This is a genomic window from Priestia sp. 179-F W1.4 NHS (assembly GCF_045369295.1).
Lineage (GTDB): Bacteria > Bacillota > Bacilli > Bacillales > Bacillaceae_H > Priestia > Priestia zanthoxyli.
Genome location: NZ_JBIQFF010000001.1, coordinates 1,104,899 through 1,161,696 on the forward strand (window position 1 = coordinate 1,104,899; position 56,798 = coordinate 1,161,696).

Genomic DNA, 56,798 nt, shown 5'->3' on the forward strand with positions numbered 1-56,798 from the left:
AAAGACCTGCATATTTTCACTCCACCTTTTTTCCTTTCGCAATACAAAAACTTGGATGTTGATACGTTTTTTCGAAGAAGATTTTTTGTTCTCTTTCAGCAAGTTTATTATTCTCAACCGTATTTATATAGGAGTCAAAGGTAGCAAAACCATATAAGGAAGGGAAAAATAACAGCCATTCTTTATTTAAAACGGAGGTAGCGTGTTTTATTTCTCCTAAAAATAGAAGAGAAATTCCTTCAAGCAGGTGAGAATAATAAAAAAAAACGACTGCCCAAATGATAACAAAGAAAGCACCAATGATGCGATGAATATAGAGTTGCCCTAGACCTGGCATCACCAAGGACCAGAAAACGGATAGGATGGGATTCCGTTTATCTAAATAGTTTATTTCCATGGCTCCTAGACTAAAGGTGTTGAACCGGTGATTTTCTCGTTCAGCTAACACGTATATTTTATTTAAATCAACGGTTGTTCGGTAACTATCCCATATAGCAAAAATATAAACGGGAATATAAATAAGAAGCCACCTTGTATTAAGCACGTCTTTGGCCATATCAATGTTTCCTTGAAAAGAATAAATCATAGCTAAATTCACATGAGATTTAAGGTTTATGACGACTTCCCATACAAATAACACAAAGCCGCGAAGGTATTTAGACAGTAGTAGGTGCCCAAACCCTGGAAAAGCTGCTGACCACCAAGCGATAATATAGGGGTTTCTCAAATGGATTTGCGTCGTTCCAAATATACTGACATGTGCAATATAGCGTCTTGCAGTATTGTCATTTTTATAATTATTCATCTGCGATCTCCTATGGATTCGGAAAAAAGATACTTTTCATATCTATCATCCATATTTAATATGGTCTTGTTCATTTATTTTATGCAGTTCATTGATATGCACCTAATCTTTATCAAAATGAAGAGTTCTTCGACAAGAAAAAGCTCTTTATTTTTTCATAAAGGGGTGATTAGATGATTCATGGGGTCTTCACTCATTTGTTGAAGATATAGAAGCATCTTCAACTTAGTTTTTATTTCATAAATCAAGAACTCTTTTCTACTTTTTCATCTAATACTCTTATAGCTCCGATCATTAACCTGTTTAACGCTGATTTGACTGTAAGACTAAGTAAAGTATGATACCATTTCCAAGGTCTTAGTATCTCCCCTGTCGAAATAGAGTAGACTGCCAAAAGTACCTCGGTTAATGGAGGTACTTTTATAGGTTCTAGTACAAAGAGTACGTGATTAAAACTGCTTAAAGTGTTTTTTAATCGCGCATTGCGCCTGCTTCTCGAGAAGTCATTGCACCTTGTCCTTCATGTACGTCTTTTTGAATTTCTTGTTTTACTTTTTGTGCATTTGTTGCAGATACTGCTGGTTTTTCAGCAAAACCCGTATTTTCTTTAGCTGGTTGATTTTGCTGCATATAATCTCTCCTTCTTTTTTTATTCGTACAAAAAGGAAGAATGGAGATCCATTCTTCCTTCAGCCATCAATTATAAAGTTGTCTTAGAAGCGTCCGCCGCCAAGTTGTTGCTCAGCTAATTGTACAAGACGTTTTGTGATTTCGCCGCCTACTGATCCGTTTGCACGCGCAGTTGTATCAGCACCAAGGTTTACACCAAATTCGCTAGCGATTTCGTATTTCATTTGATCGATTGCTTGTTCAGCACCGTATACTAATAATTCGTTGTTGTTGCTGCTGTTGTTGTTTGCCATGTTGTGTCACCTCCTTGTTTTTCTTAAGTTTCCTATTGTGGAAGAAATGTATTCGTGGTAAATAATGGATGTATATTTCTTTGTTAGGATGACATACTAATTTTTAGAAACAACCGAAACTGTAAAAAGTGGGATTAGATGTTTCATTTCCTTGTGACTAAAAACTAAACGCTTGCCATGTGTAGGAGAGAGAATGACAGTTCATTTGTCATTCTTTTTTCATGTTCAAGAGTATACTAATTGAATAACAAAGGACTAACTCTTTAAAGAATTAGTCTTTGGATTAATAAAAATGATTGCTTTTTATAGCTATTTTAAGAAGTGTGTTTAGTTATTCTTCCTCTGTAAATTCAGTTTTGACGTTTTAGTTTCCCCATTTCGTAAAACAATTAAGCATGTTGTACATGTCTCTTAGCAACAAGTATCTAATTAATTCTGGGGAAATAAAAATATAACTTAACCTTCCACTTATTTTATCTTCAAATTTTCAAACAATAGGGCTAGGAGGTGTTTTTATGCCAAAGAAAGACTTTAAAGACGTTGATAATTCAGGAATTGCAGAAAGAGTTGATTATAACAACTATAAAAATAAAGATAGCAATAATGACCCTACGCTTAACCGTATTGTCGAAGAAGATGGGCGTGCTCTTGATCCGAGGGAAACCTTAGAAAATTTCTTCACTGACCTTGAAGGCGAAGAGCCACAAGAAATTACAACTTAATAAAAAAAGTCAAAAACGGCGGATCTTTTTTAACGAAAAGACCTATGAAACGCAGATATTTTTATTAGAGAACCTGCTGTAAACGAGTTAGCATGATTTAAAAAAATGAAGGCTATTAATAGAGGTGAAGTTAATGTCACATACAGAAACTGAACGAACAACGTATATGTATGATCCTTTCACTATACAAGGTCTTGAAATGAATATACCTAAAGAAGACGAAGGCAGCCAACCGCTAATAAATCGTTCAGGACTGAGTACCTCTACGTCCAAAACAAACATGAATAGAAAGCATTTTGAACGTTATATTTATTAGCAGAAATATCCTGCAGCGTTTTATTTTATAAAAAGATCCTTCTATTTTATATGCTAGAAGGATCTTTCCACTAAATATTCTCATTTCAGTATAGTAAATCAACTGCTTATTCCTAACATATTGGAGATTTTATTTTGGTTTTAGGGGTGGGTAGGTAATAAAAGTGGTTAGTGTTTTTTCATATATATTGTCTGTACATCCATTGTAGAAAGGATTTAACAAAATGCAGAAGCAAACTTTACTTTTTAATTTAGACGATACGCTTGTTCACTGTAATAAATATTTTAGAGACACCATAAATGCTTTTGTGGCTCAATTGCAGGAATGGTTTGAGAATCTGACTAAGGAAGAAATAAAACAAAAGCAGTTAGAGATAGATTTAAAAAGCATCGAAAAGTACGGCCTTCATTCTTCCCGCTTTCCAAAATCATTAGTAGCTACTTATTTATTTTTTAGTGAACAAAACCATCAAGATATCCATGAAGACAGAGTCGAAAGAGTCAAAAAAATTGGTCAAAGTGTATTTGAAGTACCGATAGAGCCTCTGCCAAACATGTATGAAGTATTAGATGAACTTAAAAAACAAGGACATAACCTCTACTTACACACAGGTGGAGACGAGGAAAATCAAGGTAGAAAAATTTTGCAGCTAGAGCTAGCTAAATACTTTGAAAAAAGAGTGTTTATTTCTGAACATAAAGATACAGCTGCGTTAAAAGAAATACTAAACCAAATTAAGTACGACCCCAAAAAGACTTGGATGATTGGAAATTCATTAAAAACCGATATAAGACCGGCAGTAGAAGCTGGAATACATGCGATTCACGTGCCTTCTGAACTTGAGTGGAGCTACAATCAAGTTAAAATTGACATTGCGCCAAAAGGTAAATTGATAACCATTCATTCACTGCTGGAAGTTCCAGAAATCATCCAAAAGCACGCTCAAGAAACGGTTGTATCCACCTAATATTAGGTCATATGATATGTAAACGCAATATACAGAAAGAGCTAACCGTTGATTAAACCTTACCCCACAGTAGCTAGATAAAGTTCTTATGTTTTTTCTAATCAACTCACATAATATACAGAGGAGGTGACTGATGTGGAAGATAAATCCAAAAAATCAGAAAAGATGATATGTGAAGATCATAATTCTCCAGTTGATGAAAGAAGCTACGATTTATACGAAGCGACGCGTAATTCACTTTTACGTAATGAATTAGACGATAAAAACAAAACCATTTTAAATAATATTGATAACGCAGCGATGGATGTTAATCTTCAGGAATAACGGACATGAAAAAACTTCTATTCCTGTCAGAATGAACGAAATAAACATCATTCGTAATACGATAAGGCATCTTTAAAAGGCATATACTTTTCTTATTTAACAGATACATGCAAGCGTTCCCGCATCCAGAATTCGTTATATGTCAGGAAGCCCATCAAATTTTTATGCTCCAAGCTGTCCTCCTAGACCTCGTCCTTGGTGCTGATAGCCAAAAAAGCTCCTTCATTTTAACAATGAAGGGTTTTTACTATGTGACATTTTGTTATTTAGCTATCGTTAAACAAAATAGCCCATTTTAGACCAAAATCCAATCGATATGAGCTGTGTCTACATATAATACCTTAACCCATGTAAGTTTAAAGTTTTTTCCTTTAGTTAAATATCACGAAAGGAAGTGTTTGTATGTCTAGTTATGGTGGAGCTGGTTCTGGTTTTGCTTTATTAGTTGTTCTGTTTATTCTTCTTGTCATTATTGGATGCAGCTGTTACGGTCGCGGATTTGGCTGTTAATAACAATAAAAAAGTCTTTCTCTAATTTGAGAAAGACTTTTTTATTCGAGGTTGTGAGGGAGTGCTTTTATACGCAATAGAACTGATTGGGCGGAATTCAAACAATCTATTGCAGAGGGAGTAAAACTTATATATGGGATCTGAGGATGCTTCATTGTATGTAAAAGAAACTAAAAGGTTATCGTTTTTTTTATAGTGATATAAAACGTAGTCTATCCACTTCGTGGAGCACATTTCGTTTTTTATCATATGCTAAATGTATGAAGAAGAAGGAGGTGAAGTTTATGTTCTTTGGCGGTTATGGCGGAGGTTGTGGCTATGGTTACGGCGGCGGCTGCGGTTACGGAGGTGGCAGTGGTTTTGCTTTAATTATCGTGCTGTTTATCTTATTAATCATTATCGGCTGTGCTTGTTGGGGAGGATTTGGCGGTTGCTAATTATTAGACTGCCTTTATCTCTAACTTAAAAAAGTTAGCTTTATGCTAGCTTTTTTTCTTTGTTGAATTTGTACATGTCCAGTAAGTACGCCTTATATCTGCCGTGTTAACCAATGGTTTACAGCTTGTTACTAAGCGTTTATGGAATTTTTTACATATTTATTGTAAGCTAAGCCTTAGAGGTGATAAGAGTGAATTTAGGGGAACAGCTGCAGAAGTTAAGGGAAGAAAAAAAGATGTCTAGGGAAGACTTAGCTGGGGAAATGAATGTATCTAGACAAGCCGTCTATAAGTGGGAAAATAATAAAGGGTATCCGGATATTGAGAACCTTATTAAGTTAAGTGAGCTTTATAATGTGCCGCTGGATGAATTGATTAAGGGAGATCAGAAGTTTCAAAAGAAAATTGCAATAGATGAAGAGGAAGAGGAGCCAGCTACTCCAGGGTTCGTCATAGGGATTATCATTGTATTTATAGGAATATTTTTTGACTTGGGTAAATTTTCATTCTGTGTTTCGATACTAGGGTTTGCAATTATGCTTTTTTATAACGAATTAAAACAAACGTTTTGGAATATAAAAAAAGATTTTAAGGAAGAAAGGTAAGTGGACAGGCTTTAAGGAACCTTAAAGCCTGTTTTTGTACTTGTAGTCATACAAACATTAACATTGGCTATTATTTTCTTTTAGAGGGTTTATTAAAAATGTTAGTAGTAAGGAAATGAGCGGTTTTCCACAAAATTTCGTAGTCTAATTCACAGTTTCGTCTGTAAACGAATGGTTTACGGGCGAGTACCATACGTTTTCGACTCTATGATTTTTTTGTATGATTTAGGTTTTTATGTTAAGTTATGGGTATCCTTTAATTGTTTTAGAAAGGAGTGAATTTATATCTTAAAAACAGCAGTTGCTTCAATCATTGCGGGGGTTTTATTTAGCCTATGTGCAAAAGTAATGATGCATACAAGATGGTCAAAGTATTTTCTAAAAGCAAATGAAGCTACTCATAGGCCAATAAACTTTGTTCTTCAGGGAGCTTTGTTTGCGATTATCATGTTTATTATGCTTTTAATTGTAAAACCTTTTACATAATAAAATAGTGTGATAGCTAAAGGGATCAACTCTTAAACATTCCTATTGGTTACCAAAATATTTGCCCGGGAAATGGGGCGATGTTGTTTTCTCTACTGAACCAGATATATACGGATATTAACAGTTTTTAGAAAGGAGTATTGGATGTTAGTTAAAGCACTAATTACAGCAATCATTGGAGGCATTCTGTTTCCATTGTTCTTCAAGCTATTTACCCGAAAATCCTTAGATAAAAAGACTACTAGCCCTGTCAGTCAAGGATTTTTCTTCGCTGTTATCTTCTTTATAATCCTTATGGTTACAAAAACCTTCAGTTAAAGTTATATTACAGATAATCTCTGTTCTATTATGGATTGCTCCAGAAGGAAATTAAGTGAATTAAAGGAACTCAAACCCAAGGAATACGTATATTCTTTGGGTTTTTTATAAGATTTCAAGAGTAAAGCCTCCTTTTGACTTAGAAATATTAAAGCGATGATAATGAGTATGTACGCATAGTGTCACGAGATTCGAAGGTCTTTAAATATTTAAAAAATAATTTGTGCAAACGATTGCATTAAAATATTAGTTTAGTATATAATGTTCAAATAAAAGTATTCTAATGTTTTTAATAATTAGATTTTATGAAACTTTTAAGAAGGTATAAGCGATAGTCAGCAGCTTACGGATGAGCCGATAGTGAAAATTCTTACATACTCAAACAGCATTTTTAGACAGGACTATTAGTTATGCCGTATTCCTGAGGTAATCTAGCAAAATAGAAAACAGCCAGCCAAAGACACTAACATTTACAGTATTCATCGTTGTTTTGAAAACGTTCACAACGAATGTCGTAGCACTTTACATCAGAACATCTATCTTTTGCGGCTGTTAATTGAATCATAGGAGGCAGTTATGTTAGAAGAAAGAATCGTTGAAACCAGTGAAAAAAGCGTTCAGCCAAACTTACCTTATCTACCGATCAGTACCATATGGTTAATTAGTTTTGGATTTTTAGGTGTACAAATGGCATTCTCATTACAGAGTTCAAATATGGGACGCATATTTCAAACAATCGGTGCTGATCCAACTACATTAGGCTTTTTCTTTATTTTACCGCCGTTGGCCGGTTTAGTGGTTCAGCCCTTAGTTGGTTATTTTTCAGATCGCACCTGGATGCCAAGGCTTGGCCGTCGTATACCTTATCTGCTAATTGGAGCAATTGTAGCCGTAATTGTTATGTGCTTGCTGCCAAATGCCGGCAGTTTTGGTTTTAGTGCAGTGGCTGCGATGACTTTTGGCGCCATCACTATTTTGTTTATGGACGTATCATCAAATGTAGCCATGCAGCCATTTAAGATGATGGTTGGAGACATGGTCAATGAAGAGCAAAAAGGTTTTGCCTATTCCATTCAAAGTTTTCTATCAAACAGCGGTGCTGTGCTAGCCTGTATTTTCCCTTTTGTTTTAACGGTATTAGGCGTATCAAATAGTGCACCAAAAGGAGTAGTACCACAATCAGTTGTTATTTCATTTTATGTTGGAGCCGTTGTGTTAATTATTTGTAGTTTATTTACAATACTTAAAGTAAAAGAATATTCACCTGCAGAATTTGCAGCATACCACGGTATTGCAGACGAAGCTACAAAAGAAAATGTAAACGTTTTTAAACTGCTTCGCAACGCTCCAAAGGTTTTTTGGACGGTCACACTTGTTCAATTTTTCTGCTGGATGGGCTTTCAATATTTATGGACATACGGTACAGGTGCAGTCGCTGAAAACGTTTGGTATACGAATCAGCCGTCTAGCTCCGGCTATCAAGCAGCTGGCAACTGGTTCGGCATTTTATCAGCTGTACAGTCGATTGCCGCAGTCATTTGGTCACTAGTTTTGTCACGCGTAGCCAACAACAAACGTAAGCCAGCGTATGCTTTTAGTTTACTGCTAGGCGGTATTGGTTTTGGGTCTGTCTTTTTTATTCACAATCAATGGATGCTGATTGCTTCATTTATTTTAATTGGCATCGCTTGGGCTGCTATGATGACGTTTCCGTTCACGATGCTTACCAACGCCCTGTCAGGAAAGAATATGGGAACATATCTAGGATTATTTAATGGGAGTATTTGTTTACCGCAAATTATCGCTTCTTGCTTGAGTTTTGCTTTGTTCCCAATAATCGGATCTTCTATGCCAGGCATGATTTTAATCTCAGGTATTTTACTTGTTACGGGAGCTGTGTCTGTTTCAATTATTAAGGAAACATACTCAAAGTAATCAGCAGCTGTGCGCGTGGTAAAAGAGTAACATGACTTCTTACGTTTCTTGTCTTCAAACTGTTGACTCAAACCTATAAAAATCTTATTTTTAAGTCTATTATCATGATAAAATGTAAACGAATTCAATCTAGTGAAAATGTAAGAACAAGAATGGAGAGCAGATAAATGAAAACTGAAAAAGAAAAAATGGTGGATGGCGAGCTGTATTTTCCAGCAGACCCAGAATTAATAAAGGACCGGGAAGATGCAAGAAGGCTTGTTCGTTCGTTTAACGATACAGATGAGACGAATTATGAAAAGCGTACGGAGTTACTAAAAAAACTATTCGGTTCAACTGGAGAACGTATCTACCTTGAATCCAACTTTCGATGCGACTACGGATACAATATCCACGTAGGAGAAAATTTTTATGCGAACTTTGACTGCACACTTTTAGATGGGGGACGAATTACTATAGGGAAGAACTGTATGATGGCACCGGGCGTACATATTTATACGAATACTCATCCTGTGAATGCAGAACAGCGAATTACAGAAGTTGAATATACCAAGCCCGTCACAATTGGAGATAATGTATGGATTGGAGGACGAGCTGTCATCAATCCAGGCGTTACAATTGGACATAATGTTGTAATCGCTTCCGGAGCTGTTGTGATAAAAGATGTTCCGGATCATGTAGTAGTGGGAGGGAACCCCGCAAAGATTATAAAAAAGTTGGATTAGTTTTTACGAGCTAAACATCGTTTATAAAGCAATTAGAAGATAAAGTATTCTCAATAGAAATGACTCCTTCTGTAAAAAGCAATATCCATTAAAAAAATAAAATGTTTGAGCAGCACTAAACCTATGGATACTCAGCAGGTTTAGTGCTGTTCTTTTATGTTGAGATGATCTCTTTATCTGACGGCAAGTCATATCATCTCTAACTCAGCTTATTAACATAATCTTATAATAAGAAAGTTTCTGCCACTTTTACACTTTGGGGGGATTTTCATTTATTTGTACGTATAAAACGGATTAAATTATTCCAAATTCCGATCTAACAATATGCCGGTTTGCTCGGCTATTACATCGGTTGGAACGTGCATCCCGTTTTTAAACCACCATTCTACTGTCCCTACAACGGCCGAGGCAAAGAACTGAATAACAACCTCTTTACGCAACCCTTTGTTTTCTCCTTCAGTTGTATCAACTTCAGGACCATACTCTTGGATGACTAACTCGAGAAAACGGCTGCGGAAATAATGAGCGCCTTTACTTTCTAACATGGTTGAAAAGAAGAGATGGTGACGCTCAAAATATTCAAACCAAACATAATTTCCTTCTTGGAACGTCATATCAGCAGCCGAATGACATAGTTCTTCAAGGTTGTTCATATGTTCTTCAATCATCTTATCTAATAAATCATATTTATCCATATAGTGAAGATAAATCGTGCCTCGGTTAACGTTTGCTTTGTCAGCAATATCCTGAATGGTAATGTCATCAAATCGTTTTTGGGTCATTAATTCAGTCACTGCGTTTTTTATAGCCTCTTGGCTCTTTAGTATTCTTCTATCCACTTTCGCCATTTTAAAAACCTCACTTTTTTTAAAAGATATTCAACAATACCTCTTCATTTGTTGAGTAATCAACGAATCGCCTTCAATTAACGATTGAAAGGATTTTATTTGCTTTTATAATTATAGACAGATGTTGATTAATCAATCAATATTGATTTACTTTTAACAGGCAGATAGATACTTTTAAAGTATACAAAAATAAACAATTCAAAGGAGATAAAAAACATGTTTAACGAAACGTATAAATTATCAAACGGTGTAGAAATTCCACTATTAGGTCTTGGTACGTGGCTGCTTGATGACGAACAGGCAGCTCAGGCAGTGCGTGATGCGGTATCTAGAGGGTATCGCCATATTGATACGGCACAAGCTTATATGAATGAAGCTGGCATAGGCGAAGGAATCCGTTCATGCGGTGTTGCAAGAGAAGAACTTTTTATTACAACAAAGGTTGCAGCAGAAGCAAAAACTTATGAGGAAGTTACGAATTCCATTGATGAGTCTTTAACAAAGATGGGGCTGGATTACATTGATCTTCTAATTATCCACAGTCCACAGCCTTGGACGGAGTTTAGAGAAGAGAAACGCTACTTCGAAGAAAACAAAGAGGCATGGAAAGCCATGGAGGATACTTATAAGGCAGGGAAGGTAAAGGCAATCGGTCTTTCTAACTTCCTTCAGGATGATATAGAGAATATTCTTTCTAGCTGTGAAATCAAGCCTATGGTCAATCAAATATTGGCACATGTGAGCAATACGCCTTTGGAGTTAATTGAGTTCTGCCAGAAGAATGGCATCTTGGTAGAAGCATATTCACCAATTGCGCACGGTGCGGTTCTTGATAATAAAGAAGTGAAGGTAATAGCTGATAAATACGGAGTGTCTGTTGCTCAACTTTGCCTGCGCTATGACATTCAGCTTGGTCTTGCAGTCATTCCTAAGACCGCAAACTCAGATCATATGAGAATCAATGCAGAGCTTGATTTTGAAATCAGCAATGCAGATATGGAGACTTTGAAAAATGTAGAACCTATTCAAGATTATGGTGAGCATAGCTACTTCCCGGTATTTGGCGGAAAATTAAAATAAACAGGTGAGCAAGGACTTTTTATAGCAATGAATGAGCCAAGAGATACAATTATGAATGATATTATTGGAGGAATCAAAATGGCAAAACATGAAGAAGTAAAAAATGGCGTTATTTTTCCAGCAGGTGAAAAGAATGAAGCATATGCACAATTTTTTGTTGGACAAAGCTATCTTCAAACCTTAATCGCAGATCCTAAAGTGAACGTTGGAGTTGGAAATGTAACCTTTGAACCTGGATGCCGCAATAACTGGCATATTCATCGTGATGGATTTCAGCTTCTATTAGTAACGGGTGGCGAAGGTTGGTACCAAGAAGAAGGAAAACCTGCACAATTCTTAAAAGCTGGAGATGTTATTGTGACGCATGATGGTGTCAAACATTGGCATGGTGCTGCAAAAGACAGCTGGTTTGAACACATTGCCATCACTGCCGGTACGCCGGAATGGTTAGAACCAGTAACGGATGAGGAATATAATAGCATAAAATAATAGATCGTATGTATCTTAGAAGCAAAAACCCTACGGATTATTCCTAATCATCCGTAGGGTTTTTATTATAAATTCAAGATGTCATAGGAAATAGCCTTAACGCTATAAAAGTTCACCAATCGATTTGTTTTCCGTCTTTAAAAAAGCCTCCGGAAGGTCCTTCGGGTCCAATCGTTGCTAACCAAAGAATAGAACGAGCAGCTTGCTGCGGCGTTCTTGGAGCTGATGGTCCACCCATATCTGAGCTTACCCATCCTGGATCGACCGCGTTAATTTTGATATCTTTGGTGCTTTCTGCAGCTATTAATTGCGTTAAGCCATTTAGAATAAGCTTGGATAACTTATAAGCGCCCACTCCTGAAGAAGACATTTCACTCATTGCGCCATATTCGGAGGAAACATTAATAATTCTTCCGTAGGCTTGCTGTTCCATAAGGGGCATAAAGGAACGGATTACATGGTAGGCACCGAAGAAATTCGTTTCTAGCGTTTTTTCTAGAACAGAAGGGTCCAAGTCCACTAATTTTTGATTTTTATCTAAATATATGCCCGCGTTATTAATTAGTACATCTAATCGTTCATATTGTTCACTGACTATAGCCGCAGCTTGGCGGATACTGGCTTCACTGCTTATATCCATCACTACAAACGAAACATCAAGATGAGAGTCTTTCAGTTTTTGCATGGCTTTATGTCCGCTTTCTGAATTTCGGCTTGTCAAAATGACTTTAAAACCATCCACCGCCAATTGTCTCACTAGTTCATAGCCAATACCCCGATTTCCGCCGGTGACAAGTGCCACTTTAGTGTATTTTTCCATTTCAAGTCCTCCATTTTTTATATATTAATGCTGTAAGCATTGATTAGAACAGATTTCTGCTTTTCATAGATGTAATAAAAGAAAACAAAGGGATCCTACTAGGGATCCCGAAAGAAAGTTGCGTTGATGTCTTATTTTGAAAGTTGCCTTACAGGACGTTGCATGTAGCTTCTTGGTAAAATGAATAATACACTCAATACTAATGACAAGATGCCCACTAGTACAACGTATTGTATACCCATTCCTGATATAAATATTCCACCTACGGCTGTGCCAATGGTTGTTCCTAAGTTAACGGATGCTAAAAATAGTCCGTTTGCGAAATCAGGAGCTTCTGGAGCTGCGGAGGAAATCCAGTATTGATTAATATTCGTTCCTATACCAGCAAATATTCCCCAAACTAAAGTCATGATAGCCATAGGCCAAGTAAACTGTCCGGTAAAGAATAAAATGATGTAAACGATTCCCAATGCGAAAGGGAAAACGACTACCGTTTTAATGGCATTTTTCGTAAGTAATTTCCCTGCGATAATGTTTCCGATAATATTTGCCACACCGTACAGAACCAGCATGAAACTAATTAATTGTCCAGAGAGGTTCGTAACGCTTTTAAGATACTCAGCAAGATAGCTATATACCCCAAATACTGCTGAATTCAGTAAAAGGACGGCAACAATAGAAAGCCAAGTAACGGGTTTTTTTAATACGCTTAGCTGTGCTCCGTATGAAAGTCTTTCTGTAACAGGCATAGAAGGGAAGAATGCCCACGTAGCAATAAATACTATCGCGTTAATAACAGCAAAAAACGTCATTGATAGTTGAAACGAGACTGTACTTGCAAGAAAACTTGCGATCGGCACACCAAGTACCATACCTGCAGATACGCCAATAAAGACTTTTGAAACAGCTTTTGGAGCCTCTTCCTTGCTGACTGAGTTCGCCGCCATTGTAAAAGCTGCTGAAAAATAAATTGGATGAAAAATAGCTGGAATCACACGCGCAATGATGGCAATAGCAAAATTAGAAGTAAAGATAGAGATAATGTTACCGAAAATGAAAATACCAAGCACAAGCAGCATTGCCATCTTGCGATTGACTCCCGAAAATAATAACGGCATCGTTGGACCGGATATTGACACAGTAAGCGCAAAGAGACTCACCAGCCATCCTGCCTTTGATACACTGATATGAAAGTGATCCGCAATGTAGGGTAATATCCCTATAACGCCCATTTCGGTATTGATAATACCGAAAGCTCCTAAAGTTAAGACAAATATAAGTAGCTTAGTTTGTTTAGACATAAAATAAAGATCCTTCTTCCTAAAAAATGTTGTGTTCTAGTTGCTGTAAAGCGGGTTGTTTAAAGGTGTATTGTCATGTTTTTACTTAGTCACTTTTTCAATTCTACCTGTAAAATTACCATCAACATTTTCAACATTTTCTTTTCCTGATTCAATTTGACCTAGTATGATAAGGTCGTTTGTAGCATCTTCAAGACCTTTGTAAAAAATAGCTACATTTCCCCAAGGACCGTAATAAGCAAAGTCTCCTTTTTTGGATAGGTCTCCGGCCTGTACATCATCTATAGATAATCTTTTTTGTAAAATACTAATTTTCTCTTTACGGATATAATCTTCAAACGTTACGGTTAAAGGCAGTTGAGCTAGAAAAGCCATACTTGCTGGGTTATCGTACATATTAATCAAGACTTCTTTATCGTTAAACGTTAATTTAATTCTTGTAGCTGAAATACGATCTTCTTTTGGCTGTTCTGGTGCTTGGTTTAAAGGATTAGTTGTATTATCTCTGTCCGTCGAAGATGAATTATTGTTGCTACAAGCAGCGAGGGCAAGGCTTGTTACTAAGATAGAAGACAGGCACAAGGGTTTTTTCATGTTAAGCTCCTTTCCACTTTGAATCATTAAATGTATTGCTTTTGTGATATAACCTTCCGTGTTATTCATTCTAAAGGCTTCTTTTAAATATAAAAAATACTTATATCTCATATCTTGTTATGCTTGATAAGCATTTCTGAAACGTATACACTAAAAATTGTGAAAGGAGAAGGGGTATATGGAATTTCGAGTTTTACGCTATTTTCTTACGGTTGCAAGAGAAGGAAACATCACGAAGGCCGCTGATGTTTTGCATGTGACACAGCCAACACTGTCTAGACAATTAAAAGATCTTGAACAAGAGTTAGGTAAAAAACTATTTATTCGCAGCAGTCACAGTGTCATTCTGACAGATGAAGGAATGCTGTTGCGAAACAGGGCAGAGGAAATTGTTAATATGGTCGATAAAGTAGAGGCGGAATTTAGTTCGATGGAAGAAACAATAGGTGGTGATGTCTATATAGGAGGAGGAGAAACAGAAGCAATGAAACATATTGCACGAGTAGTAAAAGATGTACAGATACGTTATCCGAATATACGATATCACCTCTACAGCGGAAATGAAGAAGATATAACGGAACGGCTTGACAAGGGTCTGCTTGATTTCGGTATTTTGATTCAGCCAGCCGATATTTCAAAATACAATTATCTGAATATGCCTGCCAAAGATGTTTGGGGCGTTGTTATGAGAAAAGACAGCTCTCTTGCCGTCAAAGAAAGCATTCAAGCTGCGGATTTATTAGAAGTTCCACTGATCTGTTCACGACAGGCTATGAAACAGACGTTTTCAAAAAATGAATTTGCGGATTGGTTTGGCGAAGATTTTCATAAATTAAACATTGTCACTACATACAATCTTGCCTATAATGCGGCCATTATGGTTGAAGAAGGAGTTGGATACGCTATAACGCTTGATAAAATAGTCAATACCTCTACTACTAGCAATCTTTGTTTCAGACCGTTACAGCCAAGGCTTGAGTCAAGTTTAAATATTGTGTGGAAAAAGCATCATGTTCTTTCAGCTGCGGCGGCTGCGTTTTTAAAAGAACTGCAGGAGGAATTTTCACACATTCGAAACTAGCAGGGCATCGGTCTAGCTCAAATAAATGGAGTAAAACAGCTTCCAGCTGATTTGGAATCGCCCAGGACAGTAAAAAGACTTATCTAGTATATCGTATAGATAAGTCTTTTTACTGCGGATATAGAGGTGATGTTAAGAGCCTTTGGGTGTTTTATTAGCATGCACCCATTCCCATTCGCCAGGGTTAGTGTCATCTGGCGATAAACCGTTAATAATATCAAGATAATGATTAGCTTTTTCGTCCATATATTTTACAGTTCTTTTAGCTTCCTTTAATTGAGCTTTAGCGATCTCTTTTTGCTTTAAAATGATTTGATAGCGCTCATGAATGGTACTTCCACCTTCTAAACACAAATCTACGTAGGTTTTAATATCTTCCACTGTCATCCCACATTGTTTTAAATATTTAACACCTGTCAGCCAATTAATGGACTCTTCATCAAAAAGGCGAATGTTGTTTTTATCACGCTGTACGCTCGGGACTAATCCTTTGTCCGTGTAGAAACGAACCGTATGTTCCGTTATATTAAGCAGCTTGGCCACATCTTTCACCGTATACATTCTAGCCACTCCCATAAATATTTTTTATTCAGTACTGTTTAAAATCCTATCACATTCGTGTAACACGAAGGCAATAGGATTTGTATCATTTACGTTTTTAAATTTGAAGATATAGTTTAACCACTTTCTTCACCTTATACGCTTTCATTCCTCATCGAAGAGTTTAAATTAATTTATTTAAAAGGCTTGACCTCGTGTTACACGAAGGTATTAGGATAATACTTGTGCAAGGTTAACGAAACTTTCAAAGAGGAGGAATTTTATATGCAAAAAGTTACTTTAAACAATGGTGTTGAAATGCCTACTTTGGGCTTCGGTGTATTTCAGGTTCCTGATGCAGATCAATGTGAACAAGCAGTATCTGACGCGCTTGAGGCAGGTTATCGTCTCATTGATACAGCGGCAGCTTACATGAATGAGGAGGCAGTTGGTGCGGCCATTAAGAAAAGTAGAATTCCAAGAGAAGAGCTTTTTATTACAACTAAGCTTTGGGTTCAAGATCAAGGTTATGAAAGTGCTAAAAAAGCCTTTCATGTTTCTTTGGAAAAGCTAGGGCTTGACTATCTCGATTTATATCTCATTCACCAACCATTCAATGACTATTATGGTTCTTGGCGCGCAATGGAGGAACTTTATAAAGAAGGGAAGATTCGTGCGATCGGTGTTTCCAACTTTTATCCGGATCGTTTAGTTGATTTAATCCTAAATAATGAAGTTGTGCCGGCTGTAAACCAAGTGGAAACCCATCCGTTCTTTCAACAGAAAGATGCAAAGAAAGTAATGGAAGAATACGGGGTACAAATACAAGCATGGGGACCATTTGCAGAAGGTCAGAATAATATCTTCCAAAATGAATTACTTTCTGATATCGGAGGGAAATATGGAAAAACAGTAGCACAAGTAATTTTGCGCTGGCATATTCAGCGCGGTGTTGTGACCATTCCAAAATCTGTTCGTAAAGAACGTATCGCTGAAAACGTTAACATATGGGATTTCACGTTAAGTGAGGAAGACATGGCAGCCATTACTGCTATGGATAGCGGAAAAAGTGACATCATTGATCATTTTACGGCCGATACGGCCAAAGCCTTAAATGGATGGAAAATTCACGAATAATGAAATACTTGCATCACCTAGAAAGTGGAATTTTTGATAGCGCTCTACTTAAAACAGCCATAAAATTGGCTGTTTTTTTGTTATTAAAAAATGTAAAATAACGGTTTCTTTTTTCTTTAATTTATTACAAAAAAATCAATTACACGTAAGACATTTCTATCAAATGCGATAACAGCTGTTAAATTTTATCTTAAAAGTGATATTCTTATAAACATTCAATCAGTATGCTTTTAAAGCTATTTATGGATTTAATGTTAGAGTATGAAACAAGTACGGAGAGCCACGATTGCTTTATTATTTTAAACGAAGGATGAGTGATGTATGAACAAACTTATAATACCAGCCATACTCGTTATATTCGCTTTGTGGATCTTATTACAATTAGCTTTAGACGGGAATATCTTTAAAAACCCGCTAAATTATTTTATCTTAATTACGGTTTTCTTTTTATTTATCAAGCAAGCAAAAGAAAAATAGCCTAGAATGTTCGCTGCTGAGTAGTCTATAGTTATAGGCTGCTTTTTATTTTGCTGCATTAAAAATAATTCCATATATAAGCTAATTAGAAAAAGAAGGTTGAACCTTGCTTTATAAAAAATGCCTTACGACTGTAAAATGATTAAAATTTAAAAAATATTAAACAGTACCTTGCAATAAACAATAGCTGGTGATATATTGTAATTATTAGGAAGTTATTATAAATCAGTACTATACAATAAACAGTAGTGGACTTTAAAAAGAAAAGGGTGAAGAACAGTGAACGTGCAATTTAAAAAAGGAGTTTTAGAGCTTTGTGTCCTTGTGTTACTGGATAAGAAAGACCGCTATGGATATGAATTAGTTCAAAAGATCTCCGATCAAATTGAAATATCAGAAGGGTCGGTATATCCTCTTTTGCGCCGATTAACAAAAGAAGAATACTTCACAACGTACTTAAAAGAATCTACAGAAGGTCCTTCAAGGAAGTATTATCAGCTTACAGCTAAAGGTAGGGAGTATTTATACGAACTTATTGATGAATGGAATGAGTTTTCAAGAGGGGTTAATCAATTAATTAAAGAAGGTGTGAACAATGTCGAAGAGTAAATTTCTACAGCAATTAAACGAATCCTTAAAACCATTATCCTCAAAAGAACGAGCAGATATTTTGCAAGATTATGAAGAACATTTTTCCATTGGCTTAGAAGAAGGAAAAACAGAAGAAGAAATTGTAACGTCGCTAGGAGCCCCGAATCAAATAGCCAAAGAATTGCTGGCAGATTATCACGTTGAGCAAGCAACAGCTAAGGCAACAACTCAAAATATTTTGAGAGCTACTTGGGCCGTAATTGGTTTAGCTTTTTTTAATTTAGTAATTGTTCTTGGTCCGGCCGTTGCATTAGCTGGCTTTATTTTATCAGCTTGGGCCATAGGTCTATGTTTCTTGTTATCTCCTATTCTAGTTCTCGGTGAAGCTATTGTACATTGGAGCGGCTTTTTTCTCTTTAATTTATTTATGTCGTTAGCATTTTGTGGAATTGGATATTTTATTATGCTAGGTATGTTCGTTGTAACGAAGCTAGTTATAAAAGGCTTTGTACGTTATCTGAAATACAATGTATCACTGGTGAAAGGCGGTTTAAAACGTGTTGAATAAAAAGAAACTCTCCGTTCTTGCAGGAATTTTCATTCTTATTGGGGTTATAGGAAGTCTCCTTACTTATCGTGCTATTGATCCTGAACCTATTTCAAAAGAAAAAACGATCAACAGTAATCAAGTATCCAAGGTAAACATCGATACGGATAATACCCGGGTTCACGTATACTCTATCAAAGGTGATAACATCAAAGTAACATTAAAAGGCGAAACATCTCCTAATATAAAAAGAGACTTCACTACTGACGTTAAAAATTCAACCCTTTTCATCTCCTATAATGAACAGCAGCGCAGCTGGGTCAATTTTGACATTGTTAGTGTATTAAAACCGCTATCCATCAACGTTTATCTGCCTGAAAAACAGTATAGTTCATTGGTGATTTCCAGCAACAACGGATATGTGTCTGTTAAAAAATTACGCGCAGCGGATGTTTCTGTTCGTGCAAACAATGGACGTGTGGAATTAGGGGATATTGACTCAGAAAGCCTGAATACAAACGTACACAATGGACTCACAAGCATAAAAAATGCTACGGCAAAAATAGTTGGAGTAAAAGGAAATAATGGGAAAATAACGCTGAGTAACGTGCAAGGTAGTTTAAAAGGTGAAACCCATAACGGAAGTATCGCTCTTGAAACAGAAGAACTTGATCGAGATATTGACTTTAAAACGCACAATGGAAAGGTTGAAATTACAACGGAAAAAGAACCAAGTAACGTTCAATTTAACGTTTCTGTCGATAATGGAAAAGTCGATATTCTGAATAAATATGATCGTAACGCTGTTATTGGAAATGGAAAGAATATCATTAAACTAGCTACTCACAATGGCAATATTTCAGTAATAAAGTAACCTATTAGCTATAACTAAATTAAAAAGGTTTCACTCATTAAACGTTGATGAGTGGAACCTTTTTTCTATGCAAGATTAATAAGCTAAAAGCTTGTTACTACACAAAAATAGCTAGTAATATTATATTATTTTGAATTTTTATTCATTTTGATTTATAATTTGGTAAGTAAATGCAGAATAAGGTTCTACTAGAACAAGCTCTCTATAGTTTGTGTGTAGCAAGATAAGGTATATTTATTCCAGTCTGAAAATTTATAATAATTTATTTAATCTTAAGATCACGCATGAAGGAGAAGCATTTACAAAAACTAATTTAGGGGGATCAACATGGTATTTGGCGTATTAAGAGATAAGAAAGTGGGAGAATATCGAGTCATTATGACGCCTTTAGAGGTTGCTGCTATTAAAGATGACGGCCATAAGGTTCTTGTTCAAAAAGATGCGGGCGTACTAGCGGGATTTACGAATGAACAGTATGAAAAAGAAGGGGCGGAAATAGTAGAAACAACAGAAGAGATGTATGAAAGATGTGACTTTATCGCAAAAGTTAAAGAAATTGAAGAAAATGAGTATAAGCTGCTTAAGGAAAATCAAATTATCTATACGTGTATACATCCAGCTGCACACAAAGAGCAGGTACAAGCTATACTCGATAGCAAATGTATTGCGTTCACAGCAGAGGATTCTCATAGATTTGGTTCAGTTAACTGTGAAGCAGCGGGAAAACAAGGTGCATTAATGGGTCTGCAGGCTATGCTGACGATTAACGGCGGGAAAGGAAAATTTGTTAGTGGCTTAGCCGGAGCCCCTGGTATGAATGTGCTTATCCTTGGAGGAGGACTAGTAGGAAGGTCGGCGCTGCAGGTACTACATTCTTTAGGTGCGTGGTGTACGGTTATGGATGTAAATTACGGAACATTAAGAGATATTGGCAAAACGTATAATGAAAAAGTAAATACGCAGCTATCAACTAAGCAAAATATTAAAAAATTGCTTCCTGAAATTGATATGGTGATTAACTGTGTAAAATGGCCAAAGGAACGCAAAGATTATTTAATAGATTGTGATATGCTCAATTTAATGGAAAAAGGATCAGTTATTGTAGATATTAGCAATGATACTGATGGTGCAATTGAATCCTTCCGTGAAACAACTCATGAAAATCCTACATATATCGAAAATGGTGTCGTTCATTATTGTGTCAGCAATATTCCTGGAGCTATTGCTAATTCTACTTCTGTAGCTTATGCGGCATCTGTATTGCCACATATCCAATCCATCCTAAATTCAGGTGTGAAATCAGCCTGTATTAAAGACGGATTTTTAAGACGAAGCTTAACCGCTTATAAAGGATACCTTACACATGAAGAAACAAGTGCTATCCAAAATAGACCTTGGATCAAACCAGAAGACGTATTACATATACAAGAAGAAAAACTAGACCCAGCACCACCGGCTACATCAACAAGATCAACTAATTTTTTAAGCATGTAACGTTACGAAAGGAGGATATGAATGACTGTATATACGATACTAGTAGATTTTGCTTGTGCCAGCGTCCTTATTCTAATAGGCATGCTGCTTCGCGCAAAATTTAAATTTATCCAAAGAAGCTTCATTCCAGCAAGCTTGTTAGCAGGGTTTTTAGGATTAGCATTAGGACCTAGCTTTCTAAATGTTCTACCTTTTTCCGAAGATATTAGCTCCTACGCAGGAATCATTACTATCTTTGTATTTGCGGCTGTGGGGATAAACGGGTTTTCCTTTTCACCCGGCAATATGAAAAAAGATATTAATCGAATGGGCGCATATGCGACTTATAAAATTCTTTGTATAGGTCTTCAAATGTCTATTCCAATTATTTTTTCGATTTTAGTTATTTCAAAGTTTGCCCCGGAGATTAATAACGGATTTGGTTTACTGCTGGCAGCCGGATTTTATGGAGGTCATGGAACGGCGGCAGCGGTAGGTACAACCTTTGAAAATTTAGGATGGGAAAATGCAACTGACTTAGGAATGACAGCTGCTACTGGCGGTATTTTAGCAGGTATTTTTGGTGGACTTATTTTTATAAAATGGGCAACTCGAAAAGGCTATACTCACTATGTAAAAGATTTTTCGGAAATTTCGGAGGATCTAAAAACAGGATTAGTTCAACCTAAAAATAGAACGGCAATGGGGAATGACACGATTTCACCAATTGCCATGGATCCATTAGCCTTTCATTTAGCATTATTAGTTGTGCCATCAGGTTTGGGCTATCTATTAAATAACTATATTGCTACTGCTTGGGGACTAGAATTCCCAACGTTTACAATAGCATTTTTAATAGCGCTGCTTATGTACATATTGCTAGGCAAAGGAGAAAAAGGCGTTTACAAATACGTTGATAGTAAGATAGTCGATCGTTTAGGAAGTGCAGCAACCGATTTTCTTGTATTTTTCGGTGTAGCGTCAATTAAATTACCAATTGTGGTTGAATATGCACTTCCGCTTGGTTTATTAATGCTTTCAGGCATAGTAGTAGTGGTGGTGATGCTAGTCGTAATTGGACCTGCTATGAACTATGAAAGCTGGTTTGAACGTTCTATATTCGTGTATGGCTACTCAACAGGTGTATTCGCTATCGGACTTACATTACTAAGAATTATTGATCCTAACAATAAATCAAAAACACTTACAGATACAGCGGTAGTTGGACCGCTTAATACGCCGTTAGAATTATTTGCATGGTCAGCGGGGCCTGTTATGCTGCTAAGCGGACAGCACTGGACGTTTGTTGGAATTTTTGCAGGCATATCTATTCTATGTTTCGTCATAGCTCGAATCTTCAAATGGTGGCACTGGAAGGTTCCTTTAGGAGAACGCCCTCCTGTTCCATTAGATAGAAATGAAAGCTTTATTCGGATATCGGGAGAACATATTGAAAAATAACGTAGGTTAAATAAAATATGTATACCTGACTAATTATATTTATATCTTATGAACGAGAAACAAGAGCCCGTAAACGTATGTTTACGGGCTTTTACAATCCGATGAGAAGCTTGTGATAGAGAAGGATAAATTCGTCCGTTTTCTACCATGATTTATCTCTTGTTTTCCTTGATTAACGGATTGTTAGTGCTTGACCTATATTAAGCTGATTGTCTAGATATTTATAGTCTCTGTAGGTAGAAATCTTTAAAAATATACCTTCTTTTACTCGGAAACCGGAATATTTTTCAGAGTTGTACGATACTATTTTCTGATACAACCTATTCTTACAACAGGTGGTTTCTTTGTTTTACCTATAAATCGCTATTGAAAGGAGCAAAAGTAAATGAAACGAAATGTTGTGTACGGCTTATTACTAACATTGTCTTTAGTATTTGCGATTTTTTTAATTGTTGATTGGCGCCAATACGAAACTGGGTTAGAACACGCCATTAAGCCTGCTGATAAAAACTATGAGAACAGCGAAAACTATATTTCTGACAAACGTATGATAGATGTAATTGTAAAGCTAACGGAAGAAAGTCCTGCAACATTTGGAACAAGATTAAAAAGTGCACAAAGAATAGACGAGAAACGTGTCCATGTGAGTACCAATAAGTTGGAGGGAACTATTGAATTAAAAGATATAGAAGGTAAGACCTTGGTATGGCGTGTGCTAGATAACACATCCAATCATTTAATTATAGAAAGCAAGAACTGGGGAAATGAATAAGGGATCTGCTGATGTTTTTTCTTATGAAAACAGGCTGAGACAAAAGTATGCTAGTGGTGGTGTCTCAGCCTGTTTACACTTTTGTTACCGATTGTTCTTAAAGCACCAAAATAGAGGAGGAAAGATATTTTTGATTAATACTCATTAAAATATTCTTGAATCTTTTTAGGATCCTTTGTTTTCGTTAAAGCAAGCATTAAAAGAATACGGGCTTTTTGTGGATTTAATGAATCCGATGTAACAAACGTATCTTTATCATCTGATTCTTCATGTGTCACAACCCCGCTTCCTACGCGGCTAGATCTAACAATAACTATGCCTTTTTTTACCGCATCTCTAGCACCTGTTAGAGCAGCATCCGATAGCAGCCCATTTCCTGCTCCTGCGACGACTATTCCTTTAGCTCCGGCTTTTACGGCTGTGTCATAAAAGTTCTTAAAGTCGTTTTGATACCCATATATGATGTCTACTCGAGGAAGCTTATCTAATTTTGATACATCGAATAGTGATTGCGTTGTATGCTTACGAGTTGCTTTATTATAAAATAATACCTGATCTCCAGCTATTTCTCCTACATATCCCTGTTCAGGGGATTTAAACGTATCCACTGCCGTTGTATGTGTTTTCGTTATATAACGAGCTGCGCCAATTCGATCGTTAAGCGCTACTAAAACACCGGTATTTCGTGCTTCTTTTTTAGATGCAATTTTCACCGCATTATACAAGTTTAGCGGTCCATCTGCACTTATAGCGGTAGCTGGTCTCATTGAACCAACCACAACTACAGGTTTTTCACTTTTTACTACTAAGTTTAGGAAATAAGCCGTTTCCTCCATCGTATCAGATCCGTGCGTCACGACAATCCCGTCAACATCCTTAGACGCTAATAGCGTATTAATTCGTTTGGCTAACTTTAACAAAATGCTGTTATCTATATTTTGACTTCCGATATTTACGACTTGTTCTCCGCTTACATTCGCTAGTTTTTTTAACTCAGGAACAGCTTTAATGATGGTTTTAATATCAAGCGCTCCTGATTCATATCCAGTTGTGTCCGTGCTGCTTTCAGAAGAACCTGCAATCGTACCTCCAGTGGCCAAAATTTTTATATTGGGCAACTCTTCTTTCACTGAATGTTTTACAGTCATTTTAGAATCATTTATAGATGCATTGACAAATGATAAAGATCCCGAAAATAAGATAACGCTTGATAAAAAGGTGATGCTTACTATTCTTTTCAGTTTCATCGTTACGTAGCTCCTTTTACGCCAAAGACATGTAACGGTATTATTAGTAATTTGAGTTTGAAATATCCAATCATTTGTCCGCACGAAGAATAAATAGATAAACGCATTATTTTTATGAGATCCTTGTTGCTTTTTCTCTTAACAATTTTCTAATCTCCTCACATAAGTGAATTTGGGAATCTAAAAGCTTCATTTCGTTTATATCTTCTATTTGTTTAGACATGAGTTCGGCTCCTTTATAACCTTTTAAAGAACTATTCTGTTCTAAAAAATGGAAATTATTTCGCTTTTTTACCCATTTAACATAAGGTAGTCTCTATATAGGGATGAAAATAATGATTTTAATAGGAACGTTTGTAAAAAAATCCTTGCTGCAGCAGGGAAGGAGTCATTATTGATATAAGACATGCTTGATATTTATACGGTGAGAGTTGTCTTATTTACTAAAATTCAGGTATATGATGCTTGTTCAAAGTCACATATTACTATAGTTTTTGAAATTAAATTTTAACATTTTAAAATAATAGTTGAAATTAAATTTCAAAGACGTTATTCTGTACTTGAGAACGATTTCAAACAAAAACAAAGATAGGATGATAAGTAATGCTTGAACATTTAACTACTGAGACTCGTAATGAAAAAACAATGAATCTGGATGAAATGTCCATTTTTGATTTTCTTACAACCATGAATGAAGAAGATGAAAAAGTTGCGAGTGCGATAAAAAAAGAACTTTCTTCTATTGCGAAAGCTGTAGAAGCTATTATAGAAGCTAAGAAACAAGGGGGACGCCTTATTTATATAGGTGCAGGAACCAGTGGCCGCATCGGCTTGCTTGATGCTGTTGAGTGTCCTCCTACATTTGGTACAAACCCAGATGAAGTAATAGGCTTAATTGCCGGCGGAGAAAAAGCTTTTATCAAAGCAGTAGAAGGAGCAGAAGATAGTAAAGAGTTAGGCATGGAAGACTTACAAAACATTCGACTTACTAAGGTAGACATTGTTGTGGGGATTGCAGCAAGCGGTCGTACACCTTATGTCATTGGAGCATTAGAATATGCTAACTCAATTGAAGCTCAAACAATAGCAGTTAGTTGCAATAAAAGTTCTGATATTGGAAAAGTAGCAAACATTGCAATTGAAGTAGTGAATGGTCCTGAAGTATTGACAGGCTCTACTCGTTTGAAAGCTGGAACAGCACAAAAATTGATTTGTAATATGCTTTCAACAGCTTCTATGGTAGGTATCGGAAAAGTGTATGGAAACCTAATGGTAGACGTTCAGCTGACGAATGAAAAGCTCGTAGAACGCGCAAAGCGAATTGTGATGGAAGCAACTTCATGCACGTACGATACGGCAGAAGAGTACTTAGCAAAAGCAAATTGTAATTCTAAGCTTGCTATAGTCATGATTTTAACAGGACTTTCATATGAGGAAGCTTTACATCGCTTAGAACAAACACAAGGATTTATCCGTCAAGCAATCGTGAATTAAGTAGCGAAACTATAAGGGAGATGGGAACAACTATGAGCAAACATCATCAAACAGCTAAAGAACTGCTTCAAGCTCTTGGAGGCAGTTCTAATATAGCGAATTATACACACTGTATGACAAGACTCCGAGTCACCCCAGTGAATCATAATAGAATTGATGAAGCGAGTATAAAACAAGTGAAAGGAGTGGTAGGAGTTGTCGATGATGATACGTATCAAATTATTCTAGGACCAGGAGTAGTTACGAAAGTTGCTGAACAATTTGGTATTGTACTTCAAGAAGATTCTGCAGCTCCTTCACACGAAAAAGCGTCATCTGAAGATTTGACGTCAAAAGGTGCAGATATGAAGTCTGAGCTAAAAAAGAAAAACAATACGCCATTTAAAAATTTTTTACGAAAAGTTGGAAGCATTTTCATACCTTTAATCCCAGCATTCGTAGGTGCAGGTTTAATAGCTGGTATTGCCTCTATTTTAGCAAATAGTATAACTGCAGGAGATCTTGATAAAGATACTTGGCAACAATACGTTACGATTCTTAATGTGATTAAAAATGCAATCTTCAGCTATTTAGTTATTTATGTAGGGATTAACGCAGCAAAAGAGTTTGGCGCTACTCCGGCCCTAGGTGGAGTTATCGGAGGTATTACCCTTTTAACGGGAGTTACAGAAGAGTTTCCTATTATGAATATCTTTACTGACCAGCCTCTAACTCCTGGGCAAGGCGGGGTTATCGGAGTTTTGATTGCTGTATGGTTACTCTCATTTTTAGAAAAATTCTTACGTAGATTTATTCCTGATGCAATCGATATTATTGTAACACCTACAGTTGCTCTTCTGATTGTTGGATTACTAACGATTTTCTTTATTATGCCTTTTGCAGGTCTAATTTCTAGTAATTTAATTGGAGGCATAGATTGGACACTTGAACGTGGAGGGGTTTTTGCAGGTTTTGTACTAGGAGTGGCATTTTTACCATTGGTGATGCTAGGTCTGCATCAAGTATTAATCCCTATTCATATTGAAATGATTAACACAGCTGGTATGACCATCTTGCTTCCGATTCTTGCCATGTCTGGTGCTGGACAAGTAGGTGCAACTTTAGCACTTTGGGTTCGTTGCCGTAAAAATAAATCACTTGTTACCATTATTAAAGGGGCTCTTCCTGTCGGAATATTAGGTATTGGAGAACCACTTATTTATGGAGTTATTCTTCCATTAGGACGCCCATTCATTACGGCCTGTATCGGTGGAGGAATTGGAGGAGCTGTAATTGGAATGTTCGGAAACGTTGGTTCCATTGCTATCGGTCCATCTGGCCTAGCTTTAATTCCATTAATTGCTCATGGTTTATGGCTGAAATATATCATCGGCTTACTTGCAGGATATGCTGGAGGATTCATCTGCACATATTTATTTGGCATACCAAAAGAGGCTATTACAGAAGGCTCTAATAACAAAGAAGTACCTGAAGCGAAGACAAAAACTGAAGTTGCTGCAACAGGTGAGAAAAAAGAAATGAACGATACAACTTTAGGAAGCGCATTCAAACTTCCGTTTGATGGATATATTGTGCCTCTAGAAGAAGTCCCTGATGCCGTTTTTTCTTCAAAGATGATGGGAGACGGTTTTGCCATCGAACCAACTAATAATACGCTTATTTCTCCTATCAATGGGGAGGTTGTTAGCATCTTTCCTACAAAACATGCCATAGGTCTAAAAACAGATCAAGGTCTAGAGTTATTAATTCACGTAGGGTTAGAAACAGTGAACTTGAATGGGAAAGGGTTTACATGTCTAATTAAAGAGGGAGAAAAGGTTACACAAGGAACCCCGCTTTTAAAAATAGACCTAAACTACGTTAAAGAAAATGCTAAATCACTTGTTACACCAATCATTTTTACAAATTTATCTGAACATAATCAAATACAGTTATTAAACACAGGGTACAACGAGCAAGGTATAACAAATATTATTGAGTTAGTTTCTAAAAAACAGTAAGTTAATTAAATCTAATTGATTATTTAAGGGTACTTTTCTAAATAGAAGAGTACCCTTTTTTACTGGCGGCAAGTCATCACTTCTAGAAAGTAGCCAGGGCTGGATTGGCTATTAGTTCGTTTTTGTAATATTAAACATTAAGCAATGATAGGTTACTTTTACGCCATTTTCGTCACGATGATTATTTTCGTATAGGTTGATTAATTCACGAAAAAAGGAAGGGCGCTGACAGTAGCTTTCCTCGTTACTGTTACTTGCTCCAATCTTTTTTATTGATGTAAAAAATGCCTTAACCGTCGGAAAGTATTGAACCTCTAGCTCCTCCGTTTTTGATAGTTTAAATGGATGCTCTCTCAATGGAACTAATGCTTGTTCACAAATTTGAGACAACTCTTCAAGAGAAAAAAACGATTGGCCAGGTGAACTGTTACTGAAAAGACCAAGCCTTTGTTTCGCATGACTGTAGCATGAATGAAGCTCTTGAAACGTACGGTTACCAAAGGTTGAAAATAGCAGGCTGCCTGTAGGCTTAAGTTGTTTATACAATTTTTTAATTGTCGTATGAAGACTATTAAACCACTGAAATGTTGCATTAGAAATAATAAGGTCATAATGTCTTTCTATACTTAGTTCCTCGATATCTCCGCATATGAAAGAAATTCGATCTTCCCTTACTTTTTCCTTTGCTAACTCAATCATTCCTGATGACAAATCAACTGCTGTAATAGCAGCCTTAGGGAATTTTTCGCACAATAATTGTGTTAAATAACCCGTGCCGCAGCCAATTTCAAGAATAGCTATTTCCTCGTTAAAGAAATTGGTGGAAAGCTGATCTATTAATTGGTTTGCCATGCTTTTTTGTACATCGGCATAAGCATCATAAGTTTTAGCATGATTATTGAACCTTTTCTTTAAAAGTTGCTTATTAATCATAAATGAGCTCCTTTTCGAGAAATTTTTCTATAAGTTGCGTACAGTGCTGAGGCTTTGTAAAAAAAGGAATATGGCCAGCTTTTTCTAGAATACACAGCTGCGCTTTTCCACCAATTCTTTCAGCTATGAAAGAAGAAGACTCAGGTAAACATATTTGATCATCTTTTCCATGGATCAACAAACAAGGAGTTTGAATTTGATTGAGTTGCATTCTAACATCTTTTTGGAGTAAATAATCCAGCCCTGTAAGGAGGGAGTACATGCTGTCTCCTTGATAATCACGCTGAACAACTTCTATAAATTGATGATGAAATTCTTCTTCTTTTTCAGATTTAGTGAACATAGCGTTATAAAATGAAGTAAGGGTTTTTTCTTTATTACGCTGTAGCTGTTTTTTCATACGTTCAACGATGCGTTGCTCCCATCCAAATGTATTATGCATGTCGTTTGTAAAGCGACTAGTTCCGCTAATTAATATGAGTCCTTCTATCTTGTTAGGGTATAAATTTGCAAGTTCAAGCGTTACAAGAGAACCTAATGACCAACCCATTAAATAAACAGTACCTGGAGTAGAAGTAAGCAATTGGATTGCTCGTTCTCTAAAGTCACTTAGTTCTTTTACACCTCTCCAGTCTGTACACAAAACGTTACATATAGTAGACAATGATTTTATGATTGGTTGAAACGCTGCTTTTTCCATTCCCCATCCGGGAAATATTATAATAGTGGATGGTTTCATTGAATCACACTCATTTCTTTTCCAATTAGAGAAATTCTCTTTATGGCCCAATCTAAATCTTCTCGCGTATGATCGGCTGTTACAGTAAAACGAATTCTTGCTTTATTTTCAGGAACAGTAGGAGGCCTAACTGCAATAGCAGCAATTCCTTCTATCTGTAAACGCTCTGCAAACTGCATTGTTCTTTTGTTTTCTCCCGTTAAAATTGGAATGATTTGAGATTGACTATTGCATGTGTTAAATCCTTCGTATGTAAGTGCCTTCCTAAAAAATAGTGCATGTTCTTGAAGAAGTGCGCGGCGCTCTGTGTCTTGTTGCACCTTTTCAATCGCAGCCGTTATTGCACCGAGTATAGCAGGGGGAAGAGCAGTTGAATAAATGAGTCCTCGCATTCTATTTTTCAAATAATCTATGAGCCACTGTTTTCCCGTAACATAAGCTCCAAATGACCCTAGCGCTTTACTAAACGTTCCCATTTGAATATCAATTTTATCTTGCAGATTAAGAAAATGTGCGTATCCTTCACCATTTTTTCCGTATACACCGCTTGCATGAGCCTCATCAACCATTAGTAGGGCGTTATATTGCTCTTTTAATTTAACAAGCTCCTTGAGCTTGGCGAAATCACCATCCATGCTGAAAACAGTATCTGTTACAACTAACTTCCGTGACTCTAAGGGAGCTTTTTTTAATAAATTTTCTAGGTGGTTCATATCGTTATGGCGATAGCGTTGAAGTTTTGCACGGCTCAGTAGGGCCCCATCAATGATACTTGCATGATTTAACTTATCGCTGAAGATGAAGCCATTACGCGGAACCAAGGCTGAGATGATTCCTAGGTTTGCATTATAACCACTATTGATAATAAGTCCTGCCTCAGCTTTCTTCCAATTAACAAGGGCTCTTTCTGCTTTCTCGTAAAGGAAGTGATTTCCTACTATTAAGCGTGAAGCTGTTGCTCCTACTCCATACGTCATCACAGCATCACTCATTGTTTTCTTCAGTCCACTATCTCCTGCATAGCCTAGATAGTTATTAGAGGCAAGGTTTAACATTTTACGTCCATTGACTGTAAGCCATGGTTGTTCAGCAAATTCTGTAGTAACAAGGTGCCGTTTTTGAAAAATTTCATCTAAATAGGCAAGTTCTCTCTTAATATCTTCTTCCCAATACAATACACTCTCACCACCGACAATGAAATTAGTTAACTTTAATTTTTAAACAGTTAACATATATATCTAATCACTCCTTTAGAAGAGTGTCAAGATGAGAGAGGTCATAAAAACTCTTGAATAAAAGAAGCAAACTCCTAACGGTAGGGAGTTTGCTTTTTTTGTTCTTTAAATATTCCTGTTTAATAATAAACGTCTTTTCCAACATGTTTTGGATTTATTTACACGCATCATATTAATCTAGCAATTTTATTTGCTTTACTAAACACTTCATATTGATTATCCTCATTTTCTTAGTTATAATGTAATTGTTACATTTGTAATAATAATGTAATATAATTGTAACTTATATACATTTTTGCGGTGTTAGACAGAATGGTAGCTAATTTTAAAAAATGAAAAGCTATTTATGGATAAGCCCTTAGCGATTGTGGAAGCAGCCACGAGGGGAAAACTTTAGATAAAAAGGTGAGGACGATGTTGAAAAAAATATTTATTTTAGTTGTTCTAGGATATATATTCTTGAGTAGCAAGTATTTTCTTCAAAATTATGTGTATGCGGGCACGTATGAGCAGGATATAAAGGTTAACGATGACTTAGTGTCGAGTCTTCTTTTAGAAGAAGCTGTTTTTTGACGGCTTTTAAGGCGCTAAATTTTATATAAAGAGGTAATGGGTAGAGTTGTAATTTCTTAATGTTGTCAGTCTCTTCCCTTATCTTCAAAGGTAAAAAGCAGGCGGTAGTTAACGTAATTGCAGGACTTCGGGTCCTAATAGATTTTTACATTGCCTAGACAACAACGAAGTAGAGAAGAACGATGTAGTTGAGAAGAGAAGGCTGAGGGAGTAAGAACAAAATGAAAAACTATTTAAATGTGGAAGAAGGAAAAAATAGCTGGAAGCGTTATGTAAGTACAACAATCCTTGCTTCTGTGTTTATGCTGTTAGGATCCATTATTTATATTATTGCTGAAATGATAATGGTTGCAGCTGATGAAAGTGGAAAATCATATGTTGATTTTGATAGCGGATTAGCTGTAGGAATCAATGCTAATCTTGATTTTCTGTTGTCTCATATTATGTACATATGCTGGATTTTTGGTTTATGGATCGGGATTCGTTTTATTCACAAACGAAAAATGAAATCACTAATCACTGCTAACAAACGTGTGAACTGGAAGAAAGTAATATGGTCTTTTGGAGCTTTTAGTCTGTTACTAATCGTTTCACAATTAATTGATATCGTGTTTAACCACTCGGATTATTCATGGAATCATGTAAGTTTAAAAGAGTATGCCCTGTTAGTACTGATCACGCTTTTATTAGTACCTATTCAAACAACAACCGAGGAGCTGTTTTTTAGAGGTCTTCTTCTTCAATGGGTGGGTAAGAAAGTGAAGCGTCCAATTTTACTTGCGATTATTGTGGGACTAATGTTTTCAATAGGTCATTTTGCTAATCCCGAAATGAATAAATCCATTATATTGGTGGGACTAGATTATATTGTAGCTGGTTTTGCTCTTACATATATCGCGGTTAAAACAAAAAGCTTAGAAATTACCATTGGCGCACACGCAGCCAACAACATGTTTCTCGCTCTGTTCCTTACAACGGATGATTCTGTTTTCGGGTCTATACCGAGTTTGTTTAAGGTAGCTAACACTGAGCCAGGAGCTAACCTTATTTGGTCGATTGTTATGTTTAGTGTTTTCTATATCTTATGTAGAGGGAAGATAAAAAAGGAAGAAGCAGCTGACAAAGATCAGCTTATTGCTTAAATTGGCAGAACCAATACCTAAACAGGATAGGAGATGTAACAGAGTGAGTGGAAATCACGATGAAAATAAACCATTGACTCGTGCAGAAATGAAGCGGGGCCACATAGCTACTCAACATCGTATTTTAAATGTGCTTATCGTTCTTGCATCGATTGCTGCAGTATATCTAGTAATAAAAACCATACTTTAAAAGAGCAGCCTTTAAGGCTGCTCTTTTTATTTTGTAAAAACACGCGCACGCAACTACCAATTGAAAAAAGCTTTTAACGAAATCATTGTAGCGGCGTAGACAAGAGATGAGATTAAAAAGGTTGGCAAATGCGCATGTTTTTCAAAAGGGAGCTCTTTACTGATGACGTTAAATAACATTGCACCTGAACTAAAAGCGATCATCGACTCAATAAGCAGGCCTGATGAGGGGCCAAAGACACCCAAAATTGACCCAAGAAAAGTTGCTCCGGCCAGCATATAGCGACCTCTAGTTTTGTGTAAGCGCGGATGTTTTTTTCCTAGATGGTAAGACCACCCGATAAAATGAAGGCTGATAGCCAGTCCGTAGAATACTGATTCAACTCGCTTAACATCGGTTGAAAACACGACATAAGAAATGATAAAAGAATAAATCATAAAAAAACTAGCCTGTACCATATAAACGGTCAGTTCCGTTAGGTGAGTGGCTGCTTTTGTCTGAGCAAATGAATACACTGAAAAATAGACGAGTAAGCCGAGAAGACCAAGAAAATATAGTTCAGTATCAAGGGCTAGCGATCCTCCAAACTCTTCTTGTTTCTTATGAAGCGTCGGTAAGATATAAATAAATACATAAGCAATAGCTACACCACCTGATAATGAGAGCAGCTTTTGCTCCCCGATTGGAGAACGTTCGACAATCGTTAATGCGTATAGTTGAATGAGGATAAAAACAATACCTATTATAATTGATTCAATTGTAACCATGATGGTCTCCTTTTAAGGTTCACTTTTAGGGTTTAATTCCCTTTAATAGAAGAAGAGAAACCATGATTTAGATAGTAAATGAAAGCTGCAGCGGGTGTTCGGCTCAAAGCAGCAACGCTCCTTATCACGTGACAATAAAATGGAATGGTAAAGAAGATAAATTTGATTTAACATCAAAGTAGAACGATAAAACGTTGTATGTATATGAAACTAAAAATCTGGTCGCGTTAATAACATATTTTCCCTATTCTAATCAAGTTAAAAATCCTTTGCCTACATCAGGGAAGGATTTTTTTAAAAAATTTTGCATTTATTGGTTGTTAATCTGAATAAAGGGGAATTACATCTATTAAGAGCATACAAAGGGGATAAATAGTAGTGACAAATTATAGGTACTATACGGGATCCCTGTTCGTCAGGGAATTAGAACGTTTAAAAGAAGAATATATTCAACTTGATCTCGACGATGTGAAAAGAATGGTGGAAGAAGATATTTTACTGTTAGAAAAAGCGGTGAATATGTTGTCTGTGAATACCGTTTCTTAAATTAAGCAACTTAATCAAGGTGCAATAAAGCATTATCTAACGACTGCTGTTCATTCAATTTTAAAAAAAGCTACCTCTTGTAACTGGGAAGAGGCGGTCTTTTTCAATTTCCAGACTGGATAGGGCATACTAAGTAAAAAAAACGTTTGAAAGCATTTTATAACATTTCCTAGTTTCTAAGAAATGTTGCCCAAACAAAAAAAGGACATTTCTTCTATGCCCTGTTCCCTCATATCAGCCCCGCCTACGCTAAATACTATGACAGCCACTCATGCCATCCAACCTATACTTAGTATAAACGAAAACGTTTACAAAGTAAAGATATTAATGAAATATTCTGTCTATTTTTTTATATTAAACGTATCTATTTCGAATAATATCAAATATAATAGATGAAATTTTTAATGTCTAGAGATTAGCTCACTCATTAATCTGTTTAAAGCAATGTGTAATATATCATGTTCTGTATACTCTTGTTCAAAGGCTAGACTTCTTTTTTCTTTTTTCCTCAACAGCTTTCTAATTTCCTCACATAAGTAAAGTTGAGAATCCAAAAGCTTTATTTCTTTTCTATCTTTTGTTTGTTTAGACATGAAATCAACTCCTTTATGATTCTTTAAGGAACTATTCTACCTTAAAAAGTAAAAATCCTTCTTCTATTACATCGGATTAACGTAATGGGGTTTATTAGAAGGACCAACCTTAGATTAGAGATAATTGATTTAATAGCTCAAACAGATGAATTAACCCTAATTAAAGACAAAGATTAACCATACGTAAAATGTAAGAGAGGGTTTTTTGATTGATTCCAGAAGTATATACAAAAATGTTCTATTTAAACAGATTAATCGCTTCATTCAATTATGCATCTACTTATTTTAATTTGGCTGTTGTATATCGTAAGTAGAAATACACATTTACCTTTGTCAACGATATTTATGGAATTAAGTATGGAATTAATTGTAATTTGTGGTTGTATTTCTTTAGAAGGAGAAGATAAATCAATGAGTACAAAAAGAATACATCTTACGCCATTTGAAACTACTCACATTCAATACTTACATAAATGGTTAAATGATGAACGGGCAATACGAATGATAGGCAGAACACCTTTAACTTATGAAGAGGTGGTACAAGAAGTAGAAAAGAAAAGAATGAACAACGATTTAATTTTAGGAATTGAAAGCGATGAAAAAGAATTAGTCGGATGGGTATTTCTGAAGGATATAGACTATGCACATGGAAGAGCTAGTATAGGAATTCTCCTATCTTCAGAATCTAGAGGTCACGGATATGGTCGAATGGCTATGGAACAAATGATTGATCTAGGGTTTAAACAGCTTCGTCTAAATAAAATCTATTTAACCACAAGGGGAATAAACGAACAGGCCATTACACTATATGAAAAGATTGGTTTTGCTACCGAAGGAAAATTAAGAAACCACGCCTATGTGGATGGGAAATACGTAGATACATATTTTATGGGTATATTAGCTTCAGAGTGGAATAAGTAAGCTTACCGGCCATCATGAAATTTTAAAAACTAGTACTTCTTAAGATATGTATTTGATTTTAGACAACGGGAGGGGTATAAATGAAATCTTATAACTATTTTTGTTCTACTCGAATTGAGGTAGGAATGGGGAAAGCTAGAGAATTACCAGAAATGCTGACATCTTTAAATATTGGTTCATCAATTTTAGTCGTGAGTGACCCTGGTGTGGTTCGTGCGGGATTAGTTTCACCAATTGTAACTGTCTTGGAGGCTTCTGGTTACCGAGTGCTGGTATTTGATTCAATTGAACAAAACCCTCGAGATACGAACTGCTTGGAAGGTGCTAAGTTATTTCGTGACTTTAGTGCGGAGGCAGTTGTGGCCATTGGTGGCGGGAGTGCGATGGACACGGGAAAAGCTATTGCGCTGTGCGGCCCAAACGGCGGAGAACCATCTGACTATGCAGACGGCCGACTCCTGTATTCAAACATCGCACCAGTTATTTGTATTCCAACTACTTCAGGTACGGGCTCAGAGGTTACTCGTTCTGCTGTTATTACCGAGGCATCTACACATCGAAAAATGACGCTCAAACATAGTACATTAAGACCTGTCTTGGCGATTCTTGATCCTGAACTAACATTAAGTCTTCCGCCTTCTGTTACGGCTGCGACTGGCATTGATGCCCTCGTTCATGCGATTGAAGGTTATACGTGTAAAGTAACAAATCCTATTTCACAAGCGCTTGGGGCTCAAGCAATGAGAACGATTGTTTCGGCATTGCCTATCGTTTTCCGCGATGGTAAAAATGAAGCGGCTCGTCAAGATATGCTGGAAGGAAGTCTCTTAGCTGGCTTGTGTTTCGGATCTGCAGATGTTGCTTCGGTACACTGCTTAGCAGAAGCGCTTGGAGGGCTTTATGATACCCCGCATGGAGTTGCTAACGCAGTATTTTTACCATACGTATTACGATTTAATTCTATGGAGAATAAGCAGCTGCATGCTACATTAGCAAGGTATATGAGTTTTGCCAAAGATTCAGATTCAGATGAAATAGCTGTTGAAAAATTAATTTACGGGATTATAGAATTAACAGAATCATTAAATATTCCTAAATTAAAAGAGCTAGAGGGTGTAAAGAAAGAAGACTTTCCGAGCATTGTAAAGTTGGCTATGCAAAACAACTCAACGCCAAGTAACGTCCGCTTAATTACCGAGGCTGATTATATGCAAATTCTTGAACAAGCTTACTTTGACCGTGTAGATAAAAAACGGCATTTTGAAGTAGAGAGCTTAAATTAAAGAATGAAAATTAAAAACCGGCCCCAATTGTCAGACAGCGTCTAACGATTTGGGGCCAGTTTTTAAGCAGTATCTATTTTTAATAAGAAGATACATAATACCAGTTCTTATGCACTTTTTCTATCTGTTTAAAATCTCCATCAAAATCGCTTTTTGAAGGTTTATGATCATTTGGGTCATAAACAAATCCTGAGAAATTGTCTAGCATCCCGCGGTACGTAAAGAAAAGAATTGATGTCGACTTTCCTTTTGTTTCTACTTCAATGTCGCCTCCGCCTTTAGACAATTGAGTATACTCTTTTGGCAATTGAATAAGTGATGGACTATCGGGTACGTTAGGTTTAATCACGCCATTTTCTATTTTAGCCGCAGCTTCTTCTCTCTTCTCTTGATGGATTTTAAAGTTCAAATCTAAGTTGACTTGAGTAAAGGGAAAGAAGAACCATAATATAATAGTAATGAACTGAATAACAACCGGCTGCCACTTTCTATTTTTAAAAAGGTGAATCAATGCCCATACAGTTATGATGATAAAGAAAGCATATACAAATAACCAAACAGGTAACATTAAAAATTCCGTTATCATATCCACCAGATCCCACTGGAACAATGATACTAGAATAACTAGCAAACTACTCATTAACGACAAAAGCAACAATCGACTACGTTTCACACATTTTCCTCTTCCTGAAATTATTCTTTTCTATAATATATATGAAAATCCTTCTGTATCATAATGTCCGTTTTCGTTAGAAGCAAAAGCAAACCTTAATTAAATTTTTTTTCTGTTAAAAACCTTATTTATAAGTAGCAAAGTATGATAAAAAGTATTAGATGCAAGAATACCCAGTGCAAAAAAATAAAATAACAATTGGTAATCTAACTGAATTCCTTCAAACAGAAAGTAAAATGCTAAAGCAGGAACTAATCCTGCTAACGAGTACATTAATAGCTGATAAAAGTACATTTTTCTTATCTGCATGTTATGTGCTAGCATATCAATTAGATAGGAACAAATAATTCCAACAACTATATAAACGGGTAAAGTATACATCAATGTAAATACGAATGTATCTGTAAAGCTGAAGTAATAAATATTAGGTTCTTTTTCACTTTCAGGTGTTAAGCTGATTATCCCATAGACAGCACTAAAAATAGCAGTAGATAAAAGGGATGTAACAACTAGTTTTATAAAGCGACTCAAGGCAGTTCTCCTTTAATAGTATATTCAGTTGAGTTTTTTATTTTTCGGGTCTTCTTGTTTCCTTAAATTGAACTATGTTATCAGCGACTAATCTCTTGGGTAAATCCATGTCCCTAAAAAGGATTATATGATCGTTCTAATGGAAAGGTTTCTTTATGAGTCCCTTTAGAATCCTTCCATTCTATTTGAACTTTATAAGTCTCATTCCTTTGTGGACGGTCACCTAAAGACATGAAGTCAAAGGGTTGCTGAAAAATTATATCGTTATGAGGAGAATAGTCCACTTTTTTACCGTTCTCTATAATATTAAACCTATGTAATGTAATATCATCTTCAGATAAGCACTTTAGAGTTCCTTCCCAATATGTATCAGAACGTGTATATTCGGCTTTCCACACTTTACTTGGTGATTGACCAGTAAGGTGTGGTTGACTACTGAAAAAATAGTAAAGATACATTGCAGCAAAGATAATTAAAACGGTGATAATAGCCCAGCGGTATGGGTGTAATTTGCGTATCAAATAGGTCATACATACAATTCTCCTTTAATTAATAAACTGTACTGCGAACAGCAATAGGGTCAAAAATTTATTTTTTTAAAAGAAGTCACAAATAATAATATAGCACTACAAAAAAAGAAAATATACGAAAATTAGTAGATGTATAGTAACGTATGGTTTTAAGTAGCTATCCTAGTTAACGTATTAGGAATTCCTTTGAAATTGAAAGTATAAATACATTTATTTCTTATTACGGTAAAATCAAAGAGATAATGTATAGGAGGAATTACATTGATTAAAAATTTGCCTTTGTTAATTTCCATATTAATAATTGGAGTTAATATGTCTACAGTAAGTATGAACGGACATTTACCTGCGTTTTTTGAATGGGCGTTACCAATTTTGAGTATTATTTTAAATGTTACTGCAGTTATAGGATTATCTTTACATGTCTTCGTATATAAACCTATGAAAAAAGCAGAAGATAATCTAAATGGAGACAAGTACTATTTTCAGAATGATTTTAGGAGCTGTAATAGGCTTGACGATTTTATTAACGTTGGAAGTATCTAAAGAGAACTATATATTCATAATCCCAATCTTCATAGCGTTGTCTTCAATACCTAAAAAGAAAGGCGAAAGAATACCATAATCAAAAAGGATCTTAGTTTACCAGATCCTTTTATTTGTTTATTCATTTAAAGTGTCTTTAGAAATGAAAGATAAAGACTGATACAACCAAGTAAGCTAATGAGAATAAACTCAACAGAAAAACAAAAGATGCAAAAAGTAAAACCTTTGACTTTTTATTGATGGTTGTACCGTTTTTGAATAAGGTAGAGAACCCTAATAACAAACCTCCTAAAATCGATACTAACCCAAAAAATTGGTGAACCGTACTTGCCGTCCACATCCCTACAACAAGGACTATTAAAGCAAAAAATGGATTAAAAATCATATTTACAGCCATATGAATCTATCCCTTTCCAATAAGCTTTTCTTAGCTTTTACAACTCAAATAACTCCTCTGGATTATTTCACAATAAAAACGATCCGAAAGTAAATTGCTAATGTTAAATAAATCAGTGGATTAGCTTTACCCAGCCCAAGTAGGAGATTCCTAAAATAAAAGCCCAAAGAAATGCTACACGAATATTTCTAGGTATAGAAATCCATAGCTTTAACATGTTCCAAAGTAAGTGATCTTTATTCGATTTTTTCATAGTTCGTAAATCCTTTCTTAACTAAGGCGTTCTTCCTTAAGAAGCTCATCTAATCTCTGACGGAATAATCTTATTTCATTAGTATCATTCAGCAGATACTCTACATCAAAGCTAGCTATAAATTCTTTAACCCGATTGTTATAGATAATTTCTGTTCCATAAGCAGCTCTAAACCATTTTTGCTTACGTAATAGACTAAGTTTCTTTTTAGCAGCCATTGTTTCCTTGGAAGGCAAAAACGGTAGTGTTCCTCCAAATAAATCTTCTATCAACAAAATCACCTCTTATACATTTAAAGGTAATTATATCATTAGTTACCATTAGTAGAGGTTTTTTAATTAACTATCATATTAATTCCGTAAAATGTAGCATGTACAGCAACGACATAGTAAAATTCTTGTTTTTTTACACAATGTTTACGTATATACCTTACTAGAAGGGGATTCTTTCTATCTAAATTTGTATGACAATCTTTCAATTAATATGCTATAATTATTTATAGACCTAATCTTTCTTAAACTTTTGCAATGCTCAATATTTGAAAAAGCCATCTCACTTTTTAATGTCAAAAGAATGAGGTGGCTTTTTATTTTATGATGTAGTTCATTCCTCTTCAGGAATCTTAATTAAAATAGTGATAGCAACTGTTGTCAGAAATATAACCCCTAAAATGATCAATAGATTTGTACTCATATGTCCCATCTGCCCTTCTGCTATAATCCCTATAATTTCATTGTAACAAAGGAAATGAGTTAATAGAATAAAAAAATGAAAGCGTTTTATTTTTGTTTTTATCCAGGATCTCTTTTGAAAAGATATATACTTTAGTTCCATATATTATATTGTTAATAGAAGAAACTCATCAAAAAGAAACCCTTGCTACAATTAGCAAGGGTTTTCAAAATTATGAGAATCACAGTTAATATGATTAGCTTAAAAGATATTCGTTTTCAGAGTTTATTAAATGTTTATACTCCTTAAGAACAGGTAAATCAGTAGTAAAAGACGTTTTCAAGGAGGAATACTATATGCCCTACGATTCATTAAAAGAACTGCCTGATGGAGTAAAAGATAACCTTCCTCATCATGCTCAGGAAATTTATAAAGAAGCATTTAACTCAGCCAGTGACGAATACAAAGAAGAAGCTACGGCTCATAAAGTCGCTTGGAATGCAGTGAAAACAAAGTACAAGAAGGATAGTAATGACAACTGGGTGAAAAAATAGCGAGAAAAGAGCTTAAAAGTAGTTTAGTGGAAGGAAGATCCGAACGATAAACTGTTCGGATCTTTTTTATTATGAGGGTGAATGTAGGTGCTTGTAGCCGTTAATTGGAGAGCAAGGCGAAAGACTCCTGCAGACTCACTTGTCGCCTGCGAAAAGCGAAGCCTTGCATGGAAATTAACAGCGGTGTAACAAGCCATTCATACTCGATCATTTATCCCGTTTATATCATTACTTATTCTTTTTCAGCTACGGTAAAGTATTGAACGCTGCTTTTAACAAGTACTAAGTCATTTGCTAAGTCCAATACTTTACTTTTATCTTCAAATCTATATTGTATGTAGTTCTTTGCACGAATAAGTGATTTAGTTTCAACTATATGACTGATTTCACCATTGATTAAATGAAACGTTACTTCAAACTTTTTCATAAGAAAACACCTCCATAATATCAATTTTTACTATTACCTCATTTCTAATACCATTTCTTTTGAACGTTTTTACAAAAGATTTCACTCTTGAGTTCACGCCACCGGTGTCTAACAACGAAATGATTTGTTCTGCACCCATTTTTGATATTGACAGATTGGCAATACTTTGTGAGACTTAATATACATAATGTTCATTAGTTTACATTATGTATAGAATATATGCTGATGATACAGGATAGTTTAAATAGTCCATCGTATGTCTTAATAAAAGTGATACAAGGAGATCAACTATGTCTAAAAAAACAAAAGTAGATCCTAGGATAAAAAGAACAAATAAATACTTAAGAGACGCTTTAGTCGAACTTCTTAAAGAGAAAGATGTCACGTCCATTACGATTCAAGAAATTACGGAAAAAGCGGAATTAACGCGAGGAACATTTTATTTACGCTATCAAGATAAGCAAGACTTTCTTGTTCAAATCATGAATGAAGTTTTAGAAGAACTAATAGAGCAGGTAAAGCCTAAACAAAATAACGAGGCTTCCTCAGAAGTAGAAGAAAAAGATGAGTCTGTTTCTTTTTTAAAGCTTTTTGAATTCATCTACGAACACGCTGATTATTTTAAAGTCATGCTAAGTGACCGAGGATTGCCTCAATTCAGAAGTTATATGACGGAAATCGTAAAGAAAAGAGTGTACGGAGAGCTAATCTCTTCGATTGGAGAAGCAGAGGATGGACTGGATATTCCTAAAGATATCCTGATTAGCTATATCACATCAGCTCATATAGGTGTCATTTGTTCTTGGTTAGAAAGCGATATGAAATTTAGCCCTGCATTTATGGCTGATAAATTAACCCGTTTAACCCTTCTAGGGCCAATTCGAGTGGCAGGTTTAGAAAATAAAATAAAGCTTCCTTACTGAAGCTTTATTTTTTAGTTTGTTCAAATAAAGATATTTTACAATCATGAAAGGCAGAAAGGAATTGTGGTATGAAAATAGAAAAACACTGGGGGATTTCCTTACTGGCAGTTTTAGCTATTGGTCCTGGTTTAATGTTAAACACGTCATTAAATTCTATACGTGAAATTCTCCAACAAACGTTTCACAATCAATCTTATATTTCAATAACACCGGTTTTAATAGGGGTTATAAGCTTTGCATTTTGTATTCCGTTTGGACCTATCCTGCGACACAAGTTAGGGGAGAGAAGGAATTATGTTCTTTCGATGTGTTTGTTTCTTATAGGAGCTATCGTAAGTATTGCTTCTAACAGCTTTTTAGGAATGGGAATTGGTCGTTTTTTACAAGGGACAGGAATGGGTTTAGCACTTATGATGATGATTCCAATGCTGGTTCTTTCTTTTCCGATTCAGAAACGGAACTTGGCATTACTGATTCTTATTGGCGGGTTTTATGGATCTAGCGTTGTGGGTATTTTTCTCGGAATGTTAGTGAACAGCTACGGACACTGGAGATGGTTATTTTATATAGCGGCCGTACTTTCCTTACTGGGAATAGGTTTTAGCTACAAATTTTTAACAAATGATCACGCCAAGCAACAGCAAAAACATCATGAACCATTTGACATCATCGGTGCAGCGTTAATGTTTATGGTTACTGCATTTATTACGTTTACATTACTTAATCTCCAAAAATCAGGATGGGCATCTACTTATGTAGGGATAGGCATAGTAGGAAGCATCATTTTTTTATGTTTTTTATTTATAGCAGAATGGCATATTAAAAATCCGTTAATTCCCTTTCGATTAGTGGCTTCTCGAAAACCAGCTCTCGCAATCCTAATTGCTGTTATAGGAAATATTAGTATGAGTCTCACTCTTTTGTCTCTACAAGGATTGCTTAAAAGTGGATCTGGTTTTGATAAAGGAGAGATGTCACTGATCTATATCGGGCTTTTTGCCGGAATAGTAATTGCGGCCATATTAAGTGCCGTATTATATGATAAAGTCGGGCCGGGCGTATTAGGTATTATAGGAGCCGTCATTATTATGGGAGTAAACATACAGTGGATGTATGTGGAGGGTCATGCTTCAGCTTTTCTCTTTGTTAGTAACTTCGCCGCTTTAATCGCAGGAGTAGGGTTCACAGTCGCTGCAGGTCTTATGGGTGCTGCTTTAGGCGGACCACTACCAAGTTTAGTCCCTCGAATGGTCACGGTTCAATTTATAAGAGTTACAGTATCGGCAGTCATCCCTGTAATCAGCAGTATTGTTTTTGCAAAGGTGTATAAAGATAACCTTGCGACGGTAAGTGCAGAGAGCCAAGTTGCCAGTAAAGAAAATTTTACTCAGTCTCTACATGTGAAATCTGAAATCATTACGTATCATACCTTTTCTACGTTTTCGTGTGTATTGAGCATTGTGGTATTCATTCTCTCGTTTTTGATGGTCCTAACAGGTAAGGGACACAAGCTGGCTCATAAGCCGCATGATAAAGAAAAAAATAAAGAAAAGCTGAGTACCGAAGAGGTTCACAGTAAAAAAGCTACTCCCGTTTTTGAGTGTTCGCCTAAAGAGATTGTTTCGAATCAAGTCATTGGTGACAGCGAGTATAGAGAAGCTTTGAAAAAGTTCGGCCAGCCTAAACCTTCTCCTGATAAAATGCTGCATATGAGAGATCAAGAATATAGAAAAGCTCTTAAAAGGATGAAGGATATGGGACAATAAGTTAAACTGAAGAAATTGGAATGAAGAAGAGAAAGAGCAAACTCACGTGCAAGGGAGTTTGCTCTTTTCATTTCTACATGTACGCTTTACAGGTATGTTTTATGTAAATTAATAACTAGTACAAAAAATACAGTGCAAATATAGCTGGAAATATGTATAATTATTTATAAAATAGAATAAAAATCCAAAAGGAGAACCTAAATGAATTCCTTCATAAATGAAAGTATTAAATCACTTGATACACAATTAGATATAATCCAAACTTGTATTAGTAGATTAGCAGATGATGATATTTGGAAAAAGCTCCGTCAAGAAACGAATAGTATTGGAAACTTATGTTTACATCTTGCCGGCAGCGAATATGCATTTATCGCCAGCATAATTGGTGGTAAGCCTTTTATTAGACAGCGATCTAAAGAGTTTACTGACAAAAGAGTAATGAACGCTGATCAGCTGATAGAAAATTTAATCCTTACACGACAACAAAGTAAAGAAGTTATCGGGAATTTTGATTTTAACGATTTAGAAAAACCCATACAAATGCCTTCTACAACAAGTACATTAATTCCAGAACCAGGTAAAATACAGTCCTGTTTAAGTGTTATCTTATATGCCGTTGAACATTATGCTTATCATACGGGACAAATCGTTTATATGACAAAACTGCTTCAAATGAAAAATGAACATATCTTAAAATGGAGACATTAAATTTAATAACCCTGTTCAGAAACGCTAATTATCCATATAAATTTTCAACTAATGCTGCAAGTTAATTTTTAATGGTAAAATTTAATAGGTTGGAAGGGAGGAAGTTTATTGTTATATCATCCGAAATGGAGCAAAGCAAAGAAACGTTTAATGAGTTTTGTATGCGAATCTTTGCATTCAAGAGTAGATTTTCAAGTGATTAATTATCGAAAAGCACATGACCAGTTAGGTAGAGCTGTCATAACTGTTGATAAAGTAGAAATGTTAAGTATGTGTACGATTACTGCCGAAAGAGAAGAATATTATAGAGAAAGAGATATTCGTATTCAGTCAGATGATTTTAGTTATGATAATGTTTTTAATAATCGAGCAATCCAAGAACAAGCTCAAGAACAATTAAAAACGGAAGGCATTTATGCACAATATGATTTCTTTTCTGCTTTGGAGGAATATTTTAATTCACCAATTGAATTATCTTTAAAGTCGAATGATATGTTAATAAAAATATTGTGTATGCTTGACCGTCGTGTAGGAAAAAGAACTTTACGTAAAATGAAAGAATCCATTTTAGAAGAAAACACATTCGTTCAGGATTTTTATAAATTACGTTGTGAAGCAGAGAATATACATAGTAGCCAATGAACATAAACAGAACTTCTATTACATTCAAAAATGACTATATACGTCATTGCTAATGAAATAACAGAAACAAATTTTAATTGTCACAGGGCACTAAGTTAGGTATATAGATATCATTATTTAGTATATTTTAGATAGAAACAGTACTTATAGATGTGTTACAATATTCCTGGTATGCAAAGTGGAAATTCATTTTTCCTTTGTGCAGGGGAATGGTATAAATAAGTGCCTTTCCTCTTTTCATTTTTTAGTTCTATCTTGCTTATTGAAAAAGCATATACATAAATGGGAAACAGTTTACATACGTAATTTAGAAATGAAATGGAGAGAGAGGTATCTGTGGAAAGAAACGAATTTAGAAGACAAAAAGCAATCCGGTCAAAAGAGAAGAGAAGGAAAAAGCTTAATCAGCACAATGTCTTAAACTTATTACTAATCTTTATATCGGTATGTATCGTTTGTCTGCTAATCAACTTATCATTGAGATAGAAAAAATTCACCAAAAAGAGTACGTAAAAGAGAGGAAGACAATTTAATATGAGTAATCAACAAACAGCAGCCGAAAGCTCTAACATCAAAGCGCTGCCGATTATTACGTCGTTTCTTATTGCCGGGTTTATCGGTTTATTTAGTGAAACAGCGCTAAATATGGCATTAAAAGAGCTAATTTCAGGCTTTGGTATTCACGAAACAACGGCACAATGGCTAACAACAGGGTACTTGTTAACATTAGGAATTCTGGTACCTATTTCAGGTTTTATTCTTCAACGGTTTACGACGAGACAGCTTTTTATAGCATCGCTAATTTGCTCGATCATTGGAACATTTATTGCCGCTATCGCACCAACATTTGGGGTACTAATGATTGCCCGTGTCGTGCAAGCTGTGGGAACGGCCTTACTTTTACCGCTTATGTTTAACACCATTCTTGTTATTATTCCGCCGCATAAGCGTGGAAAGTCAATGGGAATCATCGGCCTCGTTATTATGTTTGCGCCAGCTGTTGGACCAACTGTATCAGGCTTAATCTTAAAAACATTAACGTGGCACTGGATTTTTTGGATTTCACTTCCGTTATTAGTGGTTGCCTTGGTGTTTGGAGCTTTCTTTATGCAGAACGTTACGACACCAACAAAGCCAAAAATCGATATGATTTCTGTTGTTCTTTCAACAATAGGTTTTGGAGGAATTGTATTTGGATTTAGCAGCGCTGGAGAAGGCGGGGGCTGGGGAAGTCTACAGGTTATTCTAACTCTTGTCATTGGAACGATCGCGTTAGTTGCATTCTCTATTCGTCAAACGAAGATGAAAGAGCCAATGTTAGACCTTAAAGCCTTTAAGTATCCAATGTTTACAATTGGTCTTTTATTAATTCTAGTCTGCATGATGGTACTGCTGTCTGCGATGATGATTTTACCTCTGTACTTACAAACATCATTAGCTTTATCAACCTTTGCCGCTGGCCTAATGCTTCTTCCTGGAGGAGTGATTAACGGAATTCTTTCACCAGTTATGGGCGGATTATTTGACCGTTTTGGTCCTAAATGGTTAGTTATTCCTGGACTTTTGATTGTAGCCGGCACTATGTATGGTTTTTCAACCGTAACGCTGGAAACGTCAACAGGGTTTATCGTTGGGTTGCACATTGCGCTTATGATCGCCATTTCGATGATTATGATGCCCGCTCAAACAAATGGTTTAAACCAGCTTCCACCGGAGCTGTACCCGCATGGAACAGCGATTATGAACACCTTGCAGCAGGTTTCTGGCGCAATTGGAACAGCTGTTGGAATCTCGATTCTGTCATCAGGTTCAAGGAGCTTCCTTGAGACGGTATCAGATAAAATGGATCCATTAAACCAAGTTCTTGCCTTTACCAACGGTGTTCAACATGCGTTCATCTTTGCGATTATTGTTTCAATTGTTGGATTGGTTATCTCGTTCTTTATCAAGAGAGTCAATGTTGAACAGAAGGCGCATTAATAAAAAAACACAGACCATTATAGATGGTTTGTGTTTTTTTTTGTGATAGGCGGACACTATAAGAAGAACTAGATGAAGTATATTGAGGTGAGTTCGCTTATGATATCAAGAAAACACTTAGGATTTAACTTATCTATAATAGCGATTCCGTGGTTATCGTTGTTATTTATAGGAAAACGCAGCGTAAGACGTTATTCGTTAGCAGGAGTTTTTATTATTATCTTAGAAATTATTAATCATTTGTATGGGCATCAGAGGAAGTGGTGGAAATTTTATGATAAAAAAGATTCGTTCATAAAAGATGAACTTCCTTTTAGCATTGGGCCTTATATGCCTCTTTCAATGTGGCTGCTTAAATATTCATATGGAAACTTTAAGAAGTTTTTATTGCTGAATGTTATAGCTGATGGAATCTTTGCTTTTTACTTTATTGATGTTCTTAAAAGGTTGAAAATTGTAAGTTTAAACCGAATAAATCATTTTCAATTTTTTATCTACCTTCACTACAAAGCATATTTGTTATATGGAGTGCAGTATTTATTTGAAAAGGTGAAAAAATAGAATTAATCTTATCTTTTGCTTTTAAACCTAAAACTCACGATATAAGCTATTACTAACGAAATAACAGCAGCAACACTAATCTTTATATAAGAAATCTCTAAAGCCCAAGGGCCATATTGATTCGCGTTCAAATGATACATGGACCACCATTGGCCATCTTGCCCGTTAGAAAGAGAGAAGATGGTCCATAGAAGGAACAAGAATAGAAACCATACGAAAAAGACGATATTATTAACGATTTTCTTATTTATTGGTTAACCCTCCATCTCATAATATATAGGTAATGTGCTTCTTTCTTATTATAGTAACAGTAATTAGAAAAACGTAAGAGTTTTTATTGAAAGAGGCTGAGTAATCCAATTGATGTCTGCTTTGTGTAATACTAAAATTAAACGTAGAAACCTAAAAACATATTTCTACATAAGAAGTAGTAAAAGCATAGCGGGGAGGCGGAATAAATGAGTGATTTTGAGTTCTCTGAACGGGCCTATACGATCTCTAACTTCAAACAAAATGGGTATGAAGAACTTGTCCTATCTAAACCACTTGATGAAAATGAAGTTGAAGTCCCACTTACAAGGCGATGGTTTTGGAGTACGGATATAGGAGAATGGGAAGAAGTTGAAATTACGATAGAGGGAAATAGTGAAAAGCCATACGAGGAATTTGTTGAAATGGCGGATTGTATATTGAAACAATTACATATCTATCTTAAAAGGTCATTCGAGTATTTAAAGCAGTTCATTTCTGCACAAAAATTTAGTGTCTATTATCTGTCCGCTGTAAGTTTTGGGCGGCTTTTAAATTTTGACGGACATATTCTTGTAGGATTTTCTTTAGCTTTTGTTTACGGAGATTATCCCAATGTATTTCAATATAAAGTAAAATTTAACAGGGATGAATGGCCTATTGGTTTTGAAGGTGGACCGCTATAAAAAATAAGAGTAGAGAACGACATATCAGTTTGTAACTATATATTTAGGGCGAATTTTTCAACAGCAGTAAAGAGGGGGAATGTATATTAAATGAGTGAATTCAATGAAAAAAAGACATTTGAAAAAGAGTTCTCAGAAGACGTAATTGATATAGCAGCGGTTACAGGTTCAGTAGGAATTGGTGCTGGAATGTCCAGTGAAGAGACGTTATGGACAGCATCAATTGATTTAATCGCATGGAAAAGTTTAGATGAAAATGAAGCTGTCAAAAAAGAAGAGATACAGCTTAGATGGCTAGTGGACGAGGAAGAAGTGGAAGAAGCAATGAATCTACTGCAAAGTAATACCGTTGTAAAGCTACAAGTACGTAGGGGAACGGATACAATGATGCTTGTTAACATTCTGGAAGCAGAGTATGAAGACGAAGAGTTAGAAACGATAGTAAAAAAATCAGTGAAGCCGGTTTATTATTATGATGAGCTATTTGGCAAGTTTACACTTGAAAAAAGTATTAAAGTTTTTGAAAAAAACATTTCGTGGGCTAATGAACAGTGCGAGCTGTATTTTGACTGGCATGAAGATGAAAACACGATGAAGTCTGCGCTGAAGACCGCACATACACTTTTTGCGGAGCAGGATAAATGGAGACAAAAAATTAGAATGTATGCCGCAGCGGAACTAGTCGATTTAGCAAACGATTGGCTACAGGAAGAGGATGAAATAGAGGAAATTACAGAAGAAATGTTTATGGATTTTATGAGTTTAGACACTATATCCGTTTATCCAGAAGGTGATTTTGATTTTTATTTTTCTGATGGAGATATGTTTGCAGGACATAGTATCGTTGTAGAAGGAAATATAAATGAGACTTTTACTAGGGCTCAAATTGCAGGATAAATAGAGTGGTTGAATAATAGTTTAAAAACAATTATGTAGTTTAAGAGAAGGCTTTTATCCTTCTCTTTTTTATTTGATTTTGTGGATGGGTTAAAACAGATTATTAATATTATTGAAATTTATATTTAGATTTTTAATTTATTAGTTAAAATTATTTAATTTTATTGTTTTTAACATTAAATAATTGTTGTATAATTAAATTAACTAAAAGAAGGAGATTTGATTATGGCTTATAAAGTACTTACAAATTGTCCTGTCTGCAGTGAAACGTTAAAAATTACAAAGCTGCAGTGCAGCCATTGTCACACGACGATTGAAAATGAGTTTGAATTATCTAAGCTGGCATCTTTATCGAGTGATCAGCTTCATTTTGTAGAAGTGTTTTTAACGTGCAGAGGAAATATCAAAGAAGTTGAGAAAGAACTGGGCGTTTCATATCCAACGGTTCGAGGCAAGCTGACTGACATCATTTCATCTCTTGGATATGTAGAAAAGAAGAAAAACGAAGTAGACGAGAAAAAAGTTGTGTCTATGTTAGAAAATGGTGAAATTACAGCAGAAGAAGCCATCAAGCTCTTAAAAGAAGAATAGGGGGGATTTTTGTGAAAGAGGAAATTACAAAAGTGTTAACAATGGTTCAAGAAGGAAAAATTGATGCAGAAAAGGGATCAGAACTGATTCAAGTATTAAAAGAAAAAGAAGAAACAGGCAATAAGCTTTTGAAGAAACCGAATGCGTATTTAGATAAAACGTTGAAAATTCGAGTTGTTTCAACTGAAAATGATAATGTGAAGGTTAATTTGCCAATAAAGCTTGTCAAGCTGGTATTAATGGCTGGACACAGCATCGCAGCAAGTATTCCTCAATCAGAAAAATATGTAAAAGATATAGACATAAACCTGATTGTTGAAGCAATTGAAAACGAGTTAGATGGCCAGATTGTTGATATTAAATCGGCGAACGGAGATACCGTTTCAGTCATCATTGAGTAGCGGCTTGCTTATGATTCATGTAAAAGTGAAAACCAAAGAAGCTCGGTTTAGTATCCCAATTCCATATGCTCTTTTAAACGTTGCTATTAGCGTTGCTTTTTCGAAATTTATCCAGAAGCATATAGATAAATGGACAAAAGAACATTTTAAAAGAAAAGAGCTGAACTTTACTTTTCCGCTAATAGATAAAAGTGTGCTAAAGCCTATTGTTAAGGAACTGAAGAAACATAAGGGAATGGTACTAGTAGATGTCAAAGCTACTGACGGTACGGAGGTAAGAGTTAAACTATAATTTAGTGCAAAGTGCAGTTGGCTTTAAAGAACTAAAATGAACATGGCTCCGAGTGTCTGAGCTTATTTAATAAAAGGTCTTAAATATTTGAAAGTAGAAAAAAACTTCCGTTAGTTATATACACGAGTACTATCTAACAGTTGGGTATTCTCTATGTGTCCAAATAGAAGGAGCAAACTCTGGCGATATGGGATTGCTTCTTTTATTTATGTATACGCTTCTGTTTATAGGCTTTGAGATAAGTTTTGATACAAAAAAGGGCCTCAATTTAGCTCAGAATCATTAAGTATAGTTGCGTTTCAAAAACCACTTCACTTTTAGTAAGAACAACAAAGTTCAGTCGTTATATTTTCCGCCCCCGTGCTCATATCCACATAAAATCATGAATATGTTTTTAATAAGCCTTTAATCGTTTTAACTAGCTGCAAAAAATATAAAAATTTATGTTGACAGTAGGAGCATATGATTTTATAATTATCCTTAATTCAAGATATTTTAATTCGAGATTTTAAAGTGATGAAAAAATAGGAGGAATAAAAAATGGTGAGTATTGGTTTGTTGTTAATACGTTTGGTCATTGGATTATCTTTTATGGCTCATGGAACTCAGAAGTTATTTGGATGGTTTGGCGGTCACGGCTTAAAAGGAACGGGCGGCTGGTTTGAATCCATCGGAATGAAGCCGGGTGTTAGAATGGCGTTAATGGCTGGTTTATCAGAGCTAGTAGGTGGAGCTTTATTTGCTGCAGGACTTCTTACACCGCTTGGAGCACTTTTGATTGCCGGAACAATGATCATGGCGATTGTGAAAGTACACGGTCCAAATGGATACTGGGCAACGCAAAATGGGTATGAATATAACCTTACGCTTTTAGTTGTAGCGATCGGTGTAGCAATTGCAGGACCAGGTTATTATGCACTCGATACGTTTATTTTTTAAAAGAGAGAATGGGTTGGAATAAGAAAGATGCTTTTATTTTTTGACTAATATCTCGAATTCGAGATACTTACGATAAATAGTTGTAATTTTAAAAGGGATAACGAAACATATGACGAAAAATGTATCGAAGGAGATGGTAGTAATGAGTAAAAAAACAGCGGGTATTCATCATATCACGGCGATTGTAGGTCATCCTCAGGAAAATGTTGATTTCTATGCGGGCGTGTTAGGATTACGTTTGGTCAAACAAACGGTAAACTTTGATGATCCAGGAACGTATCACCTTTACTTTGGGAATGAAGGCGGAAAACCTGGAACGATTATCACATTCTTTCCGTGGGCAAATGCACGACAAGGAAAAATAGGCGGCGGGCAAGTTGGCGTAACTTCCTATGTGGTTCCAAAAGGTGCGATGGGCTTTTGGGAACAGCGATTAGCTAAGTTTGGAGTTCCAGCTACAAAGATGGAGCGATTCGGAGAACAGTATTTAGAGTTTGACGATCCTCATGGTTTGCATCTAGAGATTGTGGAAAGAGAAGAAGGTGAAAAGAATACGTGGCAAGCTGGTGAAATTAATTCGGATGTTGCTATTAAGGGATTCGGAGGCGCTACGTTATTATCGGTTCGACCTGATGAAACAGCTCAATTATTAGAAAACGTAATGGGTCTACAAAAAGTAGGGCAAGAAGGAGATTTTATACGTTTTCAATCATCAGCTGACATTGGAAATATCATCGATTTAAAATTAACAACCATTGGACGCGGGCAAATGGGCGTTGGAACGGTTCACCATATTGCATGGCGAGCAAAAGATGATGAAGATCAGTTAGAATGGCAGAAATACGTAGCAGACAGCGGATACGGAGTGACGGCTGTTCGAGATCGAAATTACTTTAATGCGATTTACTTTAAAGAACACGGAGAAATTCTATTTGAAATTGCAACAGACCCTCCAGGTTTTGCACATGATGAGTCACTTGAAACCATGGGAGAAAAGCTTATGCTGCCTGAACAGTACGAAACCCATCGAGATCAAATTGAAAGAGCTTTGATTCCTTTTGAAGTGAGAGAATTAGACTGAATTTCACTGAAATAATTCTTTTAGTAATAGTGAAACGCTAGTTTAAACCTTCATTAGGTACAAAGAAGGAATTAATTTATCTATATATAAAACTAATATCTATATTTGAAACACCGTGGTAATATGAAATTAATTCCAAGTGAGGAGGTGAATAGATGACAAAAACCATTGGTCTTATTTGTGGAAGTTTACGAAAGAATTCGTATAACCGAATGATTGCTGAGTCATTGACTACATTAGATGATTCAGCTCAATATCGCTGGATTGAAATAAGCAGCCTGCCTTTTTTTAATGAAGACTTAGAAGTTGACGGATCACCAGAATCTGTCGCATCCTTTAGAGCTGCGATTCAAGATGTTGACGGCGTTATTATTGTAAGTCCAGAGTACAATTCCGGAATTCCAGGAGTGTTAAAAAATGCCTTGGACTGGGCATCAAGGCCTCGGACTTCTTCTGTTTTAAACAGAAAACCAGTTGGTCTTATCGGAGCAACTCCTGGAGGATTTGGTACCGCTTTTGCTCAAAAGCAAACGAGAGAAGTACTAGAAGCTATGCAAGTTCATGTTTTACCATTTCAAAAAATGCTGATTTCGCAAGTTCATGAAAAAGTTGATGCTCAACAAAAGGTACTAACTGATGAGTCAACGAAACGCTATCTTCAGCGCTACTTACAGCAGTTCATTCATTGGATTGATCAAGCGCCTGTTCCTGTTCTAGATTAAGAAAGAGAACACACCTCACGAACCTTCACCTCAGAAATAGCTTTTCTTTCTATAGATGTTTTACTCAACAGATCATAAATGAAATCCAAAAAACCGTTCAAATGATAGACCGCTTGTAAGGAACGGAAAAGGTACGTGTCCTTACTTGCCTTAATTTAAGGAGGATGATAAAATGTCTGATCTTTACTCTCGCCTTTCAAAAGATGATGCTGCCGTGCTTTTAGTTGACCACCAAACGGGCCTTATTTCCGGCCTTGTACGTGATTATGGTGTTGATGAATTTAAAAACAACGTATTGGCTCTTGGTGATACGGCTAAATTCTTTAATTTACCGGTTATTTTAACAACTAGCTTTGAAAATGGACCCAACGGCCCGCTAATGGGGGAACTCGTTGATTTGTTTCCTGACGCGCCAAAAATAGCTCGTCCTGGACAAATTAACGCGTGGGACAATGAAGAGTTTGTTAAAGCCATTAAAGCGACCGGGAAAAAACAGCTGATTATCGCCGGTGTAGTGACAGACGTCTGCGTTGCTTTTCCTGCGCTTTCTGCCATTAAAGCAGGCTACGAAGTGTTTGTTGTGACAGATGCTTCCGGGACGTTCAATAAGCAAGTCGCAGATGCGGCATTAACGCGTATGGCTCACGGCGGCGCGCAGCTTATGAACTGGTTTAGCGTAGCGTGCGAGCTGCAGCGTGACTGGCGCAACGACGTTGAAGGTTTTGGCAATTTAATTTCTAGTCATCTTCCTGGTTATCAAAACTTGATGGGCAGCTATAGAGGAGCTCAGCGCGATTTCAGCAAGCAGAGCGTCTAACATAGCGGAGCTTATGTTTGGCATCGGTCGTTCTCTTTACATATAAGACACGAAAGTAGAATGGCATCTATGGATCATTTATGTGATGGAGAAAATGTAACAACATAAAAGTAATTGTTAGATAGGTGAGCCGACTGATGAACCGTTGGCTCACCTATCTTTTACTAAGCTGCATTTCATGAAGTATGCGTCTCTTATATATAAAATAAAGTACATTCACGACAGCCTGGTAAATGATAGGAAGGGATGCGGAGTAGTGGAAGAAAAAAAAGTTACGTGGCTGGAGCTTTTTTATGATTTGTTATTTGTGGCAGCCGTTGCTACTGCTACGCATGTTTTGCTTCACGTTGAACAAGGGTATATTCATGGAGAGTATTTGTTAAAGTTTGTACTAATCTTTATTCCTATATGGTGGGCGTGGACCGGACAAACGATGTTTATCAATCGGTTTGGACAAGATTTTTTGCATCAGCGCATCTTTATGATTCTTCAAATGCTGTTTGTTCTTATTATGATCTCAAGCTTGTCCGTAGATTTTGATCAATATTACGTCTCTTTTTTGATTGGCTATATTGGGCTAAGAGCGTTAACCTCGATTCAATACCTTATTGTTCAAAAATTTGAACGAGATGAACGAAAAAAAATTGCTGTGTTTTTAGGCACATGCTTTGGAATTGGGATTTTCATCTCACTTCTTTCGCTTCTTTTTGATTCGTGGATTCGCTACGCCGTGTTGTATACAGGAATTGCAGTTGATATGATTTTACCTGTTTTAGGGCATAATAGACTGGCAAAATTACCGACCAACACCGCTCATTTATTAGAGCGTTTTGCTTTGTTAACATTAATCCTGTTTGGAGAATCCGTTGTCAGCATTCTTGCTGTGATACAGCCTCAAAAAGGGGACTGGAATACCATTTTATTTTCGGTTATTTCATTTGTCCTGATTATTGCCATGTGGTGGCAGTACTTTGAGAATGTAGAAAAGAAAGTAAACAAGTCTATTCAAAGAGCCGGACAAACGATTATTTACGGACACTTACTTATCCTCATGTCTCTAAGCATGATTGCAGCATCGATTAAGCTCATGTTTTTACATGAAGTTCAGTACACATTCAGCTTATATTTTGTATTCGGATCCGTGCTGCTTTATTTCATGGCAACCACTCTTGTTTTTCACCAATATAGATTTGAACAACATCGTTTGAAAGTGTATCACTTGGGAATGTTTTTAGGAATTTTAGCGGTATTTTTTATTGTTAACTTAATACTTATTGTTCCCAGCACTGTCATCATAGGAGAATTAGCGATCTTTTTTATGATCTACGCTAGGTTTACGACCACTTAACCAAATAAAGAATGACTATATAATGGAGGTAGCGAAATGGCAAAGATTACGGTAGGAACAGAAAATGAAGCACCTATTGAACTATACTACGAGGATCATGGCACAGGAAAGCCGGTCGTCTTAATCCACGGCTGGCCACTAAGCGGACGGTCTTGGGAATATCAAGTTCCGGCTCTTATTGAGGCTGGACACAGAGTCATCACGTATGACCGCCGAGGATTCGGCAAGTCTTCTCAGCCATGGGACGGCTACGATTATGATACATTTGCTGCTGATCTACATCAGTTGCTAGAACATTTGGATTTAAAAAATGTGACACTAGTTGGGTTTTCAATGGGTGGCGGAGAAGTAGCCCGTTATGTAAGAACATACGGCACAGATAGAGTAGAAAAAGCCGTATTTGCAGGAGCCGTACCACCATTTCTTTACAAGTCAGAGGATCATCCTGAAGGAGCATTGGATGATGCAGGAATCCAAGAATTTGAAAACGGCGTAAAAAATGATCGTTTAGCTTTTCTTGATGATTTTACAAAAATATTTTTTGGAGCTGAAGACGGAAAAGGCTTAGTCAGCGAACCATTTCGACTGTACAACCGGGATATTGCAGCAGCTGCATCACCTAAAGGGACGCTAGACTGTATAGCTGCTTTCAGCAAAACGGATTTCAGAGACGATTTAGCTAAGTTTACAATACCGACTCTTATTATTCACGGTGATGCAGACGAGATCGTTCCATTTGAATATAGCGGAAAGCGAACGCATGAAGCCATTCCTGGTTCAAAATTAGCCTTAAT

General features: G+C 36.0%; 66 protein-coding genes and 2 pseudogenes (2 of these 68 running past the window's edge). 47 read left to right on the forward strand and 21 right to left on the reverse strand.

The window, feature by feature from the left end; all coding sequences use genetic code 11:
* The 4 genes from ACH0CI_RS05725 to ACH0CI_RS05740 form a co-directional block, all read right to left on the reverse strand.
* On the reverse strand, positions 1–12 hold the beginning of the coding sequence (locus tag ACH0CI_RS05725; RefSeq protein WP_335707840.1) for a hypothetical protein. It extends 459 nt beyond the left edge of the window; 12 of the gene's 471 nt are visible here — the first part of the coding sequence; its start codon is at positions 10–12; its stop codon lies off the left edge, out of view.
* 4 nt (positions 13–16) lie between these two features.
* On the reverse strand, positions 17–805 hold the full coding sequence (locus ACH0CI_RS05730) for a hypothetical protein (protein WP_406901013.1): 789 nt from the start codon (positions 803–805) through the stop codon (positions 17–19).
* 471 nt (positions 806–1,276) lie between these two features.
* On the reverse strand, positions 1,277–1,435 hold the full coding sequence (locus ACH0CI_RS05735) for a hypothetical protein (protein WP_335707838.1): 159 nt from the start codon (positions 1,433–1,435) through the stop codon (positions 1,277–1,279).
* Between the two features lie 83 nt (positions 1,436–1,518).
* Entirely contained in the window at positions 1,519–1,728 is a 210-nt protein-coding gene (locus ACH0CI_RS05740; protein WP_013058446.1) for an alpha/beta-type small acid-soluble spore protein, read from the reverse strand.
* A 515-nt stretch (positions 1,729–2,243) separates the two neighbouring features.
* On the opposite strand from ACH0CI_RS05740, the gene ACH0CI_RS05745 reads away from it, so the two are divergent.
* The 9 genes from ACH0CI_RS05745 (at position 2,244) to ACH0CI_RS05785 (ending at position 9,073) form a co-directional block, all read left to right on the forward strand.
* Positions 2,244–2,450, forward strand: a complete 207-nt coding sequence (locus tag ACH0CI_RS05745; protein WP_335707837.1) for a hypothetical protein — start codon at positions 2,244–2,246, stop codon at positions 2,448–2,450.
* 133 nt (positions 2,451–2,583) lie between these two features.
* Positions 2,584–2,766 carry a hypothetical protein gene (locus tag ACH0CI_RS05750; protein WP_335707836.1) on the forward strand — a complete coding sequence of 61 codons (183 nt, stop codon included), beginning with the start codon at positions 2,584–2,586 and terminating at the stop codon, positions 2,764–2,766.
* A 223-nt stretch (positions 2,767–2,989) separates the two neighbouring features.
* Positions 2,990–3,733, forward strand: coding sequence for an HAD family hydrolase (locus tag ACH0CI_RS05755; RefSeq protein WP_335707835.1), 744 nt, complete (start codon positions 2,990–2,992; stop codon positions 3,731–3,733).
* A 135-nt stretch (positions 3,734–3,868) separates the two neighbouring features.
* Positions 3,869–4,057 carry a hypothetical protein gene (locus ACH0CI_RS05760; protein WP_071271865.1) on the forward strand — a complete coding sequence of 63 codons (189 nt, stop codon included), beginning with the start codon at positions 3,869–3,871 and terminating at the stop codon, positions 4,055–4,057.
* A 402-nt stretch (positions 4,058–4,459) separates the two neighbouring features.
* On the forward strand, positions 4,460–4,567 hold the full coding sequence (locus ACH0CI_RS05765; RefSeq protein WP_081213975.1) for a YjcZ family sporulation protein: 108 nt from the start codon (positions 4,460–4,462) through the stop codon (positions 4,565–4,567).
* Between the two features lie 284 nt (positions 4,568–4,851).
* The gene (locus tag ACH0CI_RS05770) at positions 4,852–5,004 is read left to right on the forward strand and encodes a YjcZ family sporulation protein (protein ID WP_013058439.1); all 153 of its coding nucleotides are present in this window, start codon (positions 4,852–4,854) and stop codon (positions 5,002–5,004) included.
* Positions 5,005–5,195: 191 nt separating this feature from the next.
* Complete coding sequence (locus ACH0CI_RS05775) at positions 5,196–5,609, forward strand: helix-turn-helix domain-containing protein (RefSeq protein ID WP_335707832.1); 414 nt, start codon at positions 5,196–5,198, stop codon at positions 5,607–5,609.
* 1,380 nt (positions 5,610–6,989) lie between these two features.
* Entirely contained in the window at positions 6,990–8,348 is a 1,359-nt protein-coding gene (locus tag ACH0CI_RS05780) for an MFS transporter (RefSeq protein WP_168761151.1), read from the forward strand.
* Positions 8,349–8,515: 167 nt separating this feature from the next.
* The gene (locus ACH0CI_RS05785) at positions 8,516–9,073 is read left to right on the forward strand and encodes a sugar O-acetyltransferase (RefSeq protein ID WP_406901014.1); all 558 of its coding nucleotides are present in this window, start codon (positions 8,516–8,518) and stop codon (positions 9,071–9,073) included.
* Positions 9,074–9,372: 299 nt separating this feature from the next.
* Here the strand turns inward: ACH0CI_RS05785 and ACH0CI_RS05790 are convergent, their stop codons facing one another.
* Complete coding sequence (locus ACH0CI_RS05790; RefSeq protein WP_028414900.1) at positions 9,373–9,921, reverse strand: TetR/AcrR family transcriptional regulator; 549 nt, start codon at positions 9,919–9,921, stop codon at positions 9,373–9,375.
* A gap of 216 nt (positions 9,922–10,137) precedes the next feature.
* Between ACH0CI_RS05790 and ACH0CI_RS05795 the strand changes: the two genes are divergently transcribed.
* Together ACH0CI_RS05795 and ACH0CI_RS05800 are read left to right on the forward strand one after the other, a co-directional pair.
* Positions 10,138–11,001 (forward strand): aldo/keto reductase, encoded by an 864-nt coding sequence (locus ACH0CI_RS05795; RefSeq protein WP_406901015.1) that lies wholly within the window; start codon positions 10,138–10,140, stop codon positions 10,999–11,001.
* Between the two features lie 78 nt (positions 11,002–11,079).
* Complete coding sequence (locus ACH0CI_RS05800; RefSeq protein ID WP_047751802.1) at positions 11,080–11,490, forward strand: cupin domain-containing protein; 411 nt, start codon at positions 11,080–11,082, stop codon at positions 11,488–11,490.
* A 112-nt stretch (positions 11,491–11,602) separates the two neighbouring features.
* Here ACH0CI_RS05800 and ACH0CI_RS05805 read toward each other — a convergent pair whose 3' ends face one another.
* The 3 genes from ACH0CI_RS05805 to ACH0CI_RS05815 form a co-directional block, all read right to left on the reverse strand.
* The gene (locus tag ACH0CI_RS05805) at positions 11,603–12,310 is read right to left on the reverse strand and encodes an SDR family oxidoreductase (RefSeq protein ID WP_406901016.1); all 708 of its coding nucleotides are present in this window, start codon (positions 12,308–12,310) and stop codon (positions 11,603–11,605) included.
* A gap of 131 nt (positions 12,311–12,441) precedes the next feature.
* Positions 12,442–13,611: an MFS transporter gene (locus tag ACH0CI_RS05810; protein ID WP_406901017.1), complete on the reverse strand. Its 1,170-nt coding sequence runs from the start codon at positions 13,609–13,611 to the stop codon at positions 12,442–12,444.
* An 81-nt stretch (positions 13,612–13,692) separates the two neighbouring features.
* The gene (locus ACH0CI_RS05815) at positions 13,693–14,205 is read right to left on the reverse strand and encodes a cyclophilin-like fold protein (RefSeq protein WP_406901018.1); all 513 of its coding nucleotides are present in this window, start codon (positions 14,203–14,205) and stop codon (positions 13,693–13,695) included.
* 178 nt (positions 14,206–14,383) lie between these two features.
* Here ACH0CI_RS05815 and ACH0CI_RS05820 point away from each other — a divergent pair, with 178 nt between their 5' ends.
* Complete coding sequence (locus ACH0CI_RS05820) at positions 14,384–15,286, forward strand: LysR family transcriptional regulator (protein ID WP_406901019.1); 903 nt, start codon at positions 14,384–14,386, stop codon at positions 15,284–15,286.
* Positions 15,287–15,418: 132 nt separating this feature from the next.
* Here the strand turns inward: ACH0CI_RS05820 and ACH0CI_RS05825 are convergent, their stop codons facing one another.
* A complete protein-coding gene (locus tag ACH0CI_RS05825; RefSeq protein WP_335707824.1) occupies positions 15,419–15,847 on the reverse strand; it encodes a MerR family transcriptional regulator in 429 nt (142 codons plus the stop codon).
* A gap of 264 nt (positions 15,848–16,111) precedes the next feature.
* Here ACH0CI_RS05825 and ACH0CI_RS05830 point away from each other — a divergent pair, with 264 nt between their 5' ends.
* From ACH0CI_RS05830 to ACH0CI_RS05865, 8 genes are all read left to right on the forward strand, one after another.
* Positions 16,112–16,963: an aldo/keto reductase gene (locus tag ACH0CI_RS05830; protein WP_406901020.1), complete on the forward strand. Its 852-nt coding sequence runs from the start codon at positions 16,112–16,114 to the stop codon at positions 16,961–16,963.
* 321 nt (positions 16,964–17,284) lie between these two features.
* Positions 17,285–17,440 (forward strand): hypothetical protein, encoded by a 156-nt coding sequence (locus ACH0CI_RS05835; protein ID WP_028414887.1) that lies wholly within the window; start codon positions 17,285–17,287, stop codon positions 17,438–17,440.
* A gap of 279 nt (positions 17,441–17,719) precedes the next feature.
* Entirely contained in the window at positions 17,720–18,049 is a 330-nt protein-coding gene (locus ACH0CI_RS05840) for a PadR family transcriptional regulator (RefSeq protein ID WP_034267458.1), read from the forward strand.
* A complete protein-coding gene (locus ACH0CI_RS05845) occupies positions 18,036–18,599 on the forward strand; it encodes an HAAS signaling domain-containing protein (RefSeq protein ID WP_406901021.1) in 564 nt (187 codons plus the stop codon). Before ACH0CI_RS05840 ends, ACH0CI_RS05845 begins: the two co-directional genes overlap by 14 nt.
* The gene (locus tag ACH0CI_RS05850) at positions 18,589–19,452 is read left to right on the forward strand and encodes a DUF4097 family beta strand repeat-containing protein (protein ID WP_335708548.1); all 864 of its coding nucleotides are present in this window, start codon (positions 18,589–18,591) and stop codon (positions 19,450–19,452) included. Before ACH0CI_RS05845 ends, ACH0CI_RS05850 begins: the two co-directional genes overlap by 11 nt.
* Before the next feature lie 327 nt (positions 19,453–19,779).
* Positions 19,780–20,946, forward strand: coding sequence for an alanine dehydrogenase (locus ACH0CI_RS05855; protein ID WP_406901022.1), 1,167 nt, complete (start codon positions 19,780–19,782; stop codon positions 20,944–20,946).
* 21 nt (positions 20,947–20,967) lie between these two features.
* Positions 20,968–22,386 (forward strand): sodium/glutamate symporter, encoded by a 1,419-nt coding sequence (locus ACH0CI_RS05860; protein WP_335708321.1) that lies wholly within the window; start codon positions 20,968–20,970, stop codon positions 22,384–22,386.
* 385 nt (positions 22,387–22,771) lie between these two features.
* Positions 22,772–23,158: a hypothetical protein gene (locus tag ACH0CI_RS05865; RefSeq protein ID WP_335708322.1), complete on the forward strand. Its 387-nt coding sequence runs from the start codon at positions 22,772–22,774 to the stop codon at positions 23,156–23,158.
* A gap of 134 nt (positions 23,159–23,292) precedes the next feature.
* On the opposite strand, the gene ACH0CI_RS05870 is transcribed toward ACH0CI_RS05865, so the two are convergent.
* A complete protein-coding gene (locus ACH0CI_RS05870; RefSeq protein ID WP_335708323.1) occupies positions 23,293–24,405 on the reverse strand; it encodes a type II asparaginase in 1,113 nt (370 codons plus the stop codon).
* A gap of 603 nt (positions 24,406–25,008) precedes the next feature.
* Between ACH0CI_RS05870 and murQ the strand changes: the two genes are divergently transcribed.
* The 3 genes and pseudogenes from murQ to ACH0CI_RS05885 all read left to right on the forward strand — a co-directional run.
* Positions 25,009–25,899, forward strand: coding sequence for an N-acetylmuramic acid 6-phosphate etherase (gene murQ / locus ACH0CI_RS05875; RefSeq protein WP_335708232.1), 891 nt, complete (start codon positions 25,009–25,011; stop codon positions 25,897–25,899).
* Positions 25,900–25,931: 32 nt separating this feature from the next.
* Positions 25,932–27,338: pseudogene (locus tag ACH0CI_RS05880) on the forward strand (PTS transporter subunit EIIC); the annotation flags it as partial.
* 120 nt (positions 27,339–27,458) lie between these two features.
* Positions 27,459–27,899: pseudogene (locus tag ACH0CI_RS05885) on the forward strand (PTS sugar transporter subunit IIA); the annotation flags it as partial.
* 111 nt (positions 27,900–28,010) lie between these two features.
* Here ACH0CI_RS05885 and bioC read toward each other — a convergent pair.
* Genes bioC through bioF form a run of 3 tightly spaced genes read right to left on the reverse strand, consistent with a single transcriptional unit; the run spans position 28,011 to position 30,746 of the window.
* Positions 28,011–28,832 carry a malonyl-ACP O-methyltransferase BioC gene (bioC, locus tag ACH0CI_RS05890; RefSeq protein WP_335708231.1) on the reverse strand — a complete coding sequence of 274 codons (822 nt, stop codon included), beginning with the start codon at positions 28,830–28,832 and terminating at the stop codon, positions 28,011–28,013.
* Positions 28,825–29,571 carry an alpha/beta fold hydrolase gene (locus tag ACH0CI_RS05895; protein WP_335708230.1) on the reverse strand — a complete coding sequence of 249 codons (747 nt, stop codon included), beginning with the start codon at positions 29,569–29,571 and terminating at the stop codon, positions 28,825–28,827. The genes bioC and ACH0CI_RS05895 overlap by 8 nt, the downstream gene beginning before the upstream one ends.
* Positions 29,568–30,746, reverse strand: a complete 1,179-nt coding sequence (gene bioF / locus ACH0CI_RS05900; RefSeq protein ID WP_335708229.1) for an 8-amino-7-oxononanoate synthase — start codon at positions 30,744–30,746, stop codon at positions 29,568–29,570. The genes ACH0CI_RS05895 and bioF overlap by 4 nt, the downstream gene beginning before the upstream one ends.
* Positions 30,747–31,600: 854 nt before the next feature.
* On the opposite strand from bioF, the gene ACH0CI_RS05905 reads away from it, so the two are divergent.
* Both ACH0CI_RS05905 and ACH0CI_RS05910 read left to right on the forward strand, forming a co-directional pair.
* Complete coding sequence (locus ACH0CI_RS05905) at positions 31,601–32,521, forward strand: CPBP family intramembrane glutamic endopeptidase (protein ID WP_335708228.1); 921 nt, start codon at positions 31,601–31,603, stop codon at positions 32,519–32,521.
* 43 nt (positions 32,522–32,564) lie between these two features.
* Complete coding sequence (locus ACH0CI_RS05910) at positions 32,565–32,711, forward strand: hypothetical protein (protein ID WP_335708227.1); 147 nt, start codon at positions 32,565–32,567, stop codon at positions 32,709–32,711.
* Positions 32,712–32,764: 53 nt separating this feature from the next.
* Here ACH0CI_RS05910 and ACH0CI_RS05915 read toward each other — a convergent pair whose 3' ends face one another.
* The gene (locus ACH0CI_RS05915) at positions 32,765–33,478 is read right to left on the reverse strand and encodes a hypothetical protein (protein ID WP_014458832.1); all 714 of its coding nucleotides are present in this window, start codon (positions 33,476–33,478) and stop codon (positions 32,765–32,767) included.
* Between the two features lie 378 nt (positions 33,479–33,856).
* Between ACH0CI_RS05915 and ACH0CI_RS05920 the strand changes: the two genes are divergently transcribed.
* Positions 33,857–34,024, forward strand: coding sequence for a hypothetical protein (locus ACH0CI_RS05920; protein ID WP_217027021.1), 168 nt, complete (start codon positions 33,857–33,859; stop codon positions 34,022–34,024).
* A gap of 401 nt (positions 34,025–34,425) precedes the next feature.
* Here the strand turns inward: ACH0CI_RS05920 and ACH0CI_RS05925 are convergent, their stop codons facing one another.
* Positions 34,426–34,617 carry a hypothetical protein gene (locus ACH0CI_RS05925; RefSeq protein WP_028414873.1) on the reverse strand — a complete coding sequence of 64 codons (192 nt, stop codon included), beginning with the start codon at positions 34,615–34,617 and terminating at the stop codon, positions 34,426–34,428.
* A gap of 411 nt (positions 34,618–35,028) precedes the next feature.
* Here ACH0CI_RS05925 and ACH0CI_RS05930 point away from each other — a divergent pair, with 411 nt between their 5' ends.
* Positions 35,029–35,538, forward strand: coding sequence for a GNAT family N-acetyltransferase (locus ACH0CI_RS05930; protein WP_335708226.1), 510 nt, complete (start codon positions 35,029–35,031; stop codon positions 35,536–35,538).
* Between the two features lie 80 nt (positions 35,539–35,618).
* Complete coding sequence (locus ACH0CI_RS05935) at positions 35,619–36,821, forward strand: iron-containing alcohol dehydrogenase (RefSeq protein ID WP_335708225.1); 1,203 nt, start codon at positions 35,619–35,621, stop codon at positions 36,819–36,821.
* 79 nt (positions 36,822–36,900) lie between these two features.
* Here ACH0CI_RS05935 and ACH0CI_RS05940 read toward each other — a convergent pair whose 3' ends face one another.
* The 3 genes from ACH0CI_RS05940 to ACH0CI_RS05950 form a co-directional block, all read right to left on the reverse strand.
* Entirely contained in the window at positions 36,901–37,494 is a 594-nt protein-coding gene (locus tag ACH0CI_RS05940; RefSeq protein WP_335708224.1) for a hypothetical protein, read from the reverse strand.
* Between the two features lie 99 nt (positions 37,495–37,593).
* Positions 37,594–38,025 carry a hypothetical protein gene (locus ACH0CI_RS05945; RefSeq protein WP_406901023.1) on the reverse strand — a complete coding sequence of 144 codons (432 nt, stop codon included), beginning with the start codon at positions 38,023–38,025 and terminating at the stop codon, positions 37,594–37,596.
* A gap of 113 nt (positions 38,026–38,138) precedes the next feature.
* Entirely contained in the window at positions 38,139–38,555 is a 417-nt protein-coding gene (locus ACH0CI_RS05950; protein ID WP_115654629.1) for a hypothetical protein, read from the reverse strand.
* A gap of 261 nt (positions 38,556–38,816) precedes the next feature.
* Between ACH0CI_RS05950 and ACH0CI_RS05955 the strand changes: the two genes are divergently transcribed.
* A complete protein-coding gene (locus ACH0CI_RS05955) occupies positions 38,817–39,098 on the forward strand; it encodes a hypothetical protein (RefSeq protein ID WP_406901024.1) in 282 nt (93 codons plus the stop codon).
* A 136-nt stretch (positions 39,099–39,234) separates the two neighbouring features.
* Here ACH0CI_RS05955 and ACH0CI_RS05960 read toward each other — a convergent pair whose 3' ends face one another.
* Positions 39,235–39,495: a hypothetical protein gene (locus tag ACH0CI_RS05960; RefSeq protein WP_335708536.1), complete on the reverse strand. Its 261-nt coding sequence runs from the start codon at positions 39,493–39,495 to the stop codon at positions 39,235–39,237.
* 270 nt (positions 39,496–39,765) lie between these two features.
* The gene (locus ACH0CI_RS05965) at positions 39,766–40,020 is read right to left on the reverse strand and encodes a hypothetical protein (RefSeq protein ID WP_098626278.1); all 255 of its coding nucleotides are present in this window, start codon (positions 40,018–40,020) and stop codon (positions 39,766–39,768) included.
* A 756-nt stretch (positions 40,021–40,776) separates the two neighbouring features.
* Here ACH0CI_RS05965 and ACH0CI_RS05970 point away from each other — a divergent pair.
* Positions 40,777–40,974 (forward strand): ChaB family protein, encoded by a 198-nt coding sequence (locus ACH0CI_RS05970; RefSeq protein ID WP_274862794.1) that lies wholly within the window; start codon positions 40,777–40,779, stop codon positions 40,972–40,974.
* Positions 40,975–41,206: 232 nt separating this feature from the next.
* On the opposite strand, the gene ACH0CI_RS05975 is transcribed toward ACH0CI_RS05970, so the two are convergent.
* A complete protein-coding gene (locus ACH0CI_RS05975; protein ID WP_028414863.1) occupies positions 41,207–41,401 on the reverse strand; it encodes a hypothetical protein in 195 nt (64 codons plus the stop codon).
* A 290-nt stretch (positions 41,402–41,691) separates the two neighbouring features.
* Here ACH0CI_RS05975 and ACH0CI_RS05980 point away from each other — a divergent pair, with 290 nt between their 5' ends.
* The 17 genes from ACH0CI_RS05980 to ACH0CI_RS06060 form a co-directional block, all read left to right on the forward strand.
* Positions 41,692–42,324: a TetR/AcrR family transcriptional regulator gene (locus tag ACH0CI_RS05980; protein ID WP_335708064.1), complete on the forward strand. Its 633-nt coding sequence runs from the start codon at positions 41,692–41,694 to the stop codon at positions 42,322–42,324.
* A gap of 68 nt (positions 42,325–42,392) precedes the next feature.
* Positions 42,393–44,090, forward strand: a complete 1,698-nt coding sequence (locus ACH0CI_RS05985; protein ID WP_406901025.1) for an MFS transporter — start codon at positions 42,393–42,395, stop codon at positions 44,088–44,090.
* Positions 44,091–44,291: 201 nt separating this feature from the next.
* Positions 44,292–44,798, forward strand: coding sequence for a DinB family protein (locus tag ACH0CI_RS05990; RefSeq protein ID WP_335708512.1), 507 nt, complete (start codon positions 44,292–44,294; stop codon positions 44,796–44,798).
* A gap of 108 nt (positions 44,799–44,906) precedes the next feature.
* Positions 44,907–45,440 carry an SF0329 family protein gene (locus tag ACH0CI_RS05995; protein WP_406901026.1) on the forward strand — a complete coding sequence of 178 codons (534 nt, stop codon included), beginning with the start codon at positions 44,907–44,909 and terminating at the stop codon, positions 45,438–45,440.
* 534 nt (positions 45,441–45,974) lie between these two features.
* On the forward strand, positions 45,975–47,420 hold the full coding sequence (locus ACH0CI_RS06000; RefSeq protein WP_406901027.1) for a DHA2 family efflux MFS transporter permease subunit: 1,446 nt from the start codon (positions 45,975–45,977) through the stop codon (positions 47,418–47,420).
* A gap of 99 nt (positions 47,421–47,519) precedes the next feature.
* Entirely contained in the window at positions 47,520–47,981 is a 462-nt protein-coding gene (locus ACH0CI_RS06005) for a hypothetical protein (RefSeq protein WP_335708455.1), read from the forward strand.
* Between the two features lie 458 nt (positions 47,982–48,439).
* A complete protein-coding gene (locus ACH0CI_RS06010; protein WP_335708454.1) occupies positions 48,440–48,916 on the forward strand; it encodes a hypothetical protein in 477 nt (158 codons plus the stop codon).
* Positions 48,917–49,006: 90 nt separating this feature from the next.
* A complete protein-coding gene (locus ACH0CI_RS06015) occupies positions 49,007–49,813 on the forward strand; it encodes a DUF2262 domain-containing protein (protein ID WP_406901028.1) in 807 nt (268 codons plus the stop codon).
* Between the two features lie 225 nt (positions 49,814–50,038).
* Positions 50,039–50,404, forward strand: a complete 366-nt coding sequence (locus ACH0CI_RS06020) for a DUF2089 domain-containing protein (protein ID WP_028409887.1) — start codon at positions 50,039–50,041, stop codon at positions 50,402–50,404.
* Positions 50,405–50,415: 11 nt separating this feature from the next.
* Positions 50,416–50,805 (forward strand): SHOCT-like domain-containing protein, encoded by a 390-nt coding sequence (locus ACH0CI_RS06025; protein WP_016766321.1) that lies wholly within the window; start codon positions 50,416–50,418, stop codon positions 50,803–50,805.
* Between the two features lie 10 nt (positions 50,806–50,815).
* Positions 50,816–51,097, forward strand: coding sequence for a hypothetical protein (locus ACH0CI_RS06030; protein ID WP_028409889.1), 282 nt, complete (start codon positions 50,816–50,818; stop codon positions 51,095–51,097).
* Positions 51,098–51,637: 540 nt separating this feature from the next.
* Positions 51,638–52,036, forward strand: coding sequence for a DoxX family protein (locus ACH0CI_RS06035; protein WP_028414851.1), 399 nt, complete (start codon positions 51,638–51,640; stop codon positions 52,034–52,036).
* A 142-nt stretch (positions 52,037–52,178) separates the two neighbouring features.
* Complete coding sequence (locus ACH0CI_RS06040) at positions 52,179–53,117, forward strand: ring-cleaving dioxygenase (RefSeq protein WP_335707885.1); 939 nt, start codon at positions 52,179–52,181, stop codon at positions 53,115–53,117.
* Positions 53,118–53,272: 155 nt separating this feature from the next.
* Positions 53,273–53,839, forward strand: a complete 567-nt coding sequence (locus tag ACH0CI_RS06045; protein WP_406901029.1) for an NADPH-dependent FMN reductase — start codon at positions 53,273–53,275, stop codon at positions 53,837–53,839.
* 172 nt (positions 53,840–54,011) lie between these two features.
* On the forward strand, positions 54,012–54,656 hold the full coding sequence (gene ycaC, locus ACH0CI_RS06050) for an isochorismate family cysteine hydrolase YcaC (RefSeq protein WP_182030149.1): 645 nt from the start codon (positions 54,012–54,014) through the stop codon (positions 54,654–54,656).
* A 256-nt stretch (positions 54,657–54,912) separates the two neighbouring features.
* The gene (locus ACH0CI_RS06055; protein ID WP_406901030.1) at positions 54,913–56,004 is read left to right on the forward strand and encodes a low temperature requirement protein A; all 1,092 of its coding nucleotides are present in this window, start codon (positions 54,913–54,915) and stop codon (positions 56,002–56,004) included.
* Positions 56,005–56,040: 36 nt separating this feature from the next.
* Positions 56,041–56,798, forward strand: the 5' portion of a protein-coding gene (locus tag ACH0CI_RS06060) for an alpha/beta fold hydrolase (RefSeq protein ID WP_406901031.1). It continues 79 nt past the right edge of the window; the window shows 758 of its 837 coding nt (coding positions 1–758); the start codon lies at positions 56,041–56,043; its stop codon lies off the right edge, out of view.

Bases quoted from the DNA above. Each gene is read 5' to 3' on its own strand.
- ACH0CI_RS05960 (WP_335708536.1), bottom strand. From the start codon at position 39,495: ATGGCTGTAAATATGATTTTTAATCCATTTTTTGCTTTAATAGTCCTT.
- ACH0CI_RS06010 (WP_335708454.1), top strand. From the start codon at position 48,440: ATGAGTGATTTTGAGTTCTCTGAACGGGCCTATACGATCTCTAACTTC.
- ycaC (WP_182030149.1), top strand. From the start codon at position 54,012: ATGTCTGATCTTTACTCTCGCCTTTCAAAAGATGATGCTGCCGTGCTT.
- ACH0CI_RS06000 (WP_406901027.1), top strand. From the start codon at position 45,975: ATGAGTAATCAACAAACAGCAGCCGAAAGCTCTAACATCAAAGCGCTG.
- ACH0CI_RS05980 (WP_335708064.1), top strand. From the start codon at position 41,692: ATGTCTAAAAAAACAAAAGTAGATCCTAGGATAAAAAGAACAAATAAA.
- ACH0CI_RS05970 (WP_274862794.1), top strand. From the start codon at position 40,777: ATGCCCTACGATTCATTAAAAGAACTGCCTGATGGAGTAAAAGATAAC.
- ACH0CI_RS05735 (WP_335707838.1), bottom strand. From the start codon at position 1,435: ATGCAGCAAAATCAACCAGCTAAAGAAAATACGGGTTTTGCTGAAAAA.
- ACH0CI_RS05925 (WP_028414873.1), bottom strand. From the start codon at position 34,617: ATGTCTAAACAAACAAAAGATAGAAAAGAAATAAAGCTTTTGGATTCT.
- ACH0CI_RS05785 (WP_406901014.1), top strand. From the start codon at position 8,516: ATGAAAACTGAAAAAGAAAAAATGGTGGATGGCGAGCTGTATTTTCCA.
- ACH0CI_RS05745 (WP_335707837.1), top strand. From the start codon at position 2,244: ATGCCAAAGAAAGACTTTAAAGACGTTGATAATTCAGGAATTGCAGAA.
- ACH0CI_RS05820 (WP_406901019.1), top strand. From the start codon at position 14,384: ATGGAATTTCGAGTTTTACGCTATTTTCTTACGGTTGCAAGAGAAGGA.
- ACH0CI_RS05765 (WP_081213975.1), top strand. From the start codon at position 4,460: ATGTCTAGTTATGGTGGAGCTGGTTCTGGTTTTGCTTTATTAGTTGTT.
- ACH0CI_RS05755 (WP_335707835.1), top strand. From the start codon at position 2,990: ATGCAGAAGCAAACTTTACTTTTTAATTTAGACGATACGCTTGTTCAC.
- ACH0CI_RS05870 (WP_335708323.1), bottom strand. From the start codon at position 24,405: ATGAAACTGAAAAGAATAGTAAGCATCACCTTTTTATCAAGCGTTATC.
- ACH0CI_RS06005 (WP_335708455.1), top strand. From the start codon at position 47,520: ATGATATCAAGAAAACACTTAGGATTTAACTTATCTATAATAGCGATT.
- ACH0CI_RS05795 (WP_406901015.1), top strand. From the start codon at position 10,138: ATGTTTAACGAAACGTATAAATTATCAAACGGTGTAGAAATTCCACTA.
- ACH0CI_RS05855 (WP_406901022.1), top strand. From the start codon at position 19,780: ATGGTATTTGGCGTATTAAGAGATAAGAAAGTGGGAGAATATCGAGTC.
- ACH0CI_RS05800 (WP_047751802.1), top strand. From the start codon at position 11,080: ATGGCAAAACATGAAGAAGTAAAAAATGGCGTTATTTTTCCAGCAGGT.
- ACH0CI_RS05835 (WP_028414887.1), top strand. From the start codon at position 17,285: ATGAACAAACTTATAATACCAGCCATACTCGTTATATTCGCTTTGTGG.
- ACH0CI_RS06035 (WP_028414851.1), top strand. From the start codon at position 51,638: ATGGTGAGTATTGGTTTGTTGTTAATACGTTTGGTCATTGGATTATCT.
- ACH0CI_RS05865 (WP_335708322.1), top strand. From the start codon at position 22,772: ATGAAACGAAATGTTGTGTACGGCTTATTACTAACATTGTCTTTAGTA.
- ACH0CI_RS05990 (WP_335708512.1), top strand. From the start codon at position 44,292: ATGAATTCCTTCATAAATGAAAGTATTAAATCACTTGATACACAATTA.
- ACH0CI_RS06040 (WP_335707885.1), top strand. From the start codon at position 52,179: ATGAGTAAAAAAACAGCGGGTATTCATCATATCACGGCGATTGTAGGT.
- ACH0CI_RS06015 (WP_406901028.1), top strand. From the start codon at position 49,007: ATGAGTGAATTCAATGAAAAAAAGACATTTGAAAAAGAGTTCTCAGAA.
- ACH0CI_RS05810 (WP_406901017.1), bottom strand. From the start codon at position 13,611: ATGTCTAAACAAACTAAGCTACTTATATTTGTCTTAACTTTAGGAGCT.
- ACH0CI_RS05805 (WP_406901016.1), bottom strand. From the start codon at position 12,310: ATGGAAAAATACACTAAAGTGGCACTTGTCACCGGCGGAAATCGGGGT.
- ACH0CI_RS05815 (WP_406901018.1), bottom strand. From the start codon at position 14,205: ATGAAAAAACCCTTGTGCCTGTCTTCTATCTTAGTAACAAGCCTTGCC.
- ACH0CI_RS05985 (WP_406901025.1), top strand. From the start codon at position 42,393: ATGAAAATAGAAAAACACTGGGGGATTTCCTTACTGGCAGTTTTAGCT.
- murQ (WP_335708232.1), top strand. From the start codon at position 25,009: ATGCTTGAACATTTAACTACTGAGACTCGTAATGAAAAAACAATGAAT.
- ACH0CI_RS06030 (WP_028409889.1), top strand. From the start codon at position 50,816: ATGATTCATGTAAAAGTGAAAACCAAAGAAGCTCGGTTTAGTATCCCA.
- bioC (WP_335708231.1), bottom strand. From the start codon at position 28,832: ATGATTAATAAGCAACTTTTAAAGAAAAGGTTCAATAATCATGCTAAA.
- ACH0CI_RS05950 (WP_115654629.1), bottom strand. From the start codon at position 38,555: ATGACCTATTTGATACGCAAATTACACCCATACCGCTGGGCTATTATC.
- ACH0CI_RS06020 (WP_028409887.1), top strand. From the start codon at position 50,039: ATGGCTTATAAAGTACTTACAAATTGTCCTGTCTGCAGTGAAACGTTA.
- ACH0CI_RS05845 (WP_406901021.1), top strand. From the start codon at position 18,036: ATGTCGAAGAGTAAATTTCTACAGCAATTAAACGAATCCTTAAAACCA.
- ACH0CI_RS05975 (WP_028414863.1), bottom strand. From the start codon at position 41,401: ATGAAAAAGTTTGAAGTAACGTTTCATTTAATCAATGGTGAAATCAGT.
- ACH0CI_RS05860 (WP_335708321.1), top strand. From the start codon at position 20,968: ATGACTGTATATACGATACTAGTAGATTTTGCTTGTGCCAGCGTCCTT.
- ACH0CI_RS06045 (WP_406901029.1), top strand. From the start codon at position 53,273: ATGACAAAAACCATTGGTCTTATTTGTGGAAGTTTACGAAAGAATTCG.
- ACH0CI_RS05930 (WP_335708226.1), top strand. From the start codon at position 35,029: ATGAGTACAAAAAGAATACATCTTACGCCATTTGAAACTACTCACATT.
- ACH0CI_RS05895 (WP_335708230.1), bottom strand. From the start codon at position 29,571: ATGAAACCATCCACTATTATAATATTTCCCGGATGGGGAATGGAAAAA.
- ACH0CI_RS05790 (WP_028414900.1), bottom strand. From the start codon at position 9,921: ATGGCGAAAGTGGATAGAAGAATACTAAAGAGCCAAGAGGCTATAAAA.
- ACH0CI_RS05830 (WP_406901020.1), top strand. From the start codon at position 16,112: ATGCAAAAAGTTACTTTAAACAATGGTGTTGAAATGCCTACTTTGGGC.
- ACH0CI_RS05770 (WP_013058439.1), top strand. From the start codon at position 4,852: ATGTTCTTTGGCGGTTATGGCGGAGGTTGTGGCTATGGTTACGGCGGC.
- ACH0CI_RS05740 (WP_013058446.1), bottom strand. From the start codon at position 1,728: ATGGCAAACAACAACAGCAGCAACAACAACGAATTATTAGTATACGGT.
- ACH0CI_RS05825 (WP_335707824.1), bottom strand. From the start codon at position 15,847: ATGTATACGGTGAAAGATGTGGCCAAGCTGCTTAATATAACGGAACAT.
- ACH0CI_RS05915 (WP_014458832.1), bottom strand. From the start codon at position 33,478: ATGGTTACAATTGAATCAATTATAATAGGTATTGTTTTTATCCTCATT.
- ACH0CI_RS05905 (WP_335708228.1), top strand. From the start codon at position 31,601: ATGAAAAACTATTTAAATGTGGAAGAAGGAAAAAATAGCTGGAAGCGT.
- ACH0CI_RS05730 (WP_406901013.1), bottom strand. From the start codon at position 805: ATGAATAATTATAAAAATGACAATACTGCAAGACGCTATATTGCACAT.
- ACH0CI_RS05750 (WP_335707836.1), top strand. From the start codon at position 2,584: ATGTCACATACAGAAACTGAACGAACAACGTATATGTATGATCCTTTC.
- ACH0CI_RS05780 (WP_168761151.1), top strand. From the start codon at position 6,990: ATGTTAGAAGAAAGAATCGTTGAAACCAGTGAAAAAAGCGTTCAGCCA.
- ACH0CI_RS05935 (WP_335708225.1), top strand. From the start codon at position 35,619: ATGAAATCTTATAACTATTTTTGTTCTACTCGAATTGAGGTAGGAATG.